This is a genomic window from Pseudomonas arsenicoxydans (assembly GCF_900103875.1).
GTDB classification, from domain to species: domain Bacteria; phylum Pseudomonadota; class Gammaproteobacteria; order Pseudomonadales; family Pseudomonadaceae; genus Aquipseudomonas; species Aquipseudomonas arsenicoxydans.
In genome coordinates this window covers 5974946-6029027 of record NZ_LT629705.1, presented here as the reverse complement: position 1 = coordinate 6029027, position 54082 = coordinate 5974946, and the positions used below count along the sequence as shown (strand labels likewise).

At 59.1% G+C, this 54082-nt stretch carries 58 protein-coding genes and 2 pseudogenes (2 of these 60 cut by a window edge); 34 read left to right on the top strand and 26 right to left on the bottom strand.

Annotation, left to right across the window (positions count from 1 at the left end):
- A protein-coding gene (locus tag BLQ41_RS28280) for an intradiol ring-cleavage dioxygenase (protein WP_090187327.1) crosses the window boundary here: on the top strand, positions 1-611 show its 3' portion. Its footprint begins 115 nt before the window's first position; 611 of the gene's 726 nt are visible here — the last part of the coding sequence; the start codon falls outside the window, past its left edge; the stop codon is at positions 609-611.
- A gap of 2 nt (positions 612-613) precedes the next feature.
- Here the strand turns inward: BLQ41_RS28280 and BLQ41_RS28275 are convergent, their stop codons facing one another.
- Both BLQ41_RS28275 and BLQ41_RS28270 read right to left on the bottom strand, forming a co-directional pair.
- The gene (locus tag BLQ41_RS28275; protein ID WP_090187324.1) at positions 614-1795 is read right to left on the bottom strand and encodes an aminotransferase class V-fold PLP-dependent enzyme; all 1182 of its coding nucleotides are present in this window, start codon (positions 1793-1795) and stop codon (positions 614-616) included.
- A gap of 30 nt (positions 1796-1825) precedes the next feature.
- The gene (locus BLQ41_RS28270; protein ID WP_090188871.1) at positions 1826-2062 is read right to left on the bottom strand and encodes a DUF3820 family protein; all 237 of its coding nucleotides are present in this window, start codon (positions 2060-2062) and stop codon (positions 1826-1828) included.
- A gap of 202 nt (positions 2063-2264) precedes the next feature.
- On the opposite strand from BLQ41_RS28270, the gene BLQ41_RS28265 reads away from it, so the two are divergent.
- From BLQ41_RS28265 to BLQ41_RS28250, 4 genes are all read left to right on the top strand, one after another.
- Positions 2265-2732, top strand: coding sequence for a ferritin-like domain-containing protein (locus BLQ41_RS28265; protein ID WP_090187322.1), 468 nt, complete (start codon positions 2265-2267; stop codon positions 2730-2732).
- A 168-nt stretch (positions 2733-2900) separates the two neighbouring features.
- The gene (locus BLQ41_RS28260; RefSeq protein ID WP_090187319.1) at positions 2901-4889 is read left to right on the top strand and encodes an FUSC family protein; all 1989 of its coding nucleotides are present in this window, start codon (positions 2901-2903) and stop codon (positions 4887-4889) included.
- Positions 4876-5082: a DUF1656 domain-containing protein gene (locus BLQ41_RS28255; protein ID WP_008151119.1), complete on the top strand. Its 207-nt coding sequence runs from the start codon at positions 4876-4878 to the stop codon at positions 5080-5082. The genes BLQ41_RS28260 and BLQ41_RS28255 overlap by 14 nt, the downstream gene beginning before the upstream one ends.
- 10 nt (positions 5083-5092) lie before the next feature.
- Positions 5093-5953 (top strand): efflux RND transporter periplasmic adaptor subunit, encoded by an 861-nt coding sequence (locus BLQ41_RS28250; RefSeq protein WP_090187316.1) that lies wholly within the window; start codon positions 5093-5095, stop codon positions 5951-5953.
- A gap of 104 nt (positions 5954-6057) precedes the next feature.
- Here BLQ41_RS28250 and BLQ41_RS28245 read toward each other — a convergent pair whose 3' ends face one another.
- Entirely contained in the window at positions 6058-6528 is a 471-nt protein-coding gene (locus BLQ41_RS28245; RefSeq protein ID WP_090187314.1) for a MaoC family dehydratase, read from the bottom strand.
- Positions 6529-6570: 42 nt separating this feature from the next.
- Positions 6571-7515: an alpha/beta hydrolase gene (locus BLQ41_RS28240; protein WP_090187311.1), complete on the bottom strand. Its 945-nt coding sequence runs from the start codon at positions 7513-7515 to the stop codon at positions 6571-6573.
- Positions 7516-7757: 242 nt separating this feature from the next.
- Here BLQ41_RS28240 and fadD2 point away from each other — a divergent pair, with 242 nt between their 5' ends.
- Together fadD2 and fadD1 are read left to right on the top strand one after the other, a co-directional pair.
- On the top strand, positions 7758-9446 hold the full coding sequence (fadD2, locus tag BLQ41_RS28235; protein ID WP_090187308.1) for a long-chain-fatty-acid--CoA ligase FadD2: 1689 nt from the start codon (positions 7758-7760) through the stop codon (positions 9444-9446).
- 393 nt (positions 9447-9839) lie between these two features.
- Positions 9840-11540, top strand: coding sequence for a long-chain-fatty-acid--CoA ligase FadD1 (gene fadD1 / locus BLQ41_RS28230; RefSeq protein WP_090187305.1), 1701 nt, complete (start codon positions 9840-9842; stop codon positions 11538-11540).
- A gap of 64 nt (positions 11541-11604) precedes the next feature.
- Here the strand turns inward: fadD1 and BLQ41_RS28225 are convergent, their stop codons facing one another.
- Positions 11605-11982, bottom strand: a complete 378-nt coding sequence (locus BLQ41_RS28225; RefSeq protein WP_027923866.1) for a hypothetical protein — start codon at positions 11980-11982, stop codon at positions 11605-11607.
- A 200-nt stretch (positions 11983-12182) separates the two neighbouring features.
- Between BLQ41_RS28225 and BLQ41_RS28220 the strand changes: the two genes are divergently transcribed.
- From BLQ41_RS28220 to def, 3 genes are all read left to right on the top strand, one after another.
- A complete protein-coding gene (locus tag BLQ41_RS28220) occupies positions 12183-12374 on the top strand; it encodes a CsbD family protein (RefSeq protein WP_090187302.1) in 192 nt (63 codons plus the stop codon).
- A gap of 174 nt (positions 12375-12548) precedes the next feature.
- Positions 12549-13505 (top strand): YihY/virulence factor BrkB family protein, encoded by a 957-nt coding sequence (locus tag BLQ41_RS28215; RefSeq protein WP_090187300.1) that lies wholly within the window; start codon positions 12549-12551, stop codon positions 13503-13505.
- A complete protein-coding gene (gene def / locus BLQ41_RS28210; RefSeq protein ID WP_090187298.1) occupies positions 13502-14041 on the top strand; it encodes a peptide deformylase in 540 nt (179 codons plus the stop codon). The genes BLQ41_RS28215 and def overlap by 4 nt, the downstream gene beginning before the upstream one ends.
- A gap of 55 nt (positions 14042-14096) precedes the next feature.
- Here def and BLQ41_RS28205 read toward each other — a convergent pair whose 3' ends face one another.
- Positions 14097-14513: a GNAT family N-acetyltransferase gene (locus BLQ41_RS28205; RefSeq protein WP_090187295.1), complete on the bottom strand. Its 417-nt coding sequence runs from the start codon at positions 14511-14513 to the stop codon at positions 14097-14099.
- A 405-nt stretch (positions 14514-14918) separates the two neighbouring features.
- On the opposite strand from BLQ41_RS28205, the gene BLQ41_RS28200 reads away from it, so the two are divergent.
- The 4 genes from BLQ41_RS28200 (at position 14919) to BLQ41_RS28185 (ending at position 18467) form a co-directional block, all read left to right on the top strand.
- A complete protein-coding gene (locus BLQ41_RS28200) occupies positions 14919-15860 on the top strand; it encodes a fatty acid desaturase (protein ID WP_090187292.1) in 942 nt (313 codons plus the stop codon).
- A 51-nt stretch (positions 15861-15911) separates the two neighbouring features.
- Positions 15912-16703, top strand: a complete 792-nt coding sequence (locus BLQ41_RS28195; protein ID WP_090187290.1) for a phosphate/phosphite/phosphonate ABC transporter substrate-binding protein — start codon at positions 15912-15914, stop codon at positions 16701-16703.
- A gap of 211 nt (positions 16704-16914) precedes the next feature.
- Complete coding sequence (locus BLQ41_RS28190; protein ID WP_090187288.1) at positions 16915-17457, top strand: sigma-70 family RNA polymerase sigma factor; 543 nt, start codon at positions 16915-16917, stop codon at positions 17455-17457.
- Positions 17454-18467: an ABC transporter substrate-binding protein gene (locus BLQ41_RS28185; RefSeq protein ID WP_090187286.1), complete on the top strand. Its 1014-nt coding sequence runs from the start codon at positions 17454-17456 to the stop codon at positions 18465-18467. Before BLQ41_RS28190 ends, BLQ41_RS28185 begins: the two co-directional genes overlap by 4 nt.
- A 129-nt stretch (positions 18468-18596) precedes the next feature.
- Here BLQ41_RS28185 and gstA read toward each other — a convergent pair whose 3' ends face one another.
- Complete coding sequence (gene gstA / locus BLQ41_RS28180) at positions 18597-19199, bottom strand: glutathione transferase GstA (RefSeq protein WP_090187280.1); 603 nt, start codon at positions 19197-19199, stop codon at positions 18597-18599.
- 99 nt (positions 19200-19298) lie between these two features.
- On the opposite strand from gstA, the gene BLQ41_RS28175 reads away from it, so the two are divergent.
- The 3 genes and pseudogenes from BLQ41_RS28175 (at position 19299) to BLQ41_RS31500 (ending at position 21874) form a co-directional block, all read left to right on the top strand.
- Positions 19299-20195, top strand: coding sequence for a LysR family transcriptional regulator (locus BLQ41_RS28175; RefSeq protein WP_090187278.1), 897 nt, complete (start codon positions 19299-19301; stop codon positions 20193-20195).
- Between the two features lie 359 nt (positions 20196-20554).
- Positions 20555-21331, top strand: a pseudogene (locus tag BLQ41_RS31505) (PAS domain-containing protein); the annotation flags it as partial.
- Positions 21305-21874 (top strand): methyl-accepting chemotaxis protein, encoded by a 570-nt coding sequence (locus tag BLQ41_RS31500; protein ID WP_408003525.1) that lies wholly within the window; start codon positions 21305-21307, stop codon positions 21872-21874. The pseudogene BLQ41_RS31505 and the gene BLQ41_RS31500, both read left to right, overlap by 27 nt.
- Before the next feature lie 60 nt (positions 21875-21934).
- Here the strand turns inward: BLQ41_RS31500 and BLQ41_RS28165 are convergent, their stop codons facing one another.
- The 4 genes from BLQ41_RS28165 to gntR form a co-directional block, all read right to left on the bottom strand.
- Positions 21935-22492 carry a hypothetical protein gene (locus tag BLQ41_RS28165; RefSeq protein WP_090187271.1) on the bottom strand — a complete coding sequence of 186 codons (558 nt, stop codon included), beginning with the start codon at positions 22490-22492 and terminating at the stop codon, positions 21935-21937.
- 154 nt (positions 22493-22646) lie between these two features.
- On the bottom strand, positions 22647-24071 hold the full coding sequence (locus BLQ41_RS28160) for an MFS transporter (RefSeq protein WP_090187267.1): 1425 nt from the start codon (positions 24069-24071) through the stop codon (positions 22647-22649).
- A gap of 142 nt (positions 24072-24213) precedes the next feature.
- On the bottom strand, positions 24214-24846 hold the full coding sequence (locus tag BLQ41_RS28155; protein WP_090187264.1) for a glutathione S-transferase family protein: 633 nt from the start codon (positions 24844-24846) through the stop codon (positions 24214-24216).
- Positions 24847-25038: 192 nt separating this feature from the next.
- The gene (gene gntR, locus BLQ41_RS28150; protein WP_090187262.1) at positions 25039-26070 is read right to left on the bottom strand and encodes an HTH-type transcriptional regulator GntR; all 1032 of its coding nucleotides are present in this window, start codon (positions 26068-26070) and stop codon (positions 25039-25041) included.
- Positions 26071-26285: 215 nt separating this feature from the next.
- On the opposite strand from gntR, the gene BLQ41_RS28145 reads away from it, so the two are divergent.
- Positions 26286-26819 (top strand): gluconokinase, encoded by a 534-nt coding sequence (locus BLQ41_RS28145; protein ID WP_090187259.1) that lies wholly within the window; start codon positions 26286-26288, stop codon positions 26817-26819.
- A gap of 82 nt (positions 26820-26901) precedes the next feature.
- A complete protein-coding gene (locus BLQ41_RS28140) occupies positions 26902-28254 on the top strand; it encodes a GntP family permease (RefSeq protein WP_090187257.1) in 1353 nt (450 codons plus the stop codon).
- A gap of 167 nt (positions 28255-28421) precedes the next feature.
- Here the strand turns inward: BLQ41_RS28140 and alaC are convergent, their stop codons facing one another.
- On the bottom strand, positions 28422-29639 hold the full coding sequence (gene alaC / locus BLQ41_RS28135; RefSeq protein WP_090187254.1) for an alanine transaminase: 1218 nt from the start codon (positions 29637-29639) through the stop codon (positions 28422-28424).
- Between the two features lie 139 nt (positions 29640-29778).
- Here alaC and BLQ41_RS28130 point away from each other — a divergent pair, with 139 nt between their 5' ends.
- From BLQ41_RS28130 to BLQ41_RS28120, 3 genes are all read left to right on the top strand, one after another.
- Positions 29779-30441, top strand: coding sequence for a LysE family translocator (locus BLQ41_RS28130; protein WP_090187252.1), 663 nt, complete (start codon positions 29779-29781; stop codon positions 30439-30441).
- A 68-nt stretch (positions 30442-30509) separates the two neighbouring features.
- A complete protein-coding gene (locus BLQ41_RS28125; protein ID WP_090187249.1) occupies positions 30510-30998 on the top strand; it encodes a GyrI-like domain-containing protein in 489 nt (162 codons plus the stop codon).
- Between the two features lie 314 nt (positions 30999-31312).
- Positions 31313-31801 carry a GNAT family N-acetyltransferase gene (locus BLQ41_RS28120; RefSeq protein WP_090187247.1) on the top strand — a complete coding sequence of 163 codons (489 nt, stop codon included), beginning with the start codon at positions 31313-31315 and terminating at the stop codon, positions 31799-31801.
- Between the two features lie 140 nt (positions 31802-31941).
- Here the strand turns inward: BLQ41_RS28120 and BLQ41_RS28115 are convergent, their stop codons facing one another.
- Positions 31942-32427: a GNAT family N-acetyltransferase gene (locus tag BLQ41_RS28115; RefSeq protein WP_090187244.1), complete on the bottom strand. Its 486-nt coding sequence runs from the start codon at positions 32425-32427 to the stop codon at positions 31942-31944.
- A 142-nt stretch (positions 32428-32569) separates the two neighbouring features.
- On the opposite strand from BLQ41_RS28115, the gene BLQ41_RS28110 reads away from it, so the two are divergent.
- The 4 genes from BLQ41_RS28110 (at position 32570) to BLQ41_RS28095 (ending at position 35176) form a co-directional block, all read left to right on the top strand.
- Entirely contained in the window at positions 32570-32995 is a 426-nt protein-coding gene (locus BLQ41_RS28110) for a YybH family protein (RefSeq protein ID WP_090187241.1), read from the top strand.
- A gap of 81 nt (positions 32996-33076) precedes the next feature.
- Positions 33077-33421, top strand: a complete 345-nt coding sequence (locus BLQ41_RS28105) for a YciI family protein (RefSeq protein WP_090187239.1) — start codon at positions 33077-33079, stop codon at positions 33419-33421.
- Positions 33422-33449: 28 nt separating this feature from the next.
- Entirely contained in the window at positions 33450-33941 is a 492-nt protein-coding gene (locus BLQ41_RS28100; RefSeq protein WP_090187236.1) for an SRPBCC family protein, read from the top strand.
- Entirely contained in the window at positions 33941-35176 is a 1236-nt protein-coding gene (locus BLQ41_RS28095) for an RNA polymerase sigma factor (protein WP_090187233.1), read from the top strand. Before BLQ41_RS28100 ends, BLQ41_RS28095 begins: the two co-directional genes overlap by 1 nt.
- Positions 35177-35279: 103 nt before the next feature.
- Here BLQ41_RS28095 and BLQ41_RS28090 read toward each other — a convergent pair whose 3' ends face one another.
- Positions 35280-36134: a LysR family transcriptional regulator gene (locus BLQ41_RS28090; RefSeq protein WP_090187231.1), complete on the bottom strand. Its 855-nt coding sequence runs from the start codon at positions 36132-36134 to the stop codon at positions 35280-35282.
- 90 nt (positions 36135-36224) lie between these two features.
- Between BLQ41_RS28090 and BLQ41_RS28085 the strand changes: the two genes are divergently transcribed.
- Positions 36225-36671 carry a multidrug/biocide efflux PACE transporter gene (locus BLQ41_RS28085; RefSeq protein WP_090187228.1) on the top strand — a complete coding sequence of 149 codons (447 nt, stop codon included), beginning with the start codon at positions 36225-36227 and terminating at the stop codon, positions 36669-36671.
- Here the strand turns inward: BLQ41_RS28085 and BLQ41_RS28080 are convergent.
- Positions 36649-37560, bottom strand: coding sequence for a LysR family transcriptional regulator (locus BLQ41_RS28080; RefSeq protein ID WP_090187226.1), 912 nt, complete (start codon positions 37558-37560; stop codon positions 36649-36651). The two genes, BLQ41_RS28085 and BLQ41_RS28080, sit on opposite strands and share 23 nt — an antisense overlap.
- Positions 37561-37673: 113 nt before the next feature.
- On the opposite strand from BLQ41_RS28080, the gene BLQ41_RS28075 reads away from it, so the two are divergent.
- The gene (locus BLQ41_RS28075; protein ID WP_090187224.1) at positions 37674-38528 is read left to right on the top strand and encodes an NmrA family NAD(P)-binding protein; all 855 of its coding nucleotides are present in this window, start codon (positions 37674-37676) and stop codon (positions 38526-38528) included.
- 21 nt (positions 38529-38549) lie between these two features.
- A pseudogene (locus BLQ41_RS30595) lies at positions 38550-38666 on the top strand (LysR family transcriptional regulator); the annotation flags it as partial.
- 170 nt (positions 38667-38836) lie between these two features.
- On the opposite strand, the gene BLQ41_RS28065 reads toward BLQ41_RS30595, so the two are convergent.
- From BLQ41_RS28065 to BLQ41_RS28050, 4 genes are all read right to left on the bottom strand, one after another.
- Positions 38837-39559 (bottom strand): TylF/MycF/NovP-related O-methyltransferase, encoded by a 723-nt coding sequence (locus tag BLQ41_RS28065; RefSeq protein WP_007946102.1) that lies wholly within the window; start codon positions 39557-39559, stop codon positions 38837-38839.
- Entirely contained in the window at positions 39556-40422 is an 867-nt protein-coding gene (locus BLQ41_RS28060) for a 2OG-Fe(II) oxygenase family protein (protein WP_090187219.1), read from the bottom strand. Before BLQ41_RS28060 ends, BLQ41_RS28065 begins: the two co-directional genes overlap by 4 nt.
- Positions 40423-40681: 259 nt before the next feature.
- Positions 40682-42298, bottom strand: coding sequence for an inorganic phosphate transporter (locus tag BLQ41_RS28055; protein ID WP_090187217.1), 1617 nt, complete (start codon positions 42296-42298; stop codon positions 40682-40684).
- Positions 42299-42497: 199 nt separating this feature from the next.
- Positions 42498-43520: a transporter gene (locus BLQ41_RS28050; protein WP_090187214.1), complete on the bottom strand. Its 1023-nt coding sequence runs from the start codon at positions 43518-43520 to the stop codon at positions 42498-42500.
- A gap of 265 nt (positions 43521-43785) precedes the next feature.
- Between BLQ41_RS28050 and BLQ41_RS28045 the strand changes: the two genes are divergently transcribed.
- Positions 43786-45408, top strand: a complete 1623-nt coding sequence (locus BLQ41_RS28045) for a methyl-accepting chemotaxis protein (protein WP_090187212.1) — start codon at positions 43786-43788, stop codon at positions 45406-45408.
- Between the two features lie 111 nt (positions 45409-45519).
- Positions 45520-45957, top strand: coding sequence for a hypothetical protein (locus BLQ41_RS28040; protein WP_090187209.1), 438 nt, complete (start codon positions 45520-45522; stop codon positions 45955-45957).
- Here the strand turns inward: BLQ41_RS28040 and BLQ41_RS28035 are convergent.
- The 3 genes from BLQ41_RS28035 to BLQ41_RS28025 form a co-directional block, all read right to left on the bottom strand.
- Positions 45954-47132 carry a GAF domain-containing sensor histidine kinase gene (locus BLQ41_RS28035; protein ID WP_090187206.1) on the bottom strand — a complete coding sequence of 393 codons (1179 nt, stop codon included), beginning with the start codon at positions 47130-47132 and terminating at the stop codon, positions 45954-45956. The genes BLQ41_RS28040 and BLQ41_RS28035 overlap by 4 nt on opposite strands.
- A gap of 135 nt (positions 47133-47267) precedes the next feature.
- On the bottom strand, positions 47268-47573 hold the full coding sequence (locus BLQ41_RS28030; protein ID WP_090187204.1) for a PepSY domain-containing protein: 306 nt from the start codon (positions 47571-47573) through the stop codon (positions 47268-47270).
- Positions 47574-47736: 163 nt separating this feature from the next.
- Positions 47737-48864 (bottom strand): glycerophosphodiester phosphodiesterase, encoded by a 1128-nt coding sequence (locus BLQ41_RS28025; RefSeq protein WP_090187201.1) that lies wholly within the window; start codon positions 48862-48864, stop codon positions 47737-47739.
- Positions 48865-49100: 236 nt separating this feature from the next.
- Here BLQ41_RS28025 and BLQ41_RS28020 point away from each other — a divergent pair, with 236 nt between their 5' ends.
- Complete coding sequence (locus tag BLQ41_RS28020) at positions 49101-49427, top strand: DUF2025 family protein (RefSeq protein WP_090187198.1); 327 nt, start codon at positions 49101-49103, stop codon at positions 49425-49427.
- Between the two features lie 127 nt (positions 49428-49554).
- Here the strand turns inward: BLQ41_RS28020 and BLQ41_RS28015 are convergent, their stop codons facing one another.
- Both BLQ41_RS28015 and BLQ41_RS28010 read right to left on the bottom strand, forming a co-directional pair.
- Entirely contained in the window at positions 49555-49878 is a 324-nt protein-coding gene (locus BLQ41_RS28015; RefSeq protein WP_090187195.1) for an antibiotic biosynthesis monooxygenase family protein, read from the bottom strand.
- Positions 49875-50582 (bottom strand): CTP synthase C-terminal region-related (seleno)protein, encoded by a 708-nt coding sequence (locus BLQ41_RS28010; RefSeq protein ID WP_090187192.1) that lies wholly within the window; start codon positions 50580-50582, stop codon positions 49875-49877. Before BLQ41_RS28010 ends, BLQ41_RS28015 begins: the two co-directional genes overlap by 4 nt.
- Positions 50583-50597: 15 nt before the next feature.
- On the opposite strand from BLQ41_RS28010, the gene BLQ41_RS28005 reads away from it, so the two are divergent.
- Positions 50598-51539: a LysR family transcriptional regulator gene (locus BLQ41_RS28005; RefSeq protein WP_090187189.1), complete on the top strand. Its 942-nt coding sequence runs from the start codon at positions 50598-50600 to the stop codon at positions 51537-51539.
- Positions 51540-51546: 7 nt separating this feature from the next.
- Here the strand turns inward: BLQ41_RS28005 and BLQ41_RS28000 are convergent, their stop codons facing one another.
- The gene (locus tag BLQ41_RS28000; protein WP_090187186.1) at positions 51547-52086 is read right to left on the bottom strand and encodes a DUF1003 domain-containing protein; all 540 of its coding nucleotides are present in this window, start codon (positions 52084-52086) and stop codon (positions 51547-51549) included.
- A 140-nt stretch (positions 52087-52226) separates the two neighbouring features.
- Complete coding sequence (locus tag BLQ41_RS27995; RefSeq protein WP_090187184.1) at positions 52227-52835, bottom strand: TetR/AcrR family transcriptional regulator; 609 nt, start codon at positions 52833-52835, stop codon at positions 52227-52229.
- Between the two features lie 213 nt (positions 52836-53048).
- On the opposite strand from BLQ41_RS27995, the gene BLQ41_RS27990 reads away from it, so the two are divergent.
- Positions 53049-54082: the 5' portion of an MBL fold metallo-hydrolase gene (locus BLQ41_RS27990; protein ID WP_090187181.1), read on the top strand. It continues 28 nt past the right edge of the window; 1034 of the gene's 1062 nt are visible here — the first part of the coding sequence; it begins with the start codon at positions 53049-53051; its stop codon lies off the right edge, out of view.

Sequence of the window (54082 nt, the reverse complement as noted above, 5' to 3'; positions counted from 1 at the left end):
GCGCCGACGGCATTCCGTTGGTGCTTCGGCTGGCAATCGTCGATGCCATGACGGGCCAGCCAGTGACCGGGGCCTTGGTCGATATTTGGCATTGCAATGCGCGCGGGGCGTATTCGGGATGGAGCAAGATCAATCCGGACAAGGAAGTCGACGACGGGGACATCGGCTCGGTCCTGCGCACTGACGACGACACCTACCTGCGTGGCGGGCAATTCACCGACAAGAAAGGCATCGTGCGTTTTACCTCGATCTATCCGGGGTTCTACGCCGGTCGTGCCGTGCACATCCATGTCGCCGTTCGCATTACCTCCGGCAACAATTTTCTGCAGGAACGGCACGTTGCCTGGGTCGGTCAGCTCTACTTTCCCGAGGTCGCCTCACGCTCGGTGCTCAACGCCCGTGAGTACAGCGGTCGATCCGCTTCACCGCTGACCAACGATCAAGACTTTCACTATCGCCACCAGGGCGGCGAGGCGTCGACGTTGACCGTTCACACCCTCGGTCGGGACTCGAACGAGGATGGCTATTTCGGCCACATGACCATCGGTATCGACACGTTCGCTTCCTCGACACACATCAGGCCGGAGGACTTCGACAAGTACACGGTATGACGTCAGCGCAGTTCGCTCAGCGCCCGGGCCAGTAAATTCATGTCGGCAGCGGTGTTGGTGAGCCCCGGCGTAATGCGGATGCACGGCCCGCTCGCGGCCCCGGTGCGCACAACGGTGAACAGGTTGTAGTCGCTGAGCAGGCGCTCGACCATCGCCTGTTGATCGGCATGGCGGGTAAACCGCATTGACGTGATTGCGCAATACAGGCGTGGGTCGTCCGGGGTCATTACATCGATGCCCGGCAGTGACCGGACTGCGTTCACCCACAGGTTGCGCAGGTAGTTGAGCCGTGCGCTCTTGGCCGCGGCGCCGCCCATGGCCAGGTGTTCCTCGAACACCAGTGGCAGGGTCAGCAGCGCCGGGATGTTCGGCGTGCTGTAGGGCGTGCGGCCGCGAATATCGGTGATCGGGAAATGCATCTCGCCCATGTCCGGATCGATATCCGCCAGGCGTTCGGGGGCGATGTAGATAAAGCCCAGCGTCAGGGGCGCGCCGATCCATTTGTGCAGGTTGAAGCCGGCAAACGAAATGCCCAGTTCTTCCAGATTGAATTCAAGCTGACCCAGGGCGTGCGCACCGTCGAGGATCACGTCGATGCCTCGTTCCTTGGCGGCAGCGGCGATGGCCTGAACGGGCATGACCAGTCCGGTGCGGTGGGTGACGTGGGTCAGGGCCATCAATTTGAGCTTTGGATAGCGCTCGAAAGCATCGCGATAGGTGTCCAGCAAGCTGTCGAAACTGGCGGGGTGCTGGTGGTCGATTTCGATCACTTCCACGCCACGATGCTTGGCCAGCCAGCGCATTGCACCTTTGACCGTGTCGTATTCCAGATCGCAGATCAGCACCTGATCGCCCGGCTGCAGGCGGTTGTAGTTGCGGATCAATGACTGCAAGCCGTCCGAGGCGCTGCGGGTGAGGGCAACGGTGTCGGTGGGAACCCCAAGCAGCCCGGCAAGCTGTGCGAGGACCTGCAGGCTTTCGCTTTGTTCGAATCGCTGACGCACATACACCGAGTTGCTGCGGTTGATCAGCTCGATGTTGCGTTGGTATTCCTCGACCACGGTGCGCGACATACGCCCGAAGTAGCCGTTTTCCAGGTTGATGGGCCCGGGTTCGACCGCATAGCGGTCGGCGAAGGTCTTCCAGAATTGTTCATCACGGGCGCGGCGGGTGTTATCGGGCATGGGCTATTCGGTCCGGTTTTACACGATCAGTCAGTGGCGCGGGGCAGGTTTGCCGTGTTTGGCGCGCAACGGTTCGAGCAGTTCGGCCAGTCCGTTGTGATCAATTTCCTGCATCAGGGCCAGCAAGCCACCGAGTTCGCCATGGGGGAAACCTTCCCGGGCAAACCAGTTCAGGTATTGGCCGGGAAGATCGGCAATGATTCTGCCCTTGTACTTGCCGAAGGGCATTTCGCGGGTGATCAGCAGTTCGAGTTTCTCTGGGTTCATCATCGGTCGTCTGGATTCATTTGAGCTGGAAAATACAGGCATTCTGCATGCAGGCCAATTGACAGTTCATGCAAATAAAGCGGATACAGATTTTGTCGTTAAATATAACTTGTTGAAAAATAAAGGATAAATGTTCAGTTCGAAGCTGGCATGCGGGGTGCAATGGTTATTACATCTTTCATCAACCCGTGAGGAATTGAAAATGACCGACATTAATAAAGAAGCGATCTCTGTACTCAACGACCTGATCGAAACCAGCAAAGACGGTCAGGAAGGGTTCAAGACCTGCGCTGAAGATATCAAGCACCCTGAACTCAAAACCCTGTTCGTGCAACGCTCGGCTGATTGCGCAACCGCTGCGGCGGAGCTGCAAAGCGCCGTACGTTCGATGGGTGGCGATCCGGAAACTTCCACCAGCGTCAGCGCCGACTTGCACCGTCGTTGGGTCGACGTGAAAGCGATGTTCACCGGCAAGGATGAAGAGGCTGTGCTGAACGAAGCTGAACGCGGTGAAGACCATGCGCTGAAGGCTTACAAAGAAGCCATGGAAAAAATCAACAAACACAACCTGGTGGGCATTCGTGACCTGGTTGAACGTCAGTATCACGGCGTGCAACGCAATCACGACCAGGTAAAAGCCCTGCGCAACCAGGCTCGCGCTCGCTCTTAAGCGTTCGTAACCTGTCAAAAACGCCAGCCAGTCTGGCGTTTTTTTGTGCCTTTGAATTAGTTCTGGACGGGATATAGATAGCTAGCTAATAATTTGTTTTTCAAGTGTCTGACTCATGGTTCGGTCGAACCCGGCTATCGTTAAATCGTCCTTCCAAGAGTGCTTTACGTGCCTATCACTTTGCAGGCTTTGTTTGCGCCTGACCGCCGCGCCCTTCAATTCGCAATCAAGACCCTGCTCGGCGGTGGTCTGGCGCTGTGGCTGGCGTTGCGATGGGGCCTGGAGCAACCGGCCTGGGCGCTGATGACGGCGTTTATCGTCGCCCAGCCATTGTCCGGGATGGTGGTGCAAAAGGGACTGGCGCGACTGTTGGGAACGCTGATCGGGACGATCATGTCGGTGGTGTTCATGAGTGTGTTTGCTCAGACGCCGTGGCTTTTTCTGCTGGCATTGGCGTTGTGGCTCGGGCTGTGTACGGCGAGTTCGACGTTGTTGCGCAGTGCCTGGTCCTATTCATTTGTGCTGGCCGGTTACACGGTGGCGATTATCGCGCTGCCGGCTATCGCGCATCCGCTGACCGTGTTCGACCAAGCAGTGGCGCGCTGCACGGAAATCTGTCTCGGAATCCTTTGCGCCACGGCAGCCAGCGCGCTGCTCTGGCCGATGCGGGTCGAACGGCAACTGGCGGATCAAGCGCAGGCGGCTTGGCAAAGTGGGATGAATGCGGCGCGTGCGACCTTGGCCGGCGACGCTCAGGCGCGCAAAGGCCTGTTGGAAATTCTCGGGCGCATTGTCGCCGTCGATGCCCAGCGCGAACATGCCTGGTTTGAAGGTGGCCTGGGTCGGCAGCGCGCACGGGCGATCAGTGGTTTGAGTCAAAAGCTGCTGATGCTGCTGCGCATCGCCCGTTCGGTGCGCCGGCAATGGAAGCAACTGGACGCACCTGAAGCCGAGCAGCTGCAGCCGTGGATGACCGAGGTTCAGGATGCGCTGACCAGCGCCGATACCGCGACGCTGCAAGCGTTGCGGCCAAGATTGCTCGACGCCTGCCATGACCCGCAGATCAGTTCCGCGCAGAGTTATTGCCTGGCCCGTTTCACCCTGCTGCTCGACACCGCGATGGCGGCGACGACGGCATTGAGTGCGGTGGAGGAGGGGCGTGAAACGGTCGATCCGCCGCGCACCCTGACGCCACATCGCGACCTGTCATTGGCATTGGTTTTCGGTGCGCGCAGTGCCTTGGCATTCCTGGTGGTCTCGAGTTTCTGGCTCGCCACCGCCTGGCCCGCGGCGGCGGGTGCGCTGGTGCTGACCTGCGTGGTGTGCAGCCTGTTTGCCAGTCGTGAGAATGGCGCGCAGATCGGCATGAGCTTTATGCGAGGGATTTTTCTGGCGATACCAACGGCGTTTTTCGTCGGGCAAATATTGCTGCCGCAGTGGAGCGGGTTTGCGTTGCTCTGCCTGGGCATGGGCGTGCCGTTGTTTTTCGGTGCGCTGGGCATGGCCAAGCCACAGATTGGCGCCACGGCCACCTCGTTCTGTTTACATTTTATCGTCTTGGTGTCGCCGCTGAACGCGATGAAATTCGATGTCGCCACGTTCTTCAACAGCGCCCAAGCGATGGTGGTCGGTGTCGGCGCGGCGGTGCTGGCGTTTCATTTGCTGATCCTGCGTAACCCGGCGTGGCACGGCCGCCGCTTGTTGGCGGCGACGCTCGACGATCTGGTCCGGCTGACCCGACGCAATCTGCGCGGTGCCGAAAGCTGGTTCGGCGGGCGCATGGCCGATCGCTTGCTGCAACTGGCGCGGCATTATCCGGAGTTGCCGGAACCGGCGCGCAGCCGCTGGGACGATGGTCTGCTCGGCCTGGACATCGGCGACGAATTGCTCCATCTGCGTTTGAGCCTCGCGGTAGCGCAGGCTCCGGTCAGCGCACCTCAGCAGCGTTATCTCGAGCAGCTGGAAAAAATTTTGGCGCAAGGCCCGGCAGGCGATAGCGCTGATGCGCTGGAACACCCCAGCGAAGAATTCTTGAAGACCTTGTACGCGTTGCCCCCCAGCGACGCGGTGAAACTGGCACAGGGTGCGGTGCTGCAACTGCAAAGCAGCTGGCGCGCCTGGTGCCGCCAACAGGAGCAAAGCCATGGGCTTGCGTGAGTGGTCGGTGGGCGGGGTGCTGCTCAGTCCGTTTCTGATTTATGTGTTGCTGGCGCTGCTCGTCACCGGGGCCTTGCGCATGCTGTTGCGCCTGACCCCGGTGGGCCGCTGGATCTGGCATGAAGCGCTATTCGATTGCGCCTTGTACGTCTGTGTATTGACCTTGATCACCGTCGTCCTCGGACCTTTATAAGGAGTTGAACATGCGTACCCCCGTACGTGTCGCGGTAACCCTGTGCCTGGTGGCGGTGGCGATATTTGCCGGTTTCCATTTGTGGCAGTACTACATGCTCACGCCCTGGACCCGGGATGCGCGGATTCGCGCCGACGTGGTGGTCATCGCCCCGGATGTGTCGGGATGGGTGCGTGAACTCAAGGCGTCCGATAACCAGCAGGTCAAGGCCGGCGATCTGTTGTTGAGCATTGATCGTGACCGTTTCGAAGCGGCACTCGAGAAAGCCCAGGCGGTGGTGCAGACGCGCCAGCAGCAACTCAATCTGCGTGAGCGTGAAGCCAGTCGCCGCGCGAGCCTGGGGCCACAAGCGATCAGTGCCGAGTTGCGCGAGAACGCACAGATCAATGCCGGCATCGCCCGCGGCGAACTGCGTGAGGCTCAGGCTGAGGCCAAAGTCGCCGAACTCAATCTAGCCCGCAGCCAGGTTCATGCGCCGCGCAACGGGCACATTACCAACCTGCGTCTGGCTGAAGGCAATTACGTGAATGCCGGGCAATCGGTGATGGCCTTGATCGATGATTCGACCTTTTATGTGCAGGCCTATTTCGAGGAAACCAAGCTGCCACGGATTCGTGTCGGCGATCCGGTGAAGGTCTGGTTGATGAGCGCGGGGGAGGCGCTGGACGGGCACGTGGAAAGCATCAGTCGCGGGATTACCGACCGCAACACCACGCCGGACGGGCAGTTGTTGGCGGAGGTGGAACCGACGTTTAACTGGGTAAGGCTGGCGCAGCGGATTCCGGTGCGGATCAAGATCGACAACTTGCCGCCGGAGATGAATTTGAGTTCAGGGATGACGGCGAGCGTGCAGGTGCAGGAAGGGCCTTGAGATCACAAGATCGCAGCCTCGTTTTACTCGACAGCTCCTACAGGGTTTTGCGTAGACCTGTAGGAGCTGTCGAGTAAAACGAGGCTGCGATCTTGTGAGGAAAATCAGCCGATGCTGATGGCCGGCAAGGTCGGCAACGTCACGGTCTGCTGCTTGCGCGGCGCCAGAATCTCTGCCTCGCCATCGACTACCAATTCGTCACGCTGGTTAAACACGCGAGTGGCAATCCGAACACGAAATTTTGGCATCTTTTGCAGGATTTCGAGACGCACCGTCAAGGTGTCGCCGATCTTCACCGGCTTCTGAAAGCTCATCTGCTGACCGATGTAAATCGTCCCCGGCCCAGGCAATTCGCAGGCAACGGCCGCACTGATCAACGCACCACTGAACATGCCGTGAGCGATACGCTCCTTGAACATGGTGCCAGCGGCGAATTCGGCGTCCAGGTGCACCGGATTGTGGTCGCCGGACATGGCGGCGAACAACTGAATGTCGCGCTCTTCGACCGTCTTGCTATAGCTGGCGGTCTGCCCGACTTCGAGGGCTTCGTAAGGGGTGTTGGTAACCTGGGTCATCTGTTTCAATTCCTGTCACGAATAAATAAATTCACAAAAAAACTATTCCGATCTGGGCGGCCGGGGGTGGCTCAGCGTCTGCGCAATCCAGTTCAACACGTCATTGATCACTTCATCGCGGTTGCTCTCGTTAAACAGTTCATGCCTGGCCTGAGGGTAAATAGTCAGTTGCAGGTCGCGGCTGCCAGCCTCGCGAAGCGCGTGGGCCAGGTCTTTCAGACGTTTGCCTTCGCTGACCGGATCACATTCACCGCCAATCACCAGCAACGGCAGGCCCGGATCGATCTGCGCGAGATTGGACGCTTTGCTGATTTGCTGCAAGCCGCCGAGCAAATCGATCCACAGTTGATTGGTGCAGCGAAAGCCGCAAAGCGGGTCGTTGGCGTACAGGTCGACCTGCGCCGGATCGCGGCTGAGCCAGTCGAACCGCGTGCGCGCCGGTTTGAATTTCTTGTTGAACGAGCCGAACGACAGCCACTCGATCAGCGCGCTGCGACCCTTCGGGCCCTGGCGCAATCGTTCGAGCCGGGCAATCTGGCGGGCAGCGCGATACAGCGCCACCGGTTGAAAATTCGAACCGCTGAGCACCGCGCCATGCAGGCTGGCGCTGTGGTGCAGCAGATAAGCCTGGGCGATGTAGCTGCCCATGCTGTGGCCTAGCAGCACGATTGACACGCCGGGGTGCTGCTGGCCGATGTGCTGGTTGAGGCTGGCCAGGTCGCCGACGACTTTGCACCAGCCATCGTCATCGGCGAAATGGCCGAGCGTCCCGTTTTCGGCAGTTTTGCCATGTCCACGCAGGTCCGGCGCGTAGACGCCATAACCCTGATCGCAGAATTTTTCCGCCAGACGGGCGTAGCGTCCGCTGTGCTCGGCCATGCCATGCGCCAACAGAATCACCGCTTTCAGAGGTGCGGCGGGCAGCCACTGGTTGACGAAGAGGCGGCTGCGGTCACTCGCGGTCAGCCAGAAAGTGTCGTGGATCATGGCGATTCCTTTGCATGGGGCTGCATTGCATGGGCGTCGCTGCATTGTATAGCGCATCCCGCGGTTGCCGTCTGATCAGGCCACGCCACGGCTGGAAGATTCACATAATCAATGACGGTGCCTGTCGTATTTGCCTGATTCGTCATAGCTGCTAGTGTCCGTGGAGCTCCGCCTTTCGTTTTTTGTTTTTGAAAGGACAGAAACGCGGCCCCGGATAGGTTCAGGTAAAGAGGACAAGAACAATGCAACCTGATTTCTGGAATGACAAACGCCCGGCCGGCGTGCCCCTGGATATTGACCTTGGGGCCTACAAGTCGGTGCTTGAGGTGTTCGAGCGTTCCTGCAAGAAATTCGCTGATCGTCCCGCGTTCAGCAGCATGGGCGTGACCCTGACCTACGCCGAACTGGAACGCCACAGCCTGGCGTTCGCCGGCTACCTGCAAGCCCACACCGACCTGGTGCCGGGGGATCGCATTGCGGTGCAGATGCCCAACGTCCTGCATTATCCGATTGCCGTGTTCGGCGCCTTGCGCGCCGGGCTGATCGTAGTCAACACCAACCCGCTGTACACCGCGCGGGAGATGCGCCATCAATTCAAGGACTCCGGTGCCCGGGCGCTGGTGTATCTGAACGTGTTCGGGAAGAAGGTCCAGGAAGTGCTGCCCGACACCGACATCCAGTACCTGATTGAAGCGAAGATGGGTGACCTGATGCCCGGCGCCAAGGGCTGGCTGGTCAATACGATGGTGAGCAAGGTCAAGAAGATGGTCCCGGCGTATTCATTGCCGCAGGCCATTTCTTTCAAGAGCGCGTTGCGTCTGGGCCGGGGCTTGGGCATCAAGCCGCTGAAAGTCGGCCTCGACGACATCGCGGTGCTGCAATACACCGGCGGCACCACCGGTCTGGCCAAGGGGGCGATGCTGAGCCACGGCAACCTGGTCGCTAACATGCAGCAGGCACGGGCTTGTCTTGGGCAATTCGGCACCGACGGTCAGCCGCTGCTGCGTGAAGGGCAGGAAGTGATGATCGCGCCGTTGCCGCTGTACCACATCTATGCTTTCACGGCGAACTGCATGTGCATGATGGTCACCGGCAACCACAACGTGCTGATTACTAATCCACGGGACATCGGCGCGTTCATCAAGGAGCTGAAGAACTGGCGGTTCTCGGCATTGCTGGGGCTCAACACGCTGTTCGTCGCGCTGATGGACCATCCGGACTTCAAGTCCCTGGATTTCTCCAGCCTCAAACTCACCAATTCCGGCGGGACTGCACTGGTCAAGGCCACCGCCGAGCGCTGGGAAAAGCTCACCGGTTGCCGCATCACCGAAGGTTACGGCCTGACCGAAACCTCACCGGTGGCGTGCACCAACCCGTATGGCGACAAGTCGCGGATCGGCACGGTCGGCCTGCCGGTGCCGGGCACCACGCTGAAAGTGATCAACGACGAAGGCGTCGAGCAGGCCTTGGGCGAGCGCGGCGAACTGTGCATCAAAGGCCCGCAGGTCATGAAGGGTTACTGGAACAAGCCCGAAGCCACCGCCGAAGTGCTGGATGCCGAGGGCTGGTTCAAATCCGGTGATGTTGCTGTGATTGACCCGGACGGTTTCGTGCGCATCGTCGATCGCAAGAAAGACATGATCATCGTTTCGGGTTTCAACGTGTATCCGAACGAGATCGAAGACGTGGTAATGGCTCACCCCAAGGTCGCCAACTGCGCGGTGATCGGCGTGCCGGACGAGCGTTCGGGGGAGGCGGTGAAGTTGTTTGTGGTGGCCCGCGAGTCGGGGGTCAGCCTCGAAGAGCTGAAGGCCTACTGCAAGGAAAACTTCACGGCGTACAAAGTGCCCAAGCACATTGTCTTGCGTGAGTCGTTGCCGATGACGCCGGTGGGCAAGATTCTGCGGCGGGAGTTGCGCGATATCGCTTGATCGATGAATGGCCGCGCTTCGCGCGGATCGCGGGCAAGCCCGCTCCCACAAGTTTCGCGCCGTTCACTTATTTTGTGACCGGTACTGAACGTAGGAGCGGGCTTGCCCGCGATGCTTTTAGGGACTAAAGCCCCAATTTACGGGGCTTCCAAGGAGCTATAGAATTTTTGCTCTAAAATGACCGCTTGCTATTCTTGAGTCATTAAAGTGACTGTAGAGGCCGCTTTTGGCTCTGGTCGACCCTTGGCAAAGCTGCTACTCTCGGCGCGCTTTGTGACCTCTCGGCCTAGTAAAAAGCCAGACTCACCAACAAAAGACACTATAAAAAACACACACCAATAATAATCGCATCAAATGCGGTGAAGAATTCGCGTTGCTGAGGAGTGGGCTTCCATGAACGAAGACTTTTGGAAGGATAAGTACCCTGCTGGGATTGCTGCCGAAATCAATCCAGACGAGTATCCGAATATTCAGGCAGTGTTGAAACGATCCTGCCAACGCTTCGCTGACAAGCCGGCTTTCAGCAACCTGGGCAAGACAATCACCTACGGTGAGCTGTATGAATTGTCCGGTGCCTTTGCCGCTTACCTGCAACAGCATACCGACTTGCAGCCGGGCGATCGAATCGCCGTGCAATTGCCCAACGTATTGCAGTACCCGGTCGCTGTGTTCGGTGCCATTCGCGCCGGGCTGATCGTGGTCAACACCAACCCGCTGTACACCGCGCGGGAAATGGAACACCAATTCAACGATTCCGGTGCCAAAGCCCTGGTCTGCCTGGCCAACATGGCGCACCTGGCTGAAATCGTCGTGCCCAAAACCGGCGTCAAGCACGTGATCGTGACCGAAGTGGCGGACTTGCTGCCACCGCTCAAGCGCCTGCTGGTCAACAGTGTCATCAAGTATGTGAAGAAGATGGTCCCGGCGTATCACTTGCCCAAGGCCGTCAAGTTCAACCATGTACTGAGCAAGGGCCACGGCCAGCCCGTGGCTGAAGCCAATCCGGCCAGCAGCGACGTCGCCGTGCTGCAATACACCGGCGGCACCACCGGCGTGGCCAAGGGCGCGATGCTGACCCACCGCAACCTGGTGGCGAACATGTTGCAGTGCAAGGCGCTGATGGGCTCCAACCTCAACGAAGGCTGCGAGATCCTGATCACGCCGCTGCCGCTTTACCATATCTATGCCTTCACCTTTCATTGCATGGCAATGATGCTGATCGGCAACCACAACATCCTGATCAGCAACCCGCGCGACTTGCCGGCGATGGTCAAGGAACTGTCGAAGTGGAAATTCAGCGGCTTCGTCGGGCTCAATACGTTGTTTGTGGCCCTGTGCAACAACGAAGGCTTCCGCAAGCTGGACTTCTCGGCACTGAAAGTCACCCTGTCCGGCGGCATGGCTCTGCAACTGGCTGCGGCCGAACGCTGGAAAGCGGTCACCGGTTGCGCCATCTGCGAAGGTTACGGCATGACCGAAACCAGCCCTGTGGCCACGGTCAACCCGATCCAGCACATCCAGATCGGCACCATCGGTATTCCGGTGCCATCGACCGTGTGCAAAGTCATCGACGATGCCGGCGTTGAACAGCCGCTGGGCAGTATCGGCGAACTGTGCGTGAAGGGGCCGCAGGTCATGAAAGGCTACTGGCAACGCCAGGATGCCACCGATGAAATCCTCGACAGCGAAGGCTGGCTGAAGACCGGTGACATCGCGCTGATCCAGCCGGACGGCTACATGCGCATCGTCGATCGCAAGAAAGACATGATCCTGGTCTCCGGTTTCAACGTTTACCCGAACGAGCTCGAAGACGTGCTGGCAACCCTGCCGGGCGTGCTGCAATGCGCGGCCATCGGTGTGCCGGACGAGAAGTCGGGCGAGGCGATCAAGATTTTCGTCGTCGCCAAGCCGGGCGTGACATTGACCAAGGAACAGGTGATGGAGCACATGCGTGCGAACGTGACCGGCTACAAGGTTCCGCGCTCCGTGGAGTTCCGCGATGCGCTGCCGACCACCAACGTCGGCAAGATCCTGCGCCGCGAGTTGCGTGACGAAGAGTTGAAGAAGTTGGGCGTGAAGAAAGTCGGCGCCTGATCAAACAAAAAGCCCCGCAGATGCGGGGCTTTTTGTTACCAGACCGATCGTTCCCACGCTCTAATCAGAGGCGGAAAGGCGCGAAATTGACGTTGGTGCCCGCCGGACGCATGTCCTGCAGGAACGAGTCCTTGTCGGCGCTCAGTTCCAGGCTTAAAGCGGCTTTGCGCTTGCCTTCATTGCGCACCACCAGGCCTTCGAGCTTTTCACGCAGAAACACCGTCGGCACTTTCAGGTGCAACAGTTCGTCGGTGTCCGGCGTGTGCATCAGCAGGTGAACCCATTCGTACTGACCAATGGCCAGGCGCGCGACCGGTATATCGAACCACCAGATGTTGCGATTGCGGTTCAATTCGGTGAAATGGCAGTTGTTGACGCCAAGCACAGCACCGCCAAGTTCCTGGTTTCTGCGGGCAATGGCCTGCTTTTTATCGAGTTTCATAACATTCCTACGGGATTGGATCTTCAGCGCCATGGCCTGAATACGTTGCGCATTCTCGGGGGTTGGTCGACAAACATAAAGCCTAACCTGCACTGAACGATGAAATGTACGACCGAAAATAAATGAAACTCCGTGCAAAAGCCTCCGGTCAATCCTTATGTAACGACTTTTCTCATTGAATTGTTCACAGGAGAAACACCATGAGCAGCACTGGCGATAAAGTAAAAGGCATGGCCAACGAAGCAGCTGGCAACGTCAAGCAAGGTGTCGGCAAAGCGACCGACAACACCAAGTTGCAAGTCGAAGGCAAAATTCAGGAAAAGAAAGGCGAGGCCCAGCAAGCGGTCGGTAAAGCCAAGGACGCCATCAAAAAGGGCGTCGACAAGGCTTGATCCGGCCTTTGATGAGCAACACGAACGGCCATCCAAGGATGGCCGTTTTTGTGTCACCCTGAACTTGCACAAGGAAATTGTTTCAAAGACGCCAAGTAGGCTAATTTGATCTGGAAAACGGCCCCTGAGTCGCCACTACTCCAACCCATCATATTGCGGCGAAAGGAGACGCTAATGTTTTTCCCTCACATGAAAGGCCTGCGCCTGCACCGTGTCATGGTGCGCACGGTCACCGAGTTCATCGACGACGAGATGTCGACCTACGCCTCGGCGCTCGCCTATCAAATGCTGTTCTCGCTGTTTCCCTTCATCCTGTTTTTGATCGCCCTGATCGGTTTCCTGCACTTACCTGACTTCTTTTCCTGGCTGCGCCTGCAATCGGAACTGGTCCTGCCGCCCCAGGCGCTGGAACAGGTGAACCCGGTCATTGACCAGTTGCAGCAGTCCAAGGGTGGTTTGCTGTCGATTGGTATCGTGATTGCGCTGTGGACGGCGTCGGCCGGTGTGCGGTTGATGATGAGCGCGATGAACGCCGCCTACGACGTGGTCGAAGGCCGGCCCGCGTGGAAGCGTATCCCGCTGTCGATTATCTACACGGTCGGTATCGCCGGCATGCTGCTGATCGCCGCCGCGTTGATGGTGCTCGGGCCGCAAGTGATGGGCTGGATCGCCGCGCAAGTCGGTCTCGAAGACTTCATTGTGACGCTCTGGACCATCGTGCGCTGGCCGGTGGTCGTGGTTCTGCTGATGGTGGCGGTGGCGCTGATCTATTACGTCATGCCCGACGTTAAACAGGAATTTCGCTTTATCACCCCCGGCTCGGTGCTGGCGGTGGTGGTGTGGATATGCGCCTCCGTGGGATTTGGTTTGTACGTCAAGGAGTTCGCCAACTACAACGCCATGTATGGCAGTATCGGCGCGATCATTGTGCTGTTGCTGTACTTCTACATTTCCGCGGCGGTGCTGTTGCTGGGTGCGGAGATGAATGCAGTGATCGAACACATGTCGACCGAGGGCAAGAATGATGGCGAAAAAGTCCCCGGCGAACTCGATCACGAACCCAAACAACACGTTTCGGGACTGGCTCGGGATCACTCGCTCCAGCCGAAAACTGATGAAGTCATAAAATGATCCGTGAAATCCTGAAAATGGGCGATGAACGCCTGCTGCGCATTGCTCCGCCGGTCCCCGCCGAAATGTTCGACAGCCCTGAGCTGTGGCAACTGATCGATGACATGTTCCAGACCATGGAGGCCGTCGGTGGCGTCGGCCTGGCCGCGCCGCAGATCGGCGTCGATCTGCAACTGGTGATCTTCGGCTTCGAGCACAGCGAACGCTACCCGGACGCTGAAGCGGTGCCGCAGACCATCCTGATCAATCCTTTGATCACACCGTTGAGCCCGGTGATGGAAGAGGGCTTCGAAGGTTGCCTGTCAGTGCCTGGCCTGCGCGGCGCGGTGGATCGTTATCAGCAGATTCGCTACGAAGGTTTCGACCCCAAGGGCCAGCCGATTGTGCGGATCGCCGAGGGATTCCATGCGCGGGTTGTTCAGCATGAATGCGATCACCTGATCGGTCGGTTGTACCCGTCACGGATTACCGATTTCAGCAAATTTGGCTTCACGGAAGTCATGTTTCCTGACCTCGATCCGAACGCCGACGACTGATCCGAAAACACCTTAAGCTCGCTCCCACATTTGTTATTCATATGGCTTTAGCGCGTTATCTGGCCAGTTCCATACCCATGGCGATCATCGGTTTGCTGCGCGCATAACGGCTCAAACGTTCGGCCATCGAGTAGGGCAACGCGGGGTCGAAGGTGAACCCGTGACGTTCATAAAAGCCACGCAGGTCCGGGTGACAAAAGAGCCACACCGGGCCTTCGACATCCTTGACCGCCTCGGCGATCAACGCCCCAGCGATGCCTTGTCCGCGACACGCCGGATCGACGAACAGCCCCGTCAGCCAATGCCCGTCCGCCACTGGCCGCAAACACAGCGCGCCAATGATCCCCTCGCGCCTTGCGACCCACAATTGAGCGTCGCGCACGGCTTTCATCGACGATTGGTGGACGCGATAAAATTTGTTCATCAAGGGCCACAAAGGCTCGTCGAGCAAGGTGTACTGGGTGTCGGGCATGGTCGTGGACTGTCAGTGCGCAAAGCGGGCGATTATAAAAGAACACGAGCGCTGTGATAGGTGTATACCTGATCTCACATCCCGTATGAGTGGAGTAGGTATCATGGCCAAAGGCATGGATTCAAAGAAAGCAGCAAAGAAAAAACCGGCGAAAACCGCTGATGAGAAGCGCGCGGACAAGAAGGCCAAGAAGGTGGATGTGTTCGGCCATTGATCCCGTGTTGATTGGTTGATCGTTCCCACGCTCTGCGTGGGAATGCAGCCCGTGACGCTCCGCGTCACTGGACGCAGAGCGTCCCTAGAGGCATTCCCACGCAGAGCGTGGGAACGATCGTCAAAATAATCTGCAAGATTTCCCTGCGCCATTGCACAGAAGGGGACTGGTCCCCCGATCTGAGCAACGCCATGTCCCATTACTTCGATATTGCCCATCGAGAAGAAATCGAAACCCTGCGCCAACGCCTGACCGCTCGCACCGAGTGGCCGACCTGGCTGTTGCTGATCGGCGTGTATGGCGGCTGGTTCAGCCTGGTCCTGGCGAGTGATCGGTTGGGGGTGTGGTTGAGCACATTGCTGCTCATTCCGCTGGTGGTGCTGTGGTTGTCGGTGCAGCACGAATTGCTGCACGGGCATCCGACCCGTTGGCCATTGCTCAATAAAATCCTCGGCTATGCGCCATTCGCCGTCTGGTATCCCTACACCCTTTACCGTGACAGCCATTTGCTGCATCACCGCGACGAAGATTTGACCATTCCCGGTCGCGATCCGGAAAGTCGTTACCTCACGGCCGAGCGGTGGCAGGGCAGTTCGCTTTTTGAACAAAGCCTGCACTGGCTGAACAAAACCGTACTCGGACGCTTCCTGCTGGGCGCGCCACTGGCCTTGCTGGCGCTGGCGCGCGAAGAACTGCAACGTCTGAAAAAGGCTGAACGACAGGCCTGGTTCATGTGGCTGACCCACGGTGCATTGACGTTGCTGATGCTGATCTTCATCGCGCGCTACAGCGTCCTGCCGGTGTGGCATTACCTGTTGCTGATCAGTGTGCCGGCGCTATCGATTGCCATGATTCGCTCCTACTATGAACACCGTCCGCATGCACAACCCGAGCAGCGCACTGTCCTCAATGAAGCTGCCTGGCCATGGCGCTGGCTGTTCCTGAACCTCAATCTTCACCTGGTGCACCACGACTTGCCGGGTTTGCCTTGGTACGACTTGCCCCGGGCCTACCGCGCACGTCGCGAGCAGTGGCAGGCGCGCAGCGGCGGATTTGTGCTGCAGGGTTATGGGCAGTTGTGGCGACAGCATGGAGTGAGGGCCATCGATAGCCCGAGGCACCCATTCCACTGATTGCGAATACGCCCGCTCCCACAGGGGAAGTGATTGTATGGAAAATCCGATATGACCCACCATTACGCTGAACTACTGATGTACGTCGCCCCCGAGCCGCTCCGCCAGGCCAACGAGCGGTGGCTGACGCAGATCATCGAGCAGCTGGGCACCACCCGACTCAACGCCGAAGGCCTGTCGCTGATGGAGCTCTGGCTGTCCCCGCAATTGCTGCTGACCCAGACCTGCGGCTATCCGCTGATGACCGCGTTGCGCGGCAAAGTCCGGATCATTGGTCGCCCTCGTTACGAACTCCCCGACAGCACCGGCGGCAATCATTGCAGCCTGCTCCTGAGCCGCGCCGATGATCCACGGCGGACTTTGTCCGACTGGCGCGACAGTCGGGGCGTGATCAATGGCGAAGACTCCAACAGCGGCATGAACCTGTTGCGGCATCGCCTGGCGCCGCTGCATCGCGATGGACAGTTTTTTTCCAGTGTCGCCATCAGCGGCAGCCATCGCGAGAGCCTGCGCTGGCTGCGCGAAGATCGGGCGGACCTGGCAGCCATCGACAGTGTGACCTTCGCCTATCTGGCGCGACATGCCGAGCAAGAAGTTGCCGGATTACGTGTCGTTGCCCGAAGCGCGTTCAGCCCGACCTTGCCATACATCACGGCGTTCGGCGTTACCGATGAGCAAGCAGGGCAGCTGCGTCAGGCGATGAATCAGGCCTTGGAAGAGTTGCCTGATGTCGTTGAGATCCTGGGGCTGCAAGAAGTGCTGCCGGCCACTGAAAGCGACTATCAGGTGGTACTCGACTATCAACAAGAGGCTGAAGCAGTGGGTTATGGGCTTTTGCGCTAGGTCGAAAGATCGCAGCCTCGTTTCACTCGACAGCTCCTACAGGCAAACCATGATCCGTGTAGGAGCTGTCGAGTAAAACGAGGCTGCGATCTTTTGTTCTAAAATAGAATATAAAAATGCATTTTAAGTATTATTAAAGAATAAGGCTCCTTGCTAGGATCGCGCCACCGGATCACCGGACATTCAGCGACCCCTAACCTTTGGAGCCTCTATGTCCGGCACCGACGTATCCCATCGTAACCACATCGACGGCTTGTTCCGCGCCCATTATTCCTGGCTGTGCGCACACTTGCGTCGGCATCTGGGCGCCAGCCCCAGCGTCGAAGACATCGCCGCTGAAACCTTCGTGCAACTGCTGCAAGCCCCAGGCCTGACACCGATTCGCGAGCCTCGTGCCTTGCTCACCACCATCGCCCGCCGGTTGATCTATCAGCTCTGGCGCCGCCGGAACCTGGAACACCAGCACCTCGATCAGTTGCAACACGACGACCCCCAATCCGTGAAATCGCCAGAGGAACTGGCGCAACTCAGCCAGGCATTGCAGAGCCTCGATCAGACGCTGGGACGCTTGCCGGGCAAAGTCAGGGCGACCTTCCTGTTGTCACGCGTCGACGGCCTGACGTACCCGCAAATCGCCGCCGAGCTGGGCATCTCCCAACGCTCTGTCAGCGTCTACATGACCCGCTCCCAGGCACTGTGCGACCGGCACAGCGCCAACCAACCCTTGAATGCCCTGACCCGGAGGTCCGCATGAGATCGATCAAAACCCTGCTTGGCAGTTCGCTGTTGGCGCTGAGCCTCGTCGCAACCCACGTGCCGGCCGCTGAAAAAGCCGCGCCGATTCACTTTGGCGATATCACTTGGGAAAGCGGCAGCCTGATCACTGAAATCCTGCGTCTGATCGTCGAGAAAGGCTATGGCTACCCGACAGACACGTTACCGGGCAGCACCGTCAGCCTCGAAGCCGCGCTGGCCAAGAACGACATCCAGGTGATCGGCGAAGAGTGGGCCGGGCGCAGTCCGGCGTGGGTCAAGGCGTCCGCCGAGGGCAAAGTGTTTGGTTTGGGTGACACGGTCAAAGGCGCCACAGAGGGTTGGTGGGTGCCGGAATACGTGATCAAGGGCGACCCGGAGCGCGGCATCAAACCCCTGGCCCCGGAACTGAAATCCGTCGCCGACCTGGCCCGCTACAAGGACGTGTTCCGCGATCCCGAAGACCCTAGCCGCGGACGCTTCCTCAACAGCCCGACCGGTTGGACCTCGGAGATCGTCAACAGCCAGAAACTCAAGGCCTACGACCTGACCGCCAGTTACGTCAACTTCCGTACAGGCTCTGGCGCGGCGCTGGACGCCGAGGTCGCATCATCGATCCGCCGTGGCAAACCGGTGTTGTTCTACTACTGGTCGCCGACGCCGCTGCTGGGGCGCTTCAAACTGGTGAAACTCGAAGAGCCGGCCTTTGACGCCAAGGCGTGGAAGACCCTGGCCGATGCCAACAACCCCAACCCCAAGGGCACCCGTTCCATGCCGGCGAGCCTGGCCATTGGTGTGTCCGCACCGTTCAAGGCGCAGTACCCGGACCTGGTGGCGTTCTTCGAAAAAGTCGACTTTCCGATCGAGTTGCTCAACCAGACGCTGGGCCAGATGAGCGAAAAACGCCAGCAACCGCGTCAAGTCGCCGAGGCGTTTTTGCGTGATCAGCCGCAGATCTGGAAGGGCTGGGTGCCGGGGGACGTGGCGAGCAAGGTGAGTGCGAGTCTGTAGTTTTTCCTGATGTTCTTGCGCGGCATGAGCGACTGTATTCGCGAGCAGGTTCGCTCCCACATTGGATCTGCTGAGCGCACAAAATGTGTGTAAGCCTCAGATCCCGTGTGGGAGCGGCGGTGCGGCGGCCTACACCAACTCCGCAGCCAACGCCGCTTTCACTGCCGGCCGCTGCTCAATGCTGGCCTGAAACCGCACCAACGCCGGCCACTGATTCATATCAATCGCAAACAGTGGTGCCCAGCGCAGCACCGTAAACAGATACGCATCGGCGATGCCGAACCCACCTGCCAGCAAATAATCTTGCCGCTCCAGCGTTTCGTTCAACACTGTCAATCGCTTGAACAGCTTCTCTTTGATCAGCGCTTTTACCGCCTCCGGAAACTGCGAATTGAACAGCCAGCCCAGCCCGCCATGAATCTCTGTCGAGACGAAGTTCAAGCATTCTTGTAATCGCACCCGCTGGAACGTCCCGTTCGCCGGCGCCAGGTTCGCGTCCGGTCGCAGGTCTGCCAGGTATTGCAGGATCGCCGGACCTTCGGTCAGCACGTCGCCGTTATCCAGCTGCAACGCCGCGACGTAACCCTTTGGATTGATCGCGAGGAAGTCATCGCCCTCAACCGTCTTTTTGGTGCGGTTATCAACGCGGATCAGTTGGAATGGCAGATCCAGTTCACGCAGCACAATGTGCGGCGCCAGCGAGCAGGCTTTGGGGGCGTAATACAACTTCATCGGGAGGACTCTGGTTGGGGATTTACGCCAGTGTCATAGTGCGCGGTGCCCTCGGTAAAATTACTCTTTCAGAACACTGCCATAAGGAAAGCTACTGCCATGATGAATCTGACGCATTGGCGAATGGTGGTGGCGGTGGCCGATACCGGCAACATTACTCGGGCCGCCGAGCGCGTTGGCATGACCCAGTCAGGAGCGAGCCAGGCGTTGGCCTTGATTGAAGAAACATTGGGCGTTCAACTGTTCAATCGGGAGAATCGCCAAACGTTGCCGACAGCCATCGGCTTGCCTGTGATCGAACACGCGCGAACCATGCTTGGCGCCCTGGAAAATATTCGCAGCAGCGTCGATGCCGCCAAAGGCATTCAACGCGGCACGATTCGCCTGGCCAGTTTCCCGATGGTGCTGGCCACGTTCCTGCCGCCACTGTTGCGCCAGTTCAAACGGCTCTATCCCGGCATTGAAGTGGTGGCACTTGAGGTCAGCGACGATGAAGTCGAAGCACTGCTCGACGCCGGGCTGGTGGATGTCGGCGTGGTGTTGAACCCGCCCCCCGAGCGTAACGCCAGTCATTTGGGACGTGATGCCTGGATGGCCGTCGTGCCGGGCGGTCATCCTTTGGCGCGCCGTTCGAATGAGGCCGGCATTACCCTCGCGGAGTTGGCGCAGGAACCTTTCGTATTGGCCACGGGCGGTTGTTCAACCAATGCTCGCAGCCTGGCCGCAGATGCCGGATTGCAGCTACGTGACGTTCGGGTCGAAGTTCGGGATTGGAGCAGCGCGTTCACGCTGGTGCGGGAAAACATCGGCGTGACGCTGGTGCCCGAGTTAACGCTGCCGACGCATCGCCAGGGCCTGCGTGTGTTGCCAGTTCATCCGCGTATCGAGCGCGAGTTTGCCTTGGTGATCACGCCGACCCGGGAACCTTCCGCCGCCGTCCAGGCATTGCTGAACATGCTGGCTGAACCGATTTTGTCCTCAACACTGGCTGACTAGTGGCCTTGCGCCTTCTCTGCGCCTGTCTAAGCTGACTTGTAACTGACTATGTCGCTGTCGACAGCTAAAAACTCCGCAAACGTGCGCAACCCACGGCACCACACAGAACAACTAGGAGCGGTGCGCTAAAGGGAATTACCGATGAAACCGTTAGGGCTGGCCTGGTCCCGGGCTATCAAGAGAAGGATGTCTTGATGAGAGCGCTGCTGCATGGACTCTCCGATTGAACATCATTGATCACCTGACTTTTCCTCCCGTGGAGGAACGCGTGTGCCTGTTCCAAAGAACGATTTGGTAGATCCGCTGAAAGACCGAAGGACTTTCATCAATCAAAAGAACGCGCAGAAGGTGATACGACCATGTTTAACCTACATCACAAAGCTGACCTGCAGGAAATCCAGCGATTCAGTTGCGCGCTGAGCGAAGCCAATGCGAAGTTGGCAGCGGTCAGCCGCTCGATGGCCATGATTGAGTTCACCCCGGAGGGCATCGTGCTCGATGCCAACGATAACTTTTGCCGGGCCATGGGTTACAGCGCCGAAGAAGTTCGTGGCAAACATCACCGTATCTTTTGCGAAGAAGCGTTTTACCGCAGTGAGGAATACGCAAAGTTGTGGCGAGACCTGGCCCGTGGCGAACCCGTCGGCGGTACGTTTTTACGGTTGAACAAGAAAGGCAAGGAAGTTTGGCTTGAGGCCAGTTACATGCCGGTGTTCGGCGCCGATCGCCAGGTTAAAAGCGTGATCAAAGTCGCTACGGATATTTCCGACAGGGTTTACAAGGAACACGAAGAAGAAAGCATGCTCGCCGCGATTGGCCGTTCCATGGCGGTGATCGAGTTCACCCCCGAAGGCAAAGTCATTACCGCCAACGACAACTTCCTGAAGACGATGCATTACTCGCTCAACGAAGTGATCGGCCAGCATCACAGCCTGTTTTGCCACCGCGCAGAATCCGAGTCGCAGGCGTACAAGGCGTTTTGGGCTTCTCTCAATCGCGGTGAATATCACTCGCACCGTTTCGAGCGTAAAGACAAGCACGGGCATACGGTGTTCCTCGAGGCCTCTTACAACCCGTTGTTCGATGCCAAGGGCCGTCTGTACAAAGTGGTGAAGTTTGCCAGCGACATCACCCAGCAAGTGACGACGTTGCAAACCGCGGCGGAGTCGGCCCACAGCACCTCGGTGCAAAACGACGCCTGCGCGCAGAAGGGGTCTCAAGTGGTGCAGCAAACCGTGCAGATCATCCAGGACATTTCCCGGGACTTGAATGAAGCGGCGCAGAGCATCGATGCAGTCAGCAAGCAGTCCGACATCATCGGCACCATCGTCCAGACCATTCGCGGCATTGCCGACCAAACTAACTTGCTGGCTCTCAATGCGGCCATCGAAGCCGCGCGGGCTGGCGACCACGGACGCGGGTTTGCCGTGGTGGCCGACGAAGTTCGCAGCCTTGCTGCACGAACGAGTCAGGCAACGGTGGAGATTGTCGACGTGGTGCGCAAGAACCACGATTTATCGATGAGCGCCGTGACGAGCATGCAATCGAGCTTGAGCCGAACCGGTCTGGGGGTGGAACTGGCGAACGAGGCGGGCGAGGTGATTCTAGAAATTCAGCAGGGCTCGCGGCATGTGGTGGATGCGATCAGTCAGTTTAATTCGACGTTGCAGATCAACTGAGTCGCGGCAATGCCTTCGTAGGAGCCGAGCGGCCGGCTCCTACAAAAAGTCCCTGTGTCTTCAAAGTGAAGCAAGGAATTTGTCGACCACCTGGGGCGTGTCTTTTGCGGTGCTGCTGTCGCCAGCTTTCGCGGTCGACGCCAGTTTCATCTTGTCTTCCATGCGCTGGGCGATTTCCTTGCCAATGGCCAGTTGTTTTTCTGGCGGCATGGCTTTGAGGTCTTCTTCGGTGATGCCCATCTCTTTCAGGATGCTGTCGTGTATACGCTGTTCCGGCGACTTGCTCATGTAGTCCTTGAAGTCGGCCATGGCCGTGCTGTCAGTGACCTTCGATTGAGCATCGGCTGGCAGCTTGGCAGAGTCGGCGGCTTGCAGTGCTACTCGGGTTTTGGCGAACGCTTCATTGACGTTGTCGCTGATTTTGCCGGCCTCGCTGACTTGCTGGGTGGCCTGTCCGGTGGCGGACGACTGAACCTGCGCCTGCACATTGTTTTGAAAGGCCTGAAACATCGAGTTCTGAACGCCGCTCTGCAACCCGGCCGCAACGTCGGCCGCCGGGTCTTTGCCGAGCTGCTTGGACAGGGGAATGATCTGCGTTTGTTTTGTACTGACAAACATGATGGATAAACCTGCAGGTAATGACTGACCTGTGGACGGGAGCAATTAGCATGCCGTTATCCCGGGCCCGTGTTTACGGGGCTTGGAGGGACAGGGTGCGCGGTGAGGGCGGTCAACGTTTGCCGCTGGGCGGCAGCCATCGACCGCCGACGTCTCAGCGGTGCGCGATGTTTTCCAGCGCCAGGTTGCGGGTGCGCGGGCCAAACCAGCCGATGGTCAACATCACGATCAGCATGCTGGCGACAATGAAGGCCAACACGCCCGGCGTGCCGAAGTGCTCGAGGAAAATCCCGATCAGCAAACTGCTGAACACCGTCGACAATCGGCTGAACGAATAACAGAACCCCACGGCACGGGCGCGGATGTTGGTGGGGAACAATTCACTTTGATAAGAGTGATAACTGAAGCTCAGCCAGGCGTTGCAGAAGGTGATCATCACCCCGCAGAAGATCAGGCCGAAGGCACTGGTTTGCATCGCGAACAGCGTACCGAAGGTCATTGCACCGAGCGCCGAACCGACGATCTGCCACTTGTTCTCGAAACGGTTGGCAAACTTCACAAACAGCAGCGGCCCGAGCGGGTAGGCGAGGGTGATGATGAAGGCGTACATCAAGCTGTGCGTGACACTCACGCCCTGACCGGAAAGCAGCGCCGGCAGCCAGTTGCCGAAGCCGAAGAAACCGATGGCCTGGAACACGTGGAAGACAATCAGCATCAGTGCCCGACGACGATAGGGTGGCTGCCAGATGTCAGCGAAACGGCCAGGGCCTTGAATGTCCACGGCGGCCAGTTCCGGCTCGTCCAGTGGCTTGCCCTGATCTTTCACACAGCGCGCTTCGATGCCATCGACAATGGCGCTGGCCTCGTCGAACCGGCCATGCTGCGCCAGCCAGCGCGGCGACTCCGGCAACCGTGAACGCAGCCACCAGATGAACAGCGCAAACACCGCACTCGCCAACACCACCCAGCGCCAGCCAGACACACCGAACGGCGCCTGCGGCACCAGCCACCACGACATCAACGCCACCGCCGGCACCGACAGAAACTGTACGAAAAAGGCGAAGGCAAACGCCGAGCTGCGCATGCGTTTTGGCACCAGTTCCGAGAGGTAAGCATCGATGGTTACCAGCTCGATACCCAGCCCGATGCCCACCAGAAATCGCATGCAGATAATGCCCAGCGCCGAACTCTGAACGCCCATCGCCACCGTCGCGACGGTGTACCAGATCAGCGCGAAGGTGAAAATCGCGCGACGTCCAAAACGGTCGGCCAGCGGGCTCAGCAAACTCGCGCCAAGGAACAGCCCGAGAAACGTCGCCGAGGCGAAGGCTGCCTGATCAGAGAAACCGAACACGCCCTGACTGCCAGTGGCGAAGATGCCGTCGCGGATCAGGCCTGGGCTGATGTAGGCCGTCTGGAACAGGTCGTAGAGTTCGAAAAAACCACCGATCGAAAGCAGCGCCACCAGGCGCCAGAGGGTCGCGACGGCGGGAAGCCGGTCGATGCGAGCAGAAATCTGCGCGGCGCGAACGGGGTCGATGCCGTCTGTTTGAGCGACGGCTGGGGTATGCGCAGTCATGGGCTTGTCCATTTCTTGTTGATGGAGAAGCTTAGCCTGCTATCGGAATCAATGGTTGTGAATCTCGGCGACTTTGCACCGAGATTCGCCCGGTTATTGCAGAGGATGTTTGGTTTTTAGCGATTTGTAGCGCAGGAGCCGCTCAAGGCAAGCCGTTGCAGCCGTATTTCAGGAAACCGGGACGTTGGGCCAATCGTTGAAAATACTCATCGATGGCCGGGTAGTCGGGGCGCTCCATCGGCGTCATCAGCCAGCGGTTGACGGACAAGCCGATGACGATGTCGGCGAGGGTGAAGCGTGGTCCGGCGACATAGGCTTTGGTGGTCGCGAGCTGATGCTCGAGGATGCCCATCTTCTGGTTCCAGCCGCGTACGCCGGCGGCGATGTGGTGCGGGTCCTGGAACTCAGGGTCTTTGCGAACCAGTGCCGTGAACGCATAGCTCCAGGAACTGTTGAGTTCAGTGGCTTGCCAATCCATCCACTGCTCAACCCGAGCGCGTGCCGCCGGTTCGTGCGGCAGCAAGTCGGTGTTGTGGTGTTTGCCGGCCAGATAGCGGCAGATGGTATTCGACTCCCACAGCACACCCGCCTCATCGATGATCACCGGGACCTGGGCATTGGGATTGAGCCTGAGAAACTCCGCCGTATGGGTCGACGCATAACCGCCGCCCCAGTCTTCTCGTTCGTAGGGAACGCCCAGTTCCTCACACGTCCACAGAACTTTTCTGACGTTGATGGAGGAGGCTTTACCCAGAATTTTCAGTGCATGTTCCATTGAGCTACTCCGTTAGCGATTCGACGCTTCAGGAATCTAACAGACATTTTCAAGCAGGATTGTATTGCGCCGATGCGCGCTGAGCACAGATGCACGGGAGCACTATCAAGATTAGTTGAAATCCCGCTGCTCGAACGATGGGCCGTTCAAGCATGCGGCAATTCACAGTGGGAGCAAGCTCGCTCCCATTGGTCAGGTGCTCTCGCGCACCTTCAACTCAAACCCCATGTCCTGCACCGGTTTTGCCACCGAATTGCCGGCCAGCAGCGTCAACATCAACTCCGCCGAACGGCGGCCAATGGCCTCGCGCGGCGTGCTGATACTGCTCAGGCGCGGGACCATGTGCGCCGAGGCGGGCAGGTCGTTGAAACCGAGGATGGCCACTTGCTCGGGGATTTTGATCCCGCAGCGCATGGCTTCCAGGAGCGCGCCCTGCGCCAGGTCGTCGTTGCCGAAGAAGATCGCATCGACATCCGGATGACTGGCGATCAGTTGCAGGAACAGTTCGCCACCCAGACCGACGGAGGAGGCGCGCGGTGTCAGTATTTCCAGATCCGGGTCATACAAGCCGGCCTTTTGCAGCGCCTTGCGGAAACCTTCGCCACGCAACAACGTGCGTTGGTCCAGCTGCGCGCCGATGTAGGCCAGGCGTTTGCGCCCACGGGACAGCAAATGCTCGGCTGCCGTTTCGCCGGCGGCGAGTTGCGAAAAGCCCACACAGTTCACGCCTGCCGCACTGTCCAGTTCCATCATGTACACGCACGGGATGTTGCTCGCCTCGATCATCCGCCGAGAACTTTCAGTGCGGTCGAAACCGGTCAGCAGCAAACCGCGCGGCTGATACGCCATGTAATTGCGCAGCAGGTTTTCTTCTTCATCGCGCGAGTAATGGAAGTTGCCGATCAGCACTTCGAAGCCCTTGGGGCGCAAAACCTGATGAATGGCTTCCAGCGTATCAATGAACAGCAAGTTGGACAGCGACGGCACCAGAACCACCACCGAATGGCTCTGGGCCGAGGCTAACGCCCGGGCCGCAGGGTTGACCACGTAGTTGAGTTCAAGCGCCGCTTTCTGCACTTTTTCCACCAGTTCGGTGGCCACCGTGCTGACACCGCGCAAGGCGCGGGAGGCGGTGATCGGGCTGACACCGGCCAGGCGTGCGACTTCGTTCAAGGTCGGGCGGCCAGTGGTGCGCGTATTTTTATCGTTTTTAGGAGAGATCATCGGACGGCTTGCCAAACAAAATTCGAGGCACTAAGGTAGCGCTGTCTCGATGCAGCTGCAAATGCGTGAGCGGGGTTTGCCTGATCCCCGCTTTTTGGCATTGGGAACGAAAACGCTGCAACCCACAAAAATGACAAGAAGGCGTCGGCAACTTCTGCTTTTGATCGAGTGTCACAACTGTCAAAGGTAGCGCTGTCTGCGCGCTGAGGTGTTACATGAATCATCCCATCACCGCCCTGGTCATCATGGGCGTTGCCGGTTGCGGCAAGACTTGCGTCAGCGAGGCCTTGTGCCAACTCAGCGGCGCGACCGCCATTGAAGGCGACACTTTCCACCCTGCCGCCAATATCGAAAAGATGAGCGCGGGTATCCCCCTGGACGACGAAGACCGTGCCGGCTGGCTCGACAGCCTGTGCGATGAGCTGCGCCGCGTCGACGCCAAGGGCGAGCGCCCGGTGCTGACCTGTTCGGCCCTCAAACACAGTTATCGCGAACGACTGCGCAGCGCCTTGCCTGGCCTGGGCTTCGTTTTTCTTGAGCTGACCCCGGAAGTCGCCGCCGATCGTGTGTCTCATCGGCCTGGTCACTTCATGCCATCGACCCTGATCGACAGCCAGTTCGCCACGCTTGAATCGCCCGTTGGCGAGCCCCTGACCCTGGCTCTGGACGCGTCGAACCACAGCGTCGAGCAATTGGCGAAGCAGGCGCATGTCTGGTGGCTGGAACACGGCCTGAAACTCGCCGTATGAGTCTGGCCAGAAAAGATAGCGCTGTCCTTATGGCGTGCGAATTACCCGCTTTAATAACAACAACAACCAGGAGACACCCCTAATGTTTGGCATGTCCCACGAGACGTTCCTGCTGCTCGATGCAGTGGTCACGGTGATCGGGCTTATCGTCCTGATCACCAAGTTCAAGCTCCACCCGTTCATTGCCCTGATCATTGCTGCCGCGTTCCTCGGGCTGACTTCCGGCATGCCGATCGGCACCATCATCAAGGCGTTCCAGGACGGCTTCGGTGGGGTGCTCGGTTTCGTCGGGATCATCCTCGCGCTGGGCACGATGCTCGGCAAGATGATGGCCGAGTCGGGCGGGGCGGATCAGATTGCCCAGACCCTGATCCGGGCGTTCGGCAAGGACAAGGTGCAGTGGGCCATGATGTTCGCCGCGTTCCTGGTCGGCATTCCGCTGTTCTTCGAAATCGGTTTCGTGCTGCTGATCCCGCTGGTGTTCATCGTCGCCCGGCGTACCGGCGTGTCGATCATCAAGATCGGTATCCCGCTGCTGGCCGGTCTGTCCGCCGTTCACGGTCTGGTTCCGCCGCACCCGGGTCCGTTGCTGGCCATCGGCGTGTTCGGTGCCGACATCGGTAAAACCATTCTCTACGGTCTGATCGTTGCGCTGCCGACGGCCATTATCGCCGGCCCGATCTACGGCACGTTCATTTCCAAATACATCCCCGGCCATCCTAACCAGGAACTGGTGGATCAACTGGCTCGCGAGCCGGAAGCGGCCGAGCTGCCAAGCTTCGGCATCACCCTGGTCACCGTGCTGCTGCCGGTGTTCCTGATGTTGCTCAAGACCTTTGCCGATGTGGTGCTGCCGGAAGGCAACTTCGTGCGCTCCTTCATGGACCTGGTCGGTCACCCGATCTCGGCGTTGCTGTTGGCGTTGCTGCTGTCGCTGTACACCTTCGGTCACAAGCAGGGCATGGGTTCGAGCAAGATTCTGAAGTTGCTCGACGCCAGCCTCGCGCCGACGGCTGCAATCATTCTGATCATCGGTGCCGGTGGTGGCTTCAAGCAGATGCTGGTGACCAGCGGCGTGGGTGACGTGATCGGCCACATGGCCGTGAATGCCCAGATCTCACCGATCCTGCTGGCCTGGCTGGTGGCGGCGGTGATTCGTGTGGCGACCGGTTCTGCGACCGTGGCGACCATTACCGGCGCAGGCATCGTGGTGCCGGTGGTTGGGATGATTCCAGGTGTGAACCGTGAGCTGCTGGTGCTGGCCACTGGTGCCGGTTCGTTAATTCTGTCTCACGTCAACGACGCGGGTTTCTGGCTGGTGAAGCAATACTTCAACATGACCGTAGCGGAAACCTTCAAGACCTGGACCGCGATGGAAACCATCCTCTCCATCGTTGCGCTGGGCTTTATCCTGCTGCTGTCGATGTTCGTCTGACACGATCGCCAGGCACAAAAAAACCGCAGCGATGCGGTTTTTTTGTGCCTGAATCAACCTCCTGTAGGAGCTGTCGAGTGAAACGAGGCTGCGATCTTTTGATCTTGATCTTGAAACGTCAAAAGATCGCAGCCTCGTTTCACTCGTCAGCTCCTACAGGGCTAGTGTCAGGTGTTGGTTTTTGCGATTAATCCATCCGCCCGGAACATCGCGCGAATCCCGCGCACGGCCTGACGAATCCGGTCCTGGTTTTCGATCAGCGCAAAGCGCACATGATCATCCCCGTATTCCCCGAAGCCCACACCCGGCGAAACGCAGACCTTGGCCTCGGCGAGCATCTTCTTGGCGAATTCCAGCGAGCCCAGGTGTGCATACGCCTCGGGAATCTTTGCCCAGACGTACATCGAGGCTTTCGGATTCTCGACCATCCAGCCCAGTTCATGCAGGCCCTTGACCAGCACGTTGCGCCGCTGCCGGTACTGCTCGGCGATGTCCTTGACGCACTGCTGATCGCCTTCCAGCGCAGCAATGGCCGCGACCTGCAACGGGGTGAACGTGCCGTAGTCGTGATAACTCTTGATCCGCGCGAGGGCGTTGACCAGTTCGGCGTTGCCGACCATGAAACCGATGCGCCAGCCCGCCATGTTGTAGCTCTTGGACAGGGTGAAAAACTCCACCGCGATGTCCTTGGCGCCCGGCACCTGCATGATCGACGGGGCTTTCCAGCCGTCGTAGACGATGTCGGCGTAAGCCAGGTCGTGCACCACCAAAACGTCGTACTGTTTGGCGAGGGCGATCACGCGTTCGAAGAAGTCCAGCTCCACACATTGGGCCGTGGGGTTGGACGGGAAGCCGAGGATCATCATTTTCGGTTTCGGGATCGAGCCACGAATGGCGCTTTCCAGTTCGGCGAAGAAGTCCACGCCAGGAATCAGCGGCACCGAACGCACCTGGGCGCCGGCAATCACGGCACCGTAGATGTGAATCGGATAGCTCGGGTTCGGCACCAGGACCGTGTCGCCCTGGTCGAGGGTGGCCAGCATCAAATGCGCCAGGCCTTCCTTGGAACCGATGGTCACGATGGCTTCGGTTTCCGGGTCGATATCGACCTGGTAGCGATCCTTGTACCAGTTGGAAATCGCCCGGCGCAGACGCGGAATACCTTTGGACGTCGAATAACCGTGGGTGTCTTCGCGCTGGGCGACGGTCACCAGTTTTTCGACGATGTGCGGCGGGGTAGGGCCATCAGGGTTGCCCATGCTGAAATCGATGATGTCTTCGCCACGACGACGGGCGGCCATCTTCAGCTCGGCAGTGATGTTGAATACGTAAGGGGGGAGTCGATCTATGCGCGCAAAGCGGCGCGGCGAACCTGGGTTGGCCATTGTTGCCTCGGATAACGTGAGCGCCCGGAACCGTCCGAGCGACGCTGGCCACTGCGGTGGCCTGTTGCGGAAGATAAGGGCTGGTATGGCACACTGTCCAGCGACTCTGTGAACAATTTTGTCCGAAGGAAATCGGTTGATGGAATTTACCAGCGGCTTCTTGCTGAGCCTTTCGCTGTGCCTGGATATCGGCGTGGCCAACATCGCGATGATCACCCTGGCCATGCAGCGCGGCTATTTTCAAGGCTTTGCGCTGGGGTTGGGGACCTGTGTCGGCGACCTGATCTACGCGGTCCTGGCGCTGGCGGGCATGACGGTTTTGCTGCAGTACGAAACCGTGCGCTGGGTGCTGTGGATCGGTGGCTCGGCGTTGCTGGTGTATTTCGCGGCGAAGATGATCTATTCGGCGATTCACCATGAGGCGGTGCTGGCGCAGTCTGCGGAGGTGGGGCAGAACTCCCATCGCAAGGAGTTTTTCCGCGGCATTTTCCTCGCCATGTCTTCCCCCAGCGCCATTCTGTGGTTCGCGGCGGTGGGCGGCACCTTGATCGCGCGCTCCGGCGGCAGTGGCGCGCTCAGTTCGGCGTTATTTCTGGGCGGGTTTCTCTGCGCTGGGGTGCTCTGGTGCGTCGCGTTGTGTTTCGCCGCGAGTCATGGCGGCAAGTTGCTGGGCGACAAACTGCTGCGCTACTCGTATATGGCATCGGCGGCGATCTTCTGCTATTTCGCGGTCTACGTGATTCTATCGGGCTACAACGAGTTTATTGGCTCGGGTGCCGTCGGGCAGGTTCAGGCCCTGTAAGTGGGCGAATCGGCTCGGGCTTCTATACTCCCAGCCGAACCCACTTTTTTCGTCTCAGGAGTTGAGTCATGGATGAGCAAGAAGTCGTAAAACCGGCCGAGCCACGTTTCGAACATGGGCACTTTTTGCTCATTGCCGGTTTTGGCGGGCGATTTACCCAGGAAACCTCCAAGAAAATCCCCGACCTCTGGGAAAAATTCATCCCCGAGATCGGCAAGATTCCCGGTCAAAAAGGCGAAGTAACCTACGGCATCTGCTGCAATCCGGATGGCCAGGGAGGTTTCGAATACATCGCCGGGGTCGAGATCGACAAACTCGACGATTTGCCCGACAAGTACCGTTGGGTCGAGGTCCAGCCCCAGCATTACGCGGTGTTCGAGCACAAGGGTTCACTGGATACCTTGCCCCTGACTTTTCAATACATCTGGAAGACCTGGTTGCCGCAGTCCGGTCGTCAGGCGGCGGATGCGCCGGAATTCGAACGCTACAGCGAAGACTTCAATCCGAAACTCAACACCGGAAAGCTGGAAATCTGGCTGCCAGTCAAAGAGCAATGAGCGCTTCGAGAGGCGGACCGACCGTCCGCCTCTCGATGTTACTTGCCTCGCTTCATCCGCCGCGCCCGCAGCAGGTCAATCGACAACGTAGCAAAACCAAACGTACTGATGCCCAACAGCATAAGAAGACCGATCTGAACGCTGCTCATGGTGTGTTCCCCCTATTGATGTCCAGAGACAGGACACATCAATAATCCACACCAACGAGCAATGACAGCGCCTATACGCAGGCTTTACGGCGGCTGCGGTGATCGATATGAACACCTTATTAATTTATGATCCCAAGCCTTCTCATTCGCTGATTCCGAGCTGCCATGAACACCGTCATCCGCCACGTCATTCCTGCTGACCTGGACCGCTGCTACGCCATCGAAACCGTTGCCTACGAAGGTGACGAAGCCGCCACCCGGGAAAAAATCGCCACCCGCATCGCCACCTGGCCCGAAGGGTTCATCGTCGCCGAAGTCGACGGCGTGGTCGCCGGTTTCATCAATTCCGGTGCGGCGTTTGAGGTGCAAATGTCAGATGAAGCCTTCAAGGAACTGATCGGCCACGACCCGGCGGGTCCGCAGGTGGTGATCATGTCGGTGGTGGTGCACCCGGATTATCAGGGGCAGGGTTTGGCCAAACGGTTGATGGGCGAATTCATCGAGCGGATGCGAGGACTGAAAAAGACCCATATCCATTTGATGTGCAAGGAGCGGCATATTCCGCTCTATGCCGGATTCGGATTTGCCTACATCAAGCCTTCGGATTCCGACCACGGCGGCATGGCGTGGCACGAGATGGTGTTGGCGCTGTAACCACGATCCCCCGTAGGAGCTGTCGAGTGAAACGAGGCTGCGATCTTTTGATCTTAAAAAATCAAGATCAAAAGATCGCAGCCTCGTTTCACTCGACAGCTCCTACGGGGGGCTTTGTGTCAGTAAAGGTTGTCGCTTCTTCAGAAAACCAGACTCATGCGCCGTTCATAGCCGATCCGGCCCTTGTACGCTTCGCCACTGTCGACCCAGCCGAATTTCACATAGAGCGCGATGGCCGCTTCGTTGTCTGCATCGACCGATAATTCCAGTGCTTTTATCTCTGGAAACGCCTGGCGCGCCACGTCGGGCAAGGCTTGCAGGCATGCCTTTCCATAGCCTTTGCCCTGGGCCCGCTGATCGACTTGCAAGGCATGCAGGGTGGCGCTGTGTTCGTCGGCCCATGCGGGCAGCACCGGCGGACGCTTGAGCAGCAGGAAGGCAACGGGTGTCTCCTCGGCCAGCAAGGCAAATCCCTTAACCCCGGGGCCGGGTTTGGACAGCAGCGAGTGCAGGGCACCGTGGATGTCGCCCGAGAACCTGATTTGTTCTTTGTGAACTTCGATGGCCTCGATCTGCTGGCGCTGAAGCGCGTTCAGGCTTTCATAAGGCACGAGTCGGGTTGTCACTGGAGTGTCCTTTTTCCATCACAAAATAGGTCTCGGATTCTAGCGAGTTTGCGTTCGTGGATTATTTTTATTTCAACGGTCGATTTGGCGTCAGGCCAGACGACTAAGGGTGTCTTCATTCTAAAAACCACGGAGAACCACCATGAACGCTACCCACGAAATCGAGGCCCTGATCGAAAACTATCGTCAGGCCGTCATCGCCAAGGACATCGACAAGCTCATGCCCCTGTACGCCGAGGACATCGTCTCCTACGACGCGGTCAAGGCCCTGCAGTTTCGGGGTAAAGCTGCCTATCGCGCGCACTGGGAGGAGTGCATGGAAATGTGCCAGGGCGCGCATAAGTTTGATTTTGACCACATGAACGTCGTGGCGGACGAGCACATCGCCTTCGCCCATTGGCTGGCCCATTGCGGCGGCACCAATGAAAAGGGTGAAACCCAGGCCTGCTGGATGCGCGTCACCGCCTGCTACCGCCGCGACGCCGGGCAATGGCGCATTGTCCACGAACATTGGTCGGCCCCGTTCGACATGACGAGCGGCACCGTACTGTTCAACCTTGAACCCTGATCGTCGGGTTGTTTATCGGGAAGCCGCGCGAAAACACCCATCTGCGGCCATAGTTGATCAGTTCGATCCGGGAGAGTCCAAATGAAGTATCTGTGCCTGGTCTACAGCAACGAACAGACGTTGCACTCCTTGCCCGACAGCCCCGAGGACGCCGAGTGCCTGGCCTACGCCGAGTCAATCCAGGGCAGTGGCCGGATGATCGCGGCCGAGGCGCTGGAATCGGTGCAGACCGCGACCACCGTGCGTATGCGCAACGGCAAGCTGTCGATCACCGACGGTCCGTTCGCCGAAACCAAGGAGCAATTGGCCGGCTTTTACCTGATCGATGCCAAGGACCTCAATGAAGCGATCCAGGTCGCCGGCAACATTCCGGCGGCCCGGGTTGGCAGTGTCGAGGTGCGTCCCGTTCGACAGTTGAATCCCTGAATAACAATCAAAAGAACCAGGAGAGCCCATGAGTCTGCAAACCGTTGACCGCAAACCTGCCCCGTATGAGTTGTCCATCAGCCGACTGATTGACGCGCCGCGCCGCAAGATCTTTCGCGCATGGACTGAGCCCGCCTTGCTCGCCCAGTGGTGGGGACCGCACGGAATGACCACGCCCGAATGCGAAATGGACCTGTGGGTCGGCGGCCAGTTTCGCACCCTGATGCGCGCCCCGGATGGGGCCGAGTACCCGACCATGGGCGTGTTCCTGGAAATCGTCGCGCCTGAGCGGCTGGTGTTCACCGATGCGTTTATTCCCGGCTGGATTCCGTCGGGCAAGCCGTTCATGTCGGCAGAGGTAACGCTTGAAGATCGGGGTGGCCAAACCCTCTACACCGCCCGCGCCATGCATTGGTCCGATGAAGATCGCCAGGCTCACGAGGCCATGGGTTTTCATGATGGTTGGGGGCAAAGCCTTGATCGACTGGTGACGTTGGTGACTGACGGCATGCCGGACTGATGCCTGACATTTCGGTCACGGCTCGGGTTGAGCAGGTCTACCGCGAAGACTCGCGGCGAATTCTGGCGACCCTGATCCGTTTGCTCGGCGATTTCGACCTCGCTGAAGAGGCTATGCACGAGGCCTTTTTTGTCGCGGTCGAGCGCTGGCAGCGCGATGGTGTGCCGGACAATCCGCGCGCGTGGCTGGTATCGACCGGGCGCTTCAAAGGTATTGATGTGTTGCGTCGGCGCGCGCGGTTTGCCGCCTCGAAACCGCTGTTGATCGCTCAACTGGAGGCGCTGGAACAGGCCGACTGGAGTGATGAAGACGTGGAAGATGATCGCTTGCGGCTGATCTTCACCTGTTGCCACCCGGCATTGGCGGCAGACGCCCAGGTGCCGCTGACCCTGCGCGAAGTCTGCGACCTGACCACGGAAGAAATCGCCCGGGCCTTTCTCTCGGCCCCGGCGACCATCGCCCAGCGCATCGTGCGGGCGAAAGCGAAGATCCGTGACGCGAAAATCCCTTATCAAGTGCCCACGCTGGCGGAATTACCCGAGCGCCTGGACAGTGTGCTGCGGGTGATTTACCTGGTGTTCAACGAAGGCTACTCGGCATCGGTCGGCGCTGAAGTGACGCGAGAAGAGCTGACGCGCGAGGCGATTCGGCTCGGGCGTCTGTTGCTGCAATTGCTCCCGGAATCGGAGGTGATGGGGCTGCTGGCCTTGATGCTGCTGCACGCGTCGCGACGTCGGGCCCGGACATCGGCAGACGGTGAGTTGATTGTGCTGGATGAACAGGATCGCTCGTTGTGGGATGCCCAAATGATTGCCGAAGGCTGCGCGCTGGTGGAAGCGGCGCTGAGCACCGGGCGCTTCGGGCCTTATTGCCTGCAAGCGGCGATTGCGGCGGTGCACGCCGAGGCGCCCACGGCGGGGGAGACTGACTGGCAGCAAATTGTCGGCTTGTATGACGTGCTGTTGGCGGCGGTGCCTTCGCCGGTCATTGAGTTGAACCGCGCGGCAGCGATCTCCAGGCGCGACGGCCCGCAGGCGGGGCTGGTGTTGGTCAAGGGAATTCTGGATCGGGGCGATTTGCAGGACTACCACTTGGCGCATTCGGCGCGGGCGGATTTTTGCCGGCAATTGGGGCGGGTCGAGGAGGCGCGGGCGGCTTATGAGCGGGCGCTGGAATTGACGCAGCAGATGCCGGAGCGGCGGTTTATCGAGGCCCGGATCAGGGCTTTGAAATGACGAGATCACAAGATCGCAGCCTCGTTTCACTCGACAGCTCCTACAAGGGATCGCATTTCAATGTAGGAGCTGTCGAGTGAAACGAGGCTGCGATCTTGTGATCTTATTCCAGCATCTTGCCCAGCAACCAACTCCCCGCCGGCCCCGGCGGATGCAACCGCGACCACAGCGCATCGACAAACACCGGTTTCGGCCAGCCGCGCACGTTCAACTCCTGCAACGTCCCAGGGCCAAACCGCTCCACGAGCCAGCGCGGCAGGGGCGCCCAGCCAAATCCACCCTGGGCCATTTCCAACAGCATCAGGTAACTCGGCGCTGACCAGACACGTCCCTTCGCACGGCTTTCATACGGATTGACGATGGTTGCCAGCCGTAACTCCCGGTGCTGTTGCAACACGTCCTGATCAATGCCGCTCAGCATCGCCAGCGGATGCTCTGGGGAGACAAACAGTGCAATTTCGGTCTTTTCCTCAACCGTCGAGCTGACCAGGTCCGGCGGGTAACTGTCCTGTTTCTCCGCAAAGGCGACATGCGCCCGACCGCGTTGCACCAGCGCCACCAGGTCATCGCATTCAGCGATCAGGCATTCAAGCTCCAGGTCCGGATAACGCTGGTCGAACGCGCTGAGCGCCGCTTCGAACCGGTCGGACTGATAGGTGTCGGAAATCGCCACCGTCAGTTTCGGCTCAACCCCTTGCGAGAGTTGGCTGGCGGTCATTTCCAGGCGGCTGGTAGCGGCCAGGATTTCCTCGGCCCGCTGCAGCATCACGTGCCCGGCCGGCGTCAGGCCGGGTTTGCGACTGCTGCGGTCGAAGAGGGTCAGGTTCAGATCGATTTCAAGACTGGCCACCGCTGCGCTGATGGTCGACTGACTGCGGCCCAGCTTGCGCGCCGCCGCCGAGAACGAGCCTTGCGTCGCCGCTTGCACAAACGCCTGCAACACTTCTTGAGACGCCATGAACTATCGCCTTGATCGATGGTTATTGGTTATGAAGTATCGGTGCGGGGGCGGATCATGGCAACCACAGTCACTCAGGGAGTCCTGATCATGAACGTCAATAAATCCATCACCGAACGTATCTTGCAGGCCATCGGTTTCGAAGTGCTGGCCATCCTGATCTGTACGCCATTGCTGGCGTGGATCATGGATAAACCGATGCTTGAGATGGGCGTTGTCACCGTGGTCATTGCGGCATTGGCGTTGGCATGGAACGTGGTTTTCAACGGCCTGTTCGATCGCGTGCTCAAGCGCTTCGAGATCGCTCATACCGCGTGGGTGCGAGTCGTCCATGCGCTGCTGTTTGAAGGTGGACTTGTTGCAGTCGGGGTGCCGTTGATTGCCTGGTGGCTCAACGTCAGCCTGTGGCAGGCGTTCCTGCTGGACATCGGCGTGCTGCTGTTTTTCCTGCCCTACACCTACGTGTATCACTGGGTGTATGACGTGGTGCGGGAGCGCATGGTGACTGGCCGGGCTACGTTGCGCAAAGCTCACTGACAAACTCGAGAAACGCCCGCACCTTGGCCGCCGGCAAGTGCCGTGAAGGGTACAAGGCATACAGCGGGAAACGCTCATCGGGCCAGTCGGGAAACAACTCGACCAGACGGCCCGCCTTCAACGCCGGCGCCATCCCCAGGTCCAGCACCTGGGCGATGGCCTGGCCACTTTCACAAACGCTGTGTAGCGTGCCGACATCATTGACCAGCAAGCGGCAATGCGGCTGTACATGCAACACCGGCCGTCCCGGTCGATGGAATTCCCAGCCGAACGGGCGAGCGGTTTGCGGATCGCGGAACTGCATGCACACGTGCCGCTCGTCTTCCATGTCCGATGGCGTCAACGGCCGCCCATGTTTTTTCAGATAGGCCGGCGAGGCGACGGTCAGTACCCGCACCTCCAACAATTGGCGCGCGACCAGCGAGGAGGACGCCGGATGCCCAAACCGCACGGCCAGATCAAAACCGTCGGCCACCATGTCGCCCAATTGATCGCGGGTTTGCAGTTCCAGGTACAGCTCGGGATAGCGCTGCATGAACTGGCCGAGCGCCGGGCCGAGAATCAGTCGGGAAAAGTACGGGTCCATGTTGACTCGCAGGCGCCCCCGGACTTGGGTGGCGCTGCTGGACGCCGAGTTCGCCGCTTCTTCGAGATTGGCCAGCAGCGGCGCGATCTCGCCGTAGAAACGCCGGCCCTCATCGGTCAGGGTGACGGTGCGAGTGGTGCGGTCGAACAGGCGAATGCCCAAGCGTTTTTCCAGCCGGGCGATGGCGCGGCTCACGCCCGATGGCGTCAGTTCCAAGGCCTCGGCGGCGCGCACGAAGCTGCCACCATCGACCACCGCGCTGAATACGCCCATACCGCTGGCAAGACTGGCATCGAAGCTCATTGATGATTCTTAGTCACGTGTTCAATGACATTGATGCTATCGGAGAATCTCGCCATTGCGCGGAAAATTCTCCCCATCGCGACAGTCGTCGTTTTCTGGCAGGAGAGCAGTTCATGTACGCAGTGATGGGCATTACCGGGCAGGTAGGTGGCGAAGTCGCCCGAACCTTGTTGGCTGCCGGCCGTGCAGCACGCGCCGTGGTGCGCAACGCCGACAAAGGCGCGGAGTGGGCGCAGCGTGGTTGTGAAGTGGCGTTGGCCGATGTCGATGACTGGCAGGCCATGGCCCAGGCCTTTACCGGCGTGGACGGTGTATTTGTGATGATGCCGTCGAACTTCGACCCGTCCCCCGGTTTTCCGGAAACCCGGCAGTGGGTGGAAAACATCCGTCAGGCACTGGCAGCCGCACGCCCCGGTCACGTGGTGTGCCTGTCGACCATTGGTGCCCAGGCCTCTCAGCCGAACTTGCTCAACCAGTTGCAACTGCTGGAGCAGGCGTTAAACACGCTGGAACTTCCCGTCACTTTCCTGCGCCCGGCGTGGTTCATGGAAAACGCTCAGTGGGACGTCGAGCACGCGATGGGCTCGGGGATGATTCCGAGTTTCCTGCAACCGCTGGATAAACCGGTGCCGATGATCGCCACCGCCGACGTCGGTCGGGTGGCCGCCGAGCTGTTGCAGGAATCATGGCAGGGCAAACGCGTCGTTGAACTCGAAGGCCCGCAACGCATTACTCCGCTGCAATTGGGTGCCGGTTTCAGCGAACTGTTGGGCAAACCGGTGCGGATGCAAAGCGTGCCGCGCGAGACCTGGCAGGCGTTGTTCGAGCATCAGGGCATGCGCAATCCATTGCCGCGGATACAGATGATTGATGGCTTCAATGAAGGCTGGATCGAGTTCGAAGGCGAGTCGCGCAAGGGCAGGGTGGAACTGCTGACAGTGTTGAAGCGACTTGTTTCCCGGCGCTAAAAAAACGGGCTGATGATCAGCCCGTTTTTTCATGGCGCGGCACCCCATCTGGAACTTGAAATCAGCACCACGGATCGCCGTGTCGATGCGCTGCGCGAAGGCTTTGATTGCGTGTTGCAGGTGAGGGCATTCATGGACTGGCTGGCGAACCTTATCCAGTCCACAACCCAAGGCACCGCAGATAAACTTGTGGGAGCGGGCTTGCCCGCGATGAGGCCATAACATTCAACATCATCATTGAATGTAAGATTGCCATCGCGGGCAAGCCCGCTCCCACAGTGGGTGCATTTCAGGTCAGGACTTTTGTGTCAGACGTGGAAGTAGCCTACGCAGCTATCAAACGGCAAACGCTTGAGCTCGATCTTGTTCAGGTCCAGCACTTCGCGCAGGGCTTTGGTTTCGCCCGGGAAGTTGCGGTAAGCCACTTCGTCCAGCACCACGATCGCGCCTTTTGGCATGTATGGCAGGAAAGTTTCCAGCGCGACCTTGGTCGATTCGTACAGGTCGGTGTCGAGGATCAGCATGGCCACGACCAGGTCCGGGCGGGTCTTGACCCATTCCGGAACGGTTTTGACGATGTCGCCTTTGACCAGCTCGCAACGCGGGATGCGGTTGACCGGGCGCAGCAGGTCGTTGGCGTCGATCATGTCCTGGATCAGCGACTGGTCGGTGTCGGAGAACATGGTCTCGTTGACGTCCGCCGGGTCTTCTTTCTTGTCGATGCTCTGGAAGCCTTCGAACGTGTCGAAGCCAATGATCGAGCGGTTGATCGCGTACGGTTCGAGAATCATCGACAAGTGCATGTACAGCATCAGCGAGTTGCCCTTGTACACGCCGCACTCAATGATCGCGCCCGGTACTTCAGCGACTTTCTTGAACAGCTCCATGCGCGACAGCGCAGCGGTGACGCCGATGCGGTTGGCAAAGACGAACGGCGCGTCGGCCACGTACTCGGCATCGACCCGTTTCAGAACGTTGGCACGGGTTTCGTTGTACTGGGCCTCTGCGGGCGTGATGCGACGCTTGGTCATTGCTGGATTCCTTGGAAATTCGAAAAGTCGTGGGCGTGGAAATAGTCTTTGAAACCGGCACCGACATCAGGGCAGGCGCTGTCGACGTTGATCGCGCCGCGCTTGTGCTTGAGGTCGTCGAGGTGCATCAGGCGGAAATCCACGCTGAAGCGGGTTTGTTCGGTGTGGTTGGCGACCGTGCCATGCAGGTGCGAGCCTGAGAAAATCAGCATCTCACCAGTGTTGCCGGCAATGCGCACTTCGGACGCGGTGTTGATGTCTTCCAGCGGCACCGGGTGCACGCGGACTTCCTCCTTGAGGTTGTCCTTGGCCTTGTGGCGCTGGTTGTTGATCCAGTCGTTGAGGCTCCATTGGCTGGAGGTGTTCTTCACTGGCACGTCGAAGTAACCGGCGTTGATCATCATGGTCTGGTCGGGGCGAATGGTGTGCACCGGCATCCAGGTGTTGATCTGGCAATCGACGCTGCCGTACCACGTGTCGCGATGCGGTTTGTAGGCATAGCTGACACCGGCGTGCAGGTAGTCATAGTTGGGCACCACGCGAATGCGCGGCACGTCGAAAATGTATTCGCGCGGATCGACGCCGATCTCGTCGATAAACGCCAGGATCAGGTCCTTGGCACGCTGGCTGTTGGTGAACTGGCCTTTGAGGCGCGTCACCAGGACCACGAATTCTTCCACCGGCATCAGCGTGTGCAGCGCCTGGTGATTGGTCTCGCCGTCGAAAGCGGCGGTGATGCTTTCCTGAGCGAACGCACACAACTCTTTGGCCGCGCGCAGCTGGGTGTTCAGGAAGATGTCGCCGGCGTAGATGGCTTCTTTGAAGTCAGCTTTTTGCTGAAGCTGATTGATGTACAGATTCACGATTCCACTCCTGAATGCATCGAGTCTCTTAAGAGTCGGCCACACGTTAGCAAACTGAAGTGCAATCAGGCGGGCGGTGGATCAATAAAAGCGCAATCCCCTGAATTTACGACGAAATGACGCCTAAATCAGGACTGCCCCCTGTAGGAGCTGTCGAGTAAAACGAGGCTGCGATCTTTTGATTTTGATTTTTTAAGAACAAGATCAAAAGATCGCAGCCTCGTTTCTCTCGACAGCTCCTACGGAGGTGGGGGCGGTGTTAGAAGATCTGCGTGAACAACCAATACAGACTGCCCGACAACACAATCGCCGCCGGCAAGGTCAGCACCCAGGCCATCAGCAGGTTGCGGATGGTCTTCATCTGCAAGCCGCCACCGTTGGCGACCATGGTCCCGGCCACGCCTGAAGACAGCACATGGGTGGTCGACACCGGCAATCCGAACATGTCCGCCGCGCCGATGGTCAGCATCGCCACGGTTTCCGCCGAGGCGCCCTGAGCGTAGGTCAGGTGGGTCTTGCCGATCTTCTCGCCGACCGTCACCACGATGCGCTTCCAGCCGACCATGGTGCCCAGTCCCAGCGCAATCGCCACGGCGATCTTCACCCACAGCGGAATGAAGCGCGTCGAGTTGTCGATCTGTTGTTTGAACAGTTGCAGTTTGCCGCTGGTGTCGGCGTCGAAGTTGCCGACCTTGTTCTTGTCCATCAGGCGAATGGTTTCGCTGGTCAGGTACATGTCGTTACGCACGTTGCCCACGGCCTCTGCCGGTACTTTGGACAGCGAGCCATACCCCTTGACCTGTGCGCCGATGCTGCCCGTGAGGGCGGCGAGGGCCGGGACCAGTTGTGGCGTGGCTTCCTTGCTGCGCACGTATTCCGATAGCACCGGACGCGGATCGGCCGGGGGCGGCAGCGGGGTGTTTTTCACCAGTGCTTGCTGGGTGACTTCGGCGACGGCGGCGAACTGCAGCGCCTGGTCGGCGGGCATGGTGCGGTTCAACGCATAAGCCATCGGCAACGTGCCGACCAGAATCAACATGATCAGCCCCATGCCTTTCTGGCCGTCGTTTGAGCCGTGAGCGAACGAAACGCCGGTGCAGGTCACAATCAACATGCCGCGAATCCACCACGGTGGCGGCGTGTTGCCGACCGGTGCCTTGTACAGCGCGCGGTTTTTGACAAACGCACGCAGGGCCAGCAGCAACAGTGCGGCAAAGCCGAAACCGACCAGCGGCGACAACAGCAACGCGTAACCGATCTTGGTCGCCTGCGCCCAGTCCACGCCGCTGGTTCCGTCATGGCCGTGCATCAGGGCATTGGCGACGCCGACGCCGATGATCGAACCGATCAAGGTGTGCGACGAGGAGGCCGGCAAGCCCAGCCACCAGGTGCCGAGGTTCCACAGGATCGCCGCGATCAACAGGGCGAAGATCATCGCGAAACCGGCGGAAGAACCGACTTGCAGAATCAGCTCCACGGGCAACAGCGCGATGATGCCGAACGCCACCGCGCCACTCGAAAGCAGCACCCCCAGGAAGTTGAAAAAACCGGACCAGGCCACCGCCAGATTGGGTGGCATCGAATTGGTGTAAATCACCGTGGCGACGGCGTTGGCGGTGTCGTGGAAACCGTTGACGAACTCAAAGCCCAGGGCGATCAGGAGCGCTACACCCAACAGCAGAAACGGTGTCCAGGTGGTGACCACCGTGCCGAGTTCGCGCATGTCGTGCATCAGGCTGTAAGCGGTGAACAACAGTCCACTGGCCAACACTCCGAAAAAAATCACGAGGGTCAGCAGGCTGGGCTTTTTGTCGAATTGCGGCTTGGCGCTTCTTGCGGCCGCTTTCGTCTGGGCAGTGAGGGACGGCGTAGCCATGACGGACAGTCCTGGGGAGGGAAGGAGTGTCGCCCATGATCGTTGCTGAATGTTACAGAGGAGTTGCGTTAGGTCAGGTTTTGGTTTTTTAAGGGCAGAATCAACAGATCGCAGCCTCGTTTCACTCGACAGCTCCTACAGGGTTACGCATTCCAAATGTAGGAGCTGTCGAGTGAAACGAGGCTGCGATCTTTTAATCTCAATAATCCTGACGCTTGCGAAACGCCCAGCGCCCGGCGATCAGGGTAAACGTCGCCACCAGCGCCACCAGAATCCAGAACCCCTCAGGATCTCCCGCCAGTGGCACTCCGCCCACGTTCATCCCGAAGAAACCGGCAATGATGTTGATCGGCAGCGCCAGCACCGTGACCACCGTCAGGGTGAACAGCGTGCGGTTGCTTTGTTCATTGAGGTTGGCCGCAATCTCTTCCTGCAACAACTTGATCCGCTCGCCCAGCGCCGTGAGGTCGTTGATGATCAGCGCAAACTCCTCGGTGGACTTGCGCAGCTCCTTCACGTCCTCTTTCTGCAACCACTGCGGCGGCCGGTTGAGCAGGCGCAACAACGACCCCGGTTCCAGCGCCAACAACCGCTGCAAACGCACCAGCACCCGGCGATTGGCGCCCAGCTCGGCGCGGTTGGTCGACAAGCGCGAGGACAACAACTCATCTTCAATCTGATCGACGCTGAGGCTGGTCTTGCGCACGATCTGGGTCAGCACTTCACCCTGATCGCGCAGCAAATGCACCAGCAACTCCAGCGGCGAGCGAAAGCGCTCGCCGGCTTTCACCGAAGAACGCAGTTTGTCCACCGAGTGCAACGGTTGCAGGCGTGCACTGATGATCAACCGACTGCGGGCGCAGACCCACAGTGTCGAGACGTCCGACGACACCATGCTTGAGAGGTTGAATACCACGTCGTTGACCACCGCCAGCAACGCCGAATCGACATGTTCGATGCGCGTCGAGCGCGAGCCTTCATGCAGCGCTTCGAAAAACTCGTCCGGCAGTTCCAGGTGGCTTTTCATCCAGCGCTCGCAAGCGGCGTGCGCCAGGTTGAGGTGCAGCCAGAGGAATTCGTCGCTGTCGTCCGGTTGTTGCAAGCATTGCAGCGCCTTGGCCGAATCGATCTCGCGACCGCGTTCGCCCGGGCGAAAACTGAAACCGTAGAGCAGACCGAACAGGTCCGTGTCGCGATGGGTTTGGTCGATGCTGTGGTTCATGAGGGCTCGCAAGGGGAGGCGCCTGCCGCGGGTTTTACAGGTTCACTTGGGCCGCATCATCGCAAGGCTCGATGACATTTTTGTGACACAAAAATAGCGGCAAACGATTGCGTAACCGGTGGTCGGAATTGCCTCAAGAACCGCTCTGGTACGCCGATCACAACGTAAGCATCCATGGCCACGAGCCAACGTTGCAGACAGGGATGTCCGAAGACCTTTCACGCTTTGTTTCAGCGTGTTCCACCCCTGTCATGAGTATCACTCGATGCTGCAAAAATCCCTGAGAGCACAAATTCTCGCCCTGTTGAGCGGTAGTCTGTTGGCGATGTTGTTGATCGCTTTGGCCTGCTTCCATTTCCTGTCCAACGGTGTTCAGAGCTACGCGAATCTGATTGAAGGGCCGCTGCATACCTCGCAATTGATCGATGAGGCCAACCTGCAATTCAAGGTGCAGGTCCAGGAATGGAAAAACGTCCTGCTGCGCGGCAAGCAACCGGCGGATCTGGACAAATACTGGAAGCAATTCGAAGACCGCCAACGTGATGTGCAGGGCATCCTTGGCGAACTGGCCGGGCAGAAGGGCATCGACTCGCAACTCAAGACTCGTATCGAACGCCTGCGTGACGAACACCGTTCGTTGGGCGCCGCCTACCAGAAGGGCCGTGATGCCTACGTGGCGGCGGGTGCCGACCCAGTCGCTGGCGATACGGCGGTCAAAGGTGTCGACCGCGCAACCAGCGATCAGATGAGCGAACTGGTCAGTGAATTGCGCAAGCAGGGTGCCGAGCAATCGAAGCTGATCAGTGCCGGCGCCGATCGCACGGTGTTGCTGGGAATCATCGTGATGCTCGCCTCGGGTTTGCTGATTGGCCTGTTGAGCCTGTGGCTGGTCAACCGCAACCTGGTTGAACCGATTCGCAAGCTGATCGAATACGTCGCGCAACTCAGCCAGGGCAAATTTGCCGATCGCGTGGCCAGCACCCGTCAGGATGAGCTGGGCAAGTTGGCGACAGCCGCCAACACCCTGCGCGATTTCCTCGCCGAAACCTTCAGCCGCTTGCAGCGCAGCACCAAGGATCTGGACAGCGCCAGCGGTGAACTGAACGCCATCGCCAGCCTCATGGCGAGCGGCACCAACGATCAGTTCAACCGTACCGATCAGGTAGCCACGGCGATGAACGAAATGTCCGCCACCGCCCAGGAAGTCGCCCGTCATGCCGCCGATGCGGCACGTGCTGCCGACGATGCCGACCAGTCCGCCCAGCAAGGCGGAAAAGTCATGCAGGGCACCATTCACACCATCACCCGGATGCGTGGCGAAATCGCCAATACCGCCACGGTCATTCGCCAACTGGAAACCGACAGCGGGCGGATCGGCAAGGTGCTGGAAGTGATTCGTGGCATCGCCGAGCAAACCAACCTGCTGGCGCTCAACGCGGCGATCGAAGCGGCACGTGCCGGTGAAGCCGGGCGTGGTTTTGCGGTGGTCGCCGATGAAGTGCGCAGCCTGGCCCAGCGCACGGCGGCATCGATCATCGAGATCAATCAGATCATTCAGACCGTACAAACCGGCGCAGTCGATGCGGCCCAGGCCATTGAAAGCGGGCAGTCACGCAGTGAAGAAAGCGTCGAGCAAGTGACCCAGGCCGGCGCCATGCTGGAGCGAATCACCCATGCCGTGGAAGCCATTCGCGACATGAACCGCCAGATCGCCACCGCCGCCGAAGAGCAAACCTCGGTGGCCGAAGACATCTCACGCAACCTCACCGAAATCACCAGCATCGCCAGCACCAACCTGGACAGCGTGCGGCGCACTGAAGCCGCCAGCCACAATCTGCACGGCTTGTCGGGGCAGTTGAATGAAGTGACATCGCGACTGAGCGCCTAACGGCAATGGCTGTGTACCGGTTTGCTTACCGAGTCGGTACACAGTCGATCTCAAGTCCGCTAAACGGATGTCGATGACGGGATTACCAAGAACCCTTATTGGATCAATCCCATGGTCAGCATCAGCTCCGTCTCGATCAATCAAACCCTCTCCACGCCCACCAGCAAAACCACGATCAGTGACAAGACTGAGGACACTTCCGCCGCGGCAACCGGCACCACGTCTGCCGATACCACCAAGGTGTCTGCCGGTGGCGCGGCCGCGTCAAGTGGCAGCGGCTCCAGCAGCAGCGAAGAATCCGATTCGGTGAAAGCCCTGCGCAAGCAGATTGCCAAGCTGCAAAAGCAATTGCAGGAGGAACAGCAGCAACTCAAAGCCGCCCAGGCCAAGCAGGAAAGTGCTGACGCCAAAGCGGCCGACGTGGCGGCGGCTCAGTCGCAGATAGCGACCACTTCGGGTTCATTGCAGACAGCGACGGCGTCGCTATTGCAGGCCTTGCAGGAATCCAATTCCAGTACATCGGGTTCATTGGTCAGTACGACCGCTTAAGTCCGTATTGGCAGACTGAAGGTAAAGGTCGTGCCCTGTTGCGCGGTCGATACCACACCCAGTTCCCCACCATGGGCCTTTGCAATCTGACTGGCGATGTACAACCCCAACCCGAGGCCGGTCTGCGGTGTTCCACTGGCCGGTCGCGAGTAGGGGCGGAACAGATGCGGCAGCGCGTCGCTGGCAATCTGCCCCTGATTTTTCACGCTCAGCACGAACTGCCCAGCCTGGATCTGCGCGCTGACGTCAACTTCACCGTGGGGATCACCGTGGGCGACCGCATTCGCCACCAGATTGGAGAGCAGTTGTTCGACCCGTTCGCGATCGCATGCAATGCCGTTCAGGTCGCCAATGGATGCGCGCAGCGTGCGATTGGGGTGGATGCTCTGAATTTCAGAAATCACGTGCCGCAGCGCATTTTCCAGATCCGGACACCGCTCGATGTTCACCGGGATGCCCTGACCCAAGGCGCCGCGGGCGAAATCCAGGACATCATCGACCAGCTGGGTCGCACGTCGGGCGCTGGTGAGGATGTGTCGAGCGCGTTGCTGATTCGCTGGATCGGGGAGTTTGCGCAGGAGCATTTCGGCACCAGCGCTGATGGCGAACAAAGGGTTGCGCAGGTCATGGCCGAGTACGGCGATGAACTGTTCGCGCAGCGCCGCGGTTTCGCGTTCCTGTAGCAGGGCTGCTTCGGTTTTTTGCAGTTTTTCTTCGGCCTCGATCTGCAGCGCGAGCATCCGGGCGAAGGACTCCATGGTGCTCTGGATCGTGCTGGATTTGAGTGGGGCAGGATTAGGGTCGAGGGCGCAGATGGTGCCGAAAAAGCGACCGTCGGTACGGTAGATCGGGACGGAAATGTAGCTTTCGAATTGATAGAGGCGAGGCGTGTGGTGATCGCGGTAGAGCGGATCTTCACTGGCGTTGTCGATGACCACCGAGAGGTGAGACTGGCGAATTTCATGGCACAGGGTCGTGACCACCTCTAGCTCGCCGCCGACCTGCAGACCGAAGTCCAGTTGATCGAGTACGGCACACGCGATCCACGAGTCTTCGGTGACCCGCGCCACTGCCGCGAAGCGTAGCCCCGTCAATTCACGAATCACCTGAAGAATCGCTGGTACTGCGCTGATCCGACCGATGGTAGCAATGTCTGCTGCCGCTGGTTGCCCCATATCAATCTTCTCTGAGTGAACACCGTGGTCGGATTCTAACGGGCTGGCGCCGCATTGGCGCGCTCTTATTGTGTGAATCCGACATGCAAAAAAAGCCGCACGATCCGAAGATCGTGCGGCTTTGTTTTGTGTGCATCAGGTGTCTTGTTTGTTGCTCAGGACTTTGCCGGTGGCGGCGTCGAAGTCCACGTCGAATTCTTTGCCGTCAGCGGTTTTCAGTTCCACTTCGTACTCGTAGCCATTGAAGTGGTTGTCCAGATCGGTGTCGGTGATGGTCGCACCCGGGTGCAGTTTCAGCGCGGCCTGGTTCATGTCTTCCAGTGGCTTGATCTTGCCGTTCTTGACCAGTTCAGGGATCTGGTCGACGCGGACATCTGCATGGGCCAAGCCAGCGGTGAATGTCAGGGCCGCGGCAGTGAACAGGGCAGTCAGGGTTTTCATGAAGTTCTTTCCTTGGGTGATCCGTTTAAGTGGGATCAGGCTAACCAAGGCAACTTAATTCACCCTTAATTCCTCCGGTATTGCCTCCGAGCCGATTCCCACAGGGCCACATGGACCCTGTGGGAGCGTGGCTTGCCCGCGATGGGCGCACCTCGGTTCTGGATCAGTACCCGTTGTTCTGCAACAACTGCGCAACAGTCCCCGCCGCCGGACGTTTGTAAAACTTCAGCAGTTCACTGGCGCGGTTGGTGAAGATGCCATCGACACCGGCGTCCATGACTTTCTGGTAATCAACGGCATCGTCGATGGTGTAGACGTGCACCAACAGACCCTGATCGTGGGTGTATTGGTTCATCCACGGTTGCACCAGGTCGGAGTAGCTCTGATCGCCACCCTTGGTCAGCGCGGCAGAAGGGCCGGTGCCGATTGCGCCCTGGGCCTTGGCGTAATCGATCCATTGCTGGAACTCTGCTTTGTCCTTCGGTTGTTGCTTGGCGTAGTAGGTCGCTTTGTCCTTGTCGCCGGACTCGGCAAACGTCACCTTGGATTTTGGCTCGATACTGCCTTCGCCGACCCACAGCAACAGGATCTTGGGCACTTGCGGCATTTCTTTTTGCAGCAGTTCCAGGCTGCTCTTCTCAAAGGTTTGCAGCACGACCTTGCCTTTGCCCTGGCCGACGGCCAACTCGCTTTTGGCCAGTTTCGACCCCGCCGAACTCAACCAGCCACGGTCTTGGAGTTTTTCCTTGAGGTCACGCTCGATGCCGGGAAATTGCTTGGGCTCCTTGGTCTCGATGTACAGACCTGGCTTGTGCAGCGGATTGCCCTGGGCGATGTCGATGATTTCGTCGAGGGTCAGAATCTTCAGGCCGGCGTAGGAGGGACGGGCACGATCAGGGTAGGCGGCGTTGAACCAGCTGCCGGCATCCAGGGTTTTCAGTTCGGCGATGGTGAACGCATTGGCCGGGCTGTCCTTGCGCTCCGGGAATTTGCTCGCGACATCAGTGGTGCGTTGCAGGTTGTTGTCGTGCAGGGCAAACAGCACGCCGTCCTTGCTGCGTTGCAGGTCCATTTCCAGGTAGTCGGCACCCAGGTCACGGGCCAGTTTGTAGGACGCGGCGGTGGATTCCGGTGCATCGAACGACGCGCCGCGATGGGCAATGACGGCCGGGTGAGGGATGCCCATACGGGTCGCCAGCGCAGTCGGGCCTGGCTCGCTGGCGGCCTGTGCCTGGCCGAGGCCGAGCAACACACTCAGCAGCAGGGCGCTTTTAGTGAAGGTAACAGGCATGGTCGAGATCCTTTCGCGATGAATTTTCAAAGACGTACCTTTTAACAACTGAGCGCCGCTTACGCTATCGCCAGACCGACATAAACGTGTTTAAAGCAGATTTTTCCAGCGCTTTTGTGCGGTTCTTTGCAGTACCCTTGGCGTCGGCAGTTTCCCCGGCAGAGGGAAATCCGAGTGCTTGCCTTGCGTGTAAACCATCGATCACCGGTCGTTAACGACCTTTTTGTGAGGTTTATATGCGCATTACTTCCGAACTCATCTGTCAGGCCGCCGACCAACTCAAAGGCTTCGTCGGCCTCAATCGCAAGACCGGCCAGTACATTGTGCGTTTCAGCGAAGATTCCTTCGGGATGGACGTCGCCGATGACGGCATCATTCCTGTCAGCGAGTTTGTCTGGGCACCGGGACCGGAGCAGGCCATGACCCTCAAGCGTGAGCTGATCCAGTTATTGCTGGACCAGAATATCGATGACCGGATCAACATCACCGAGCCGTTGCGGGTGTACATTAGTCGGCGGGAAGTGCCGGAGATTGCGGCGGTGCGGAGTCTGGTGCGGGGCTGATGTTTTTGTGTTGAGTGTTCGGCCGCCATCGCAGGCAAGCCAGCTCCCACAGGGGTTATGTGTCGTTCACAAAACCAATGTGGGAGCTGGCTTGCCAGCGATGGCGGCCAGAAGGGCAGCGCAACTTTTAAAGCTGAAAGCGATAATCGCGCTCAACCTTGCACACCCGCGTATGACACGCCGAGTACCACGTCGAGCGCCCACGCTCGCGAATCTCGCTGTGCTCGGGATGATGCTTCCAAGCCAGGATCGCCGCTTCACTGGCCCAGTAGGACACCGTAATCCCCAAGCCATCCTCGCCCCGAGCCGATTCCACACCCAGAAACCCCGGTTGCTGACGAGCCAGTTCCACCATGCGCTCGGCAGCCTCGGCGTAACCTTGGTCACCCTCGGTGCGCAGTGAGGTAAAAATCACCGCGTAATAAGGCGTTGCCGGTGTCGGGGCGATCATGATTTCTGTCTCGCGCAGGCTTCGATCAACGCGCGCACCAGCGGCGGTTGCGTGCCCTTGAGCGCCGCGCGTTCAGGCTGGAACAGCGTGGCGACGAAAAACGGATGACCGTGGAGTTCCACCGCCCGCAAGTCACCGGCTGAATCATGGCCAACGGCGCGCAGCTTTTGGGTCAATAACTCACGCTCGAACTGCGGATTAACCCCGTAGCGGCAGTGATATCCCTCGCTGATCTCAGCGTTTTCGTACGCCTTGGCGATCAACGAGCCTTCAACCAGATGAATGCTGTCCACGGCCTCAACCAGTGAGCAGGTCAATGGCGTGAGCAACGCGCGCGCTGCGTCGGGGTGGGTTTCGCCGTGTTCGGCGTCTTTCCAGCCCAACACGTTTCGGGCGAACTCAAGCACCGCATGTTGAAAACCGCCGCAGGTGCCGAGGAACGGGCGCTGCTGTTCACGGGCAAAACGGATCGCTCGCAGAGCGCCATCCATGTCGCGATACGGGCTACCGGGCACGCACCAGAAACCGTCAAAGTGTTGTAAAGGGGTGTCGGCGTTGATGTGATCGGTGGCCAGCCACTGAAATTGCACATCCAGATTCAGCTGTTCGGCCGTCATGCCGAGCGCCACGGGAATGGCTTGATGGGCGGTGACCTGTGGGTCGTAGTCACCGATCAGGGCAATGCGGATTGCGGTGGTTTCCATGAGTGATCTCTGCGCTTGTTGATTCCTGGTACCCACTATAGATTGGCGTTCACGCATTCAATATTGGCGTTAACCCAAGTGATCAATGCAGCGACGCACTATCGGCTCGACTACCCAGACCTGGCGCTGATCCTCGCCTTGGTGCGCGGCGGCTCTCTGGCCCGGGCCTCGGCGTTGTTGAAGGTCGACGTGTCGACGGTGTTCCGCGCCGTTCGCCGACTGGAAGCCGCGTTGGGCCAGCAACTGTTCGAAAAAAGCCGTGCCGGATACCTGCCGACCACGTTGGCGCAATCCCTGGCCGAGCAAGCGGAACGCGCCGAACAAGCGCTGGACGCGGCGCGCATTGGCGTGGAGCAGGGCGGTGAAGTCATCAGCGGCACCGTGCGCCTGACCTGCACCGATTCGGTTCTGCAAGGTTTGCTGTTGCCGGCGCTGGCGCAGTTCATGCCGTCCTACCCGGCGCTGACCCTCGAACTGAGTACTTCCAACGACTTCGCCAACCTCAGCCGGCGCGATGCCGACATTGCCTTGCGCCTGACCCGCACGCCGCCCGAGCATCTGGTCGGTCGACGTCTGGCGGATATTTCCTACCGGGTTTGCGCCAGCGCGGCGTATCTGAGATCGGTCGATGCGCACGACCTGGCTGCGCTGACCTGGATCGCGCCGGATGACTTTCTGCCCGACCATCCCACCGTGGCGTGGCGGCGTCAGCAGTTCCCCGGCGTGACGCCCGGTTATCGCTGCAACAGCATGCTGTCGGTGACCGAACTGGTGCGCGCCGGACTGGGGGTCGCGGCGTTACCGGACTTTTTGATCGGTGACCAGCTGCAACCACTGACCGGCCCTTTGCACGGATACGACACCGCGCTCTGGTTGCTGACCCGTCCGGATTGCCGAGCGTTGCGCTCGGTGGTGACGTTGTTTGATGAATTGGGGCGGGCGCTTCGATTGCCTTGACCAGTTGTTAAGTCTTCGGCTGATCGTGGTTCAACACATGTTGATGCACTTCCGAGGTCAGGCTTTCGATGCGTTCGGTCAGGCTCTTGGTCATTTCCGTCAGCCGGGTGTTCTGCTCGAGCAACGCCAGCAGTTGCGCGGTGTTCTGCGCCGCTTGCGCCTGGCGTTCACTATTGGCCACCGCGAGGGATTCCCGGTGCAACGCGTCGGCGTCGGACTGGGCCTTGTCGCGCGCTGCCTGGCGGGTCTGGGCCAGCAGAATCAGGGGGGCGGCATACGCTGCTTGCAGGCTGAACGCCAGGTTGAGCAGGATGAATGGATAGACGTCGAAGTGGGTCACACCAATAACGTTGAGGCATATCCAGAGCGCCACAATCAACGTCTGGGCGCCCAGAAAGGTCGGGGTACCGAAGAACCGCGCAAACGCCTCGGCGCGCAAGGCAAACTTGTCATTGCCGAACGTCGGTTCCAGGTGCGCGTGAGGGCGGTGAAAACGCAGGTGATCGACGGGAGCCGCGGCAGTGGTTTCTTTAGGCTTGGTGGTCATGATGCTCTCTGCGTGATGCTGGAAATTAGCGTCACTATAGCCCTCACGCCAGTTTCATTCTGAAACACATTTCAGTGTTTATTTTCAGAGTGAGCGTTGGGGGATCACTCGGCAGAACGTGTCATTTATTGCACCTGGATTCAGCACTGGTAGCAGGCCAGGAACATGTCCAGCGCCGACTCCACCACGGTGTTCTGCATCTCCTCCGGCAGCGCCGGTAATCCCATGGAAATCTGCGGCCAGAACGCAAAGGACTTGAGCATTCCCTGGATCTGTTGCGCTGCAAATTGTGGGTCGACCTGTTTCAGGCGACCGTCGGCCTGAGCGGCGCGAATCCACACCGTCAGCCCTTCTTCACGCTCGCCCATTCGCTCGACCATGTTCTGTGCGCGCTCGGGGGAATGGATGGTGGCAGCAATGGCAACCCGCGCCAGGTCGAGAAAATTGTCATCGCCCAGCATCTGCAACTTTGCCTTCAACATCAGGCGCATTTGCTCGCGCAGTGGCTGATCGTGGTGGTAGGAGGTTTCCTGCTCGGCCGTCACCCGCGCCCACAATTGATTGAGGATTTCGGCGAACAACTCTTCCTTGCTCGGAAAGTGGTTGTACACCGTGCGCTTCGACACGCCGGCGGTGGCCGCGATCTTGTCCATGCTGGTGATGTCGAAACCGTTGGCACGGAATTCGGCAATGGCCGCCTGAATGATGGCTTCGCGTTTACGGTCGGTGAGTCGCTGTGGAGCTGTCATAAGTACGCTTCGGCAGGAGGCAATGGAGAATTACACTTGGTAGTTTACTTGTGAACAGGTTTGATGCAACCTAGAAACTACACTGTGCAGTGTAATGTTTTGTTAATCCTGCACCGTCAAGAATAGAGTCTCCGGCTGATGCGTGCGTGCCTTGGCCAATTATTGTCCCACCGTGGAAGCCGCCATTTGCGGTTTATCTGGAGTCACTCAGTTATGGCCACTTCAATGTCCTCAACGGAAAATGTTGCCCCCACACCTGAATCGTCCCGTCAGGTAGAAGGACTCTTTCGCAACCATTCACCCGTGCAGCGTGAAGGCTTTCGTAAGATGTTGCGCATCATGTGGAAGATGGTCTTCCACAAGCCGAGCGACACCCGCCCGACGGCACCCGTTCCGGTGCAAGCCTTGACCCAAGCCGCGTTGATCGCTGCTCCCAACCACAGCGTTTACCGACTCGGCCATTCCACCGTGCTGCTGAAGTTGCGAGACAAATTCTGGATCACCGACCCGGTCTTCGCCGAGCGCGCCTCTCCGGTGCAGTGGGCCGGCCCGAAGCGTTTCCACCAGCCGCCAATCAGCCTGGAACAATTGCCACCGATTGAAGCGGTGATCCTGTCCCACGATCACTACGACCACCTCGACTATGAAGCGGTGCTCAAACTGGCGGACAAGGCCAACTACTTCCTGACCCCGCTGGGCGTGGGCGACACGTTGATCAAGTGGGGCATCGACGCCAGCAAAGTGCGCCAACTGGATTGGTGGCAGGGCACCGAAGTCGATGGCATGCAGTTCATCGCCACGCCGTCGCAACACTTTTCCGGGCGGGGCCTGTTCGATGGCAACAGCACGCTCTGGGCCTCGTGGGTGATGATCGACGGCGACACGCGGATCTTCTTCAGCGGCGACAGTGGTTATTTCGATGGCTTCAAACGCATCGGCGAACAGCACGGCCCGTTCGACCTGACCCTCATGGAAACCGGTGCCTACAACGTCGAGTGGCCGCACGTGCACATGCAGCCCGAGCAAACCCTGCAAGCGCACATCGACCTCAAAGGCCGTTGGTTATTGCCGATTCACAACGGCACCTTCGACCTGTCGATGCACGCCTGGTATGAACCCTTCGACCGGATATTGGCGTTGGCCTGGGAGCGAAATGTGTCGATCACCACCCCGCAAATGGGCGAGGCGTTCAACGTCATGTACCCGCAGCGGGGGAACGCCTGGTGGTCGGGCGTGGAAGAAGAAAA

Coding starts and splice junctions, on each gene's coding strand:
- BLQ41_RS28275 (WP_090187324.1), bottom strand. CDS start 1,795: ATGCCCGATAACACCCGCCGCGCCCGTGATGAACAATTCTGGAAGACC.
- BLQ41_RS28270 (WP_090188871.1), bottom strand. CDS start 2,062: ATGAACCCAGAGAAACTCGAACTGCTGATCACCCGCGAAATGCCCTTC.
- BLQ41_RS28265 (WP_090187322.1), top strand. CDS start 2,265: ATGACCGACATTAATAAAGAAGCGATCTCTGTACTCAACGACCTGATC.
- BLQ41_RS28255 (WP_008151119.1), top strand. CDS start 4,876: ATGGGCTTGCGTGAGTGGTCGGTGGGCGGGGTGCTGCTCAGTCCGTTT.
- BLQ41_RS28250 (WP_090187316.1), top strand. CDS start 5,093: ATGCGTACCCCCGTACGTGTCGCGGTAACCCTGTGCCTGGTGGCGGTG.
- BLQ41_RS28245 (WP_090187314.1), bottom strand. CDS start 6,528: ATGACCCAGGTTACCAACACCCCTTACGAAGCCCTCGAAGTCGGGCAG.
- BLQ41_RS28240 (WP_090187311.1), bottom strand. CDS start 7,515: ATGATCCACGACACTTTCTGGCTGACCGCGAGTGACCGCAGCCGCCTC.
- fadD2 (WP_090187308.1), top strand. CDS start 7,758: ATGCAACCTGATTTCTGGAATGACAAACGCCCGGCCGGCGTGCCCCTG.
- fadD1 (WP_090187305.1), top strand. CDS start 9,840: ATGAACGAAGACTTTTGGAAGGATAAGTACCCTGCTGGGATTGCTGCC.
- BLQ41_RS28225 (WP_027923866.1), bottom strand. CDS start 11,982: ATGAAACTCGATAAAAAGCAGGCCATTGCCCGCAGAAACCAGGAACTT.
- BLQ41_RS28220 (WP_090187302.1), top strand. CDS start 12,183: ATGAGCAGCACTGGCGATAAAGTAAAAGGCATGGCCAACGAAGCAGCT.
- BLQ41_RS28215 (WP_090187300.1), top strand. CDS start 12,549: ATGTTTTTCCCTCACATGAAAGGCCTGCGCCTGCACCGTGTCATGGTG.
- def (WP_090187298.1), top strand. CDS start 13,502: ATGATCCGTGAAATCCTGAAAATGGGCGATGAACGCCTGCTGCGCATT.
- BLQ41_RS28205 (WP_090187295.1), bottom strand. CDS start 14,513: ATGCCCGACACCCAGTACACCTTGCTCGACGAGCCTTTGTGGCCCTTG.
- BLQ41_RS28200 (WP_090187292.1), top strand. CDS start 14,919: ATGTCCCATTACTTCGATATTGCCCATCGAGAAGAAATCGAAACCCTG.
- BLQ41_RS28195 (WP_090187290.1), top strand. CDS start 15,912: ATGACCCACCATTACGCTGAACTACTGATGTACGTCGCCCCCGAGCCG.
- BLQ41_RS28190 (WP_090187288.1), top strand. CDS start 16,915: ATGTCCGGCACCGACGTATCCCATCGTAACCACATCGACGGCTTGTTC.
- BLQ41_RS28185 (WP_090187286.1), top strand. CDS start 17,454: ATGAGATCGATCAAAACCCTGCTTGGCAGTTCGCTGTTGGCGCTGAGC.
- gstA (WP_090187280.1), bottom strand. CDS start 19,199: ATGAAGTTGTATTACGCCCCCAAAGCCTGCTCGCTGGCGCCGCACATT.
- BLQ41_RS28175 (WP_090187278.1), top strand. CDS start 19,299: ATGATGAATCTGACGCATTGGCGAATGGTGGTGGCGGTGGCCGATACC.
- BLQ41_RS28165 (WP_090187271.1), bottom strand. CDS start 22,492: ATGTTTGTCAGTACAAAACAAACGCAGATCATTCCCCTGTCCAAGCAG.
- BLQ41_RS28160 (WP_090187267.1), bottom strand. CDS start 24,071: ATGACTGCGCATACCCCAGCCGTCGCTCAAACAGACGGCATCGACCCC.
- BLQ41_RS28155 (WP_090187264.1), bottom strand. CDS start 24,846: ATGGAACATGCACTGAAAATTCTGGGTAAAGCCTCCTCCATCAACGTC.
- gntR (WP_090187262.1), bottom strand. CDS start 26,070: ATGATCTCTCCTAAAAACGATAAAAATACGCGCACCACTGGCCGCCCG.
- BLQ41_RS28145 (WP_090187259.1), top strand. CDS start 26,286: ATGAATCATCCCATCACCGCCCTGGTCATCATGGGCGTTGCCGGTTGC.
- BLQ41_RS28140 (WP_090187257.1), top strand. CDS start 26,902: ATGTTTGGCATGTCCCACGAGACGTTCCTGCTGCTCGATGCAGTGGTC.
- alaC (WP_090187254.1), bottom strand. CDS start 29,639: ATGGCCAACCCAGGTTCGCCGCGCCGCTTTGCGCGCATAGATCGACTC.
- BLQ41_RS28130 (WP_090187252.1), top strand. CDS start 29,779: ATGGAATTTACCAGCGGCTTCTTGCTGAGCCTTTCGCTGTGCCTGGAT.
- BLQ41_RS28125 (WP_090187249.1), top strand. CDS start 30,510: ATGGATGAGCAAGAAGTCGTAAAACCGGCCGAGCCACGTTTCGAACAT.
- BLQ41_RS28120 (WP_090187247.1), top strand. CDS start 31,313: ATGAACACCGTCATCCGCCACGTCATTCCTGCTGACCTGGACCGCTGC.
- BLQ41_RS28110 (WP_090187241.1), top strand. CDS start 32,570: ATGAACGCTACCCACGAAATCGAGGCCCTGATCGAAAACTATCGTCAG.
- BLQ41_RS28105 (WP_090187239.1), top strand. CDS start 33,077: ATGAAGTATCTGTGCCTGGTCTACAGCAACGAACAGACGTTGCACTCC.
- BLQ41_RS28100 (WP_090187236.1), top strand. CDS start 33,450: ATGAGTCTGCAAACCGTTGACCGCAAACCTGCCCCGTATGAGTTGTCC.
- BLQ41_RS28095 (WP_090187233.1), top strand. CDS start 33,941: ATGCCTGACATTTCGGTCACGGCTCGGGTTGAGCAGGTCTACCGCGAA.
- BLQ41_RS28090 (WP_090187231.1), bottom strand. CDS start 36,134: ATGGCGTCTCAAGAAGTGTTGCAGGCGTTTGTGCAAGCGGCGACGCAA.
- BLQ41_RS28085 (WP_090187228.1), top strand. CDS start 36,225: ATGAACGTCAATAAATCCATCACCGAACGTATCTTGCAGGCCATCGGT.
- BLQ41_RS28080 (WP_090187226.1), bottom strand. CDS start 37,560: ATGAGCTTCGATGCCAGTCTTGCCAGCGGTATGGGCGTATTCAGCGCG.
- BLQ41_RS28075 (WP_090187224.1), top strand. CDS start 37,674: ATGTACGCAGTGATGGGCATTACCGGGCAGGTAGGTGGCGAAGTCGCC.
- BLQ41_RS28065 (WP_007946102.1), bottom strand. CDS start 39,559: ATGACCAAGCGTCGCATCACGCCCGCAGAGGCCCAGTACAACGAAACC.
- BLQ41_RS28055 (WP_090187217.1), bottom strand. CDS start 42,298: ATGGCTACGCCGTCCCTCACTGCCCAGACGAAAGCGGCCGCAAGAAGC.
- BLQ41_RS28050 (WP_090187214.1), bottom strand. CDS start 43,520: ATGAACCACAGCATCGACCAAACCCATCGCGACACGGACCTGTTCGGT.
- BLQ41_RS28045 (WP_090187212.1), top strand. CDS start 43,786: ATGCTGCAAAAATCCCTGAGAGCACAAATTCTCGCCCTGTTGAGCGGT.
- BLQ41_RS28040 (WP_090187209.1), top strand. CDS start 45,520: ATGGTCAGCATCAGCTCCGTCTCGATCAATCAAACCCTCTCCACGCCC.
- BLQ41_RS28035 (WP_090187206.1), bottom strand. CDS start 47,132: ATGGGGCAACCAGCGGCAGCAGACATTGCTACCATCGGTCGGATCAGC.
- BLQ41_RS28030 (WP_090187204.1), bottom strand. CDS start 47,573: ATGAAAACCCTGACTGCCCTGTTCACTGCCGCGGCCCTGACATTCACC.
- BLQ41_RS28025 (WP_090187201.1), bottom strand. CDS start 48,864: ATGCCTGTTACCTTCACTAAAAGCGCCCTGCTGCTGAGTGTGTTGCTC.
- BLQ41_RS28020 (WP_090187198.1), top strand. CDS start 49,101: ATGCGCATTACTTCCGAACTCATCTGTCAGGCCGCCGACCAACTCAAA.
- BLQ41_RS28015 (WP_090187195.1), bottom strand. CDS start 49,878: ATGATCGCCCCGACACCGGCAACGCCTTATTACGCGGTGATTTTTACC.
- BLQ41_RS28010 (WP_090187192.1), bottom strand. CDS start 50,582: ATGGAAACCACCGCAATCCGCATTGCCCTGATCGGTGACTACGACCCA.
- BLQ41_RS28000 (WP_090187186.1), bottom strand. CDS start 52,086: ATGACCACCAAGCCTAAAGAAACCACTGCCGCGGCTCCCGTCGATCAC.
- BLQ41_RS27995 (WP_090187184.1), bottom strand. CDS start 52,835: ATGACAGCTCCACAGCGACTCACCGACCGTAAACGCGAAGCCATCATT.